The following is a 57271-nucleotide window of genomic DNA, read 5'->3' on the forward strand; positions in this document are numbered from 1 at the left end:
ATTCCATCGAGAATGCCGAGATGCCCGCGCGCGCCATCGCGCCAAGGGCCGCGTCATTGCCGTACGGATCCATCGTCGCAAGCACGATAGCGCCGGACTTGTAGGATTTGAGCTCGGCATCGATCGGGCGACGCACCTTCAAGACGATGTCCGCCTTGGAAGCATCGCCGGCCTTGCCGATCGTCGCGCCTGCCGCCTGATAGTCGGAATCGGGTATCCGCGAACTGTCGCCCGCCCCCGCTTCCACCACAACGGACAAACCGAAAGCAATCAGCCGCTTCACCGTATCCGGCGATGCGGCGACCCTCGTTTCCGTTGCGTCAACCTCCCTGGGTACGAAAACTGTCTGTCCCACCGGCAAATCCTTTCGGTTGGAACCCTACTCCCGACACGCACGCAGCCCGCATTGCGGGCCGCGTAGCATGCTGCCCGACGCAGCCCCTACTCTAACGGAGCAGGAAGACGCCGAGGCCACAAAGCAATATGAAAAGAATGGTCGCTGAAAAGAAGCCGGCGCTGGTGAAGAACCCGAATGCCATGGCGACGAGCAGTGCGACGCACATGAGCGTCACGTATTTCGCCAGGCCGAGGAACATCGAATATGTCTTCTCGTGCTCCTGGTAGTCCATGTCGGCACCCAGTTCCAGCGGGCCGTGCGGTGTCTTGTCTGCCATCGTCGGACTCCCCTCCGAATTTGCTCTCGTGCGCTGATACCGAAATCGACGCACGAGGGCAATGGCACGATTGTCGCGGCGTCACCCGAGTTTCGACGAGGCGCGGGGCCGGTCAACCAGAAGCCCGCGGAGTGCTGCAATGCCGGCAACGAGGATGAACGCATAGCCCGCCGCAATGAACGTCTGCTCGTATCCATATGCGTTTACCAGGGGTTGGCTGGCGAGCGGGGACAGGAATTGCCCCAGAAAGATGCTCGACACCAACCCGCCCGACAGACGGCCACGCATGGCCGGCGGCGCGGCTGCAAGCAGCGTCGTGCTGAGATTGGGCATCATCAACCCGAAACCAACGCCTGCGATCCCCATCGCTGCGACCAAGAGCGCAAGCGAGGGTGCGAGGCCCTGCAGCACGAAACCTGCGCCCATGACAGCGAAAGCCAGGCCGAAAAGCGCGAAGGGCGACATGGCCTTGCGCAACCTTGGAAACAGGAGCGATCCCGGCAAGACGCCCAAGGTCGATGCGCCCATCGCGATGGCGATGGTCAATGACGTCCCGCCATGGGTTTCCGCGATGAGAAACGGGGCCTGCGTGGGGATCAGAAGGAACAGCAGAGGCCCGGTGATTGCCAGTGCATAGACCGCGATCACCGTGCCGGAGAGACGCTGTCCGCCACCGTCAGGCGCGACGGACGTAGCGGCAAGCGCACGCGGCGGGTTTGGAACGTAGATCCAGAACGCCGCGACCAGAGGCGCCGCCACGAGGTAGATCAGAAACGCAGCGTGCCAGTCGATCTGCGTCAGCGCGCCCGCGGCAAAGATCATGCTCAGGCTGATGATGGAGTTCGCGCTGACCTGCCTCCCCATGATGGCTGCGCGCTGCTCGGGCTCGAAAAGGTCGCCGACGAGCGAAGTGAACCCGGCCATCAGGAACGCCACGGAGAGGCCAAGGCCGGCGCGCGTGGCGAGCAAGACCTCGAGACTGTCGACCGCAACGCCTGCCGTTCCGAAGATCACGAAGCCGATGAGCGCCCAGAAGACGATCGGCCGCCTCTCCGATCGGTCGAGAACATAGCCCGCGAACGGCGCCGCCACGGCAATGACGAGGGCCGGCAAGGTGATGATGAGGCGCACCAGAACGCTGGAACCGGGGTCGCCCGAAAAATGCGCCTCGATGGCAGGCAGCGCCGGCGCGATGACTGCCGTGGCGAGCACGACGAGCGAGCCGACGAGAACCAGCGTGGCCTGGGCCGCGCGACCCGGCGCATGGGCGGTCGATGAGGCTCCGCCGGACCCGATATCGGCGGCCTCGTGCAAAGGCGTTTCTCGCACATCGATCATGCGGCCACCTCGAATTCGCGATCGGCCCGCGCCGACCTGAGCGCGGATGCCCACCAGTGCAGTCGCGACAGAAGCGTCGCCATCGACCGCTCGGCCGCAACGGGATCCTTGAGCTCTCCATCCGCGCCGAAGCGGTTCCACACGCCGGCGAAGCTGACCGTATCGCGCAGACCAACCGCGTGGAGTTCGGCGAAGACCCCGCGCAGATGCTCGACCGCGCGCAATCCGCCCGAAAGGCCGCCATAAGAGACGAACGCGACAGGCTTGGCATGCCACTCTTCGCCGAACGTGTCGATGAACGACTTCAGCGCGCCGGTGAAGGAGTGATTGTATTCCGGCGTCACCACGATGAAGCCGTCCGCAGCCGCAAGCCGGTTGCCCGAAGTTCGCCCGCTTGCGCGCTCCGGCGTGTGATCGGCGGGGTCCACGAGATCGATCTCGAACCGGCTGTCCATGCCGATCTGCCCTGCCACCCAGGACACGATCGTGTCGCACAAGCGCCCGTCACGGACACTGCCATAGATGACTGCGATTCTGAGCGCCTTCTGCATCAATCAGGCTCCTTCCGGGCTGAGAACGAGCGTATTCTGGCCCGCCACGATCTTCCAGCCATCAACCTGCCGCGCGATCACATAGAGCGGCACCGCGCCGGGTTCCTGCCGCTCGCGTCCGTCCGCATCGGTCGGAACCTGCTTCAGGTTGACGATGCCGACATCCGGCCGGACGGAAATGATGTCGACGATGTCATAGCGTGCAAAATTGTTTCCGTTGCGCGCCATCATCGTCCGGGCCAGGCGCTCGATCTCGCCGCGCCCCCTGGCGCGCACCCCGATCGCATTCGTCCAGATGGCGTCTTCGCTGAGGTTCTTCGCAAGGGCCGCCGCATCCTTCGCGTTGAACGCATCCTGCATCGCGCCCACCAGAGCACACGCCGCCACACGCTGCTCGAATCCGGGCTCCTGCGTAAAAGTCTGCAATGCCGTCGCCATCATTCTCTCCTTGATTTGCAACGCAACGGCCGCATTGATACAACCTCAACAAATGTTGTGGTCAATGACGAAATGACAGAAAAAGCAGATGGCGCGAAACCACGCCCGTTTCCAAGGGAACTGAGTGTCGGCGAGGTTGCGGCACGGGCAGGCGTGGCGGTGTCGGCGCTCCACTTCTACGAGCGTGAAGGGCTGATCCAGAGCCGGCGCAGCCGGGGCAACCAGCGCCGCTATCCGCGCGAAATCCTGCGCCGTGTCGCGGTGATCAAGATCGCGCAACGAACCGGCATTCCGCTCGCATCGATCAAGCAGGCCCTGGCGACGCTGCCGGATGGCCGCACGCCGACCGCCGACGACTGGCGCAAGCTTTCCGAAGGTTGGCACGCGGAACTCGACGAGCGCATCCGCGCCCTGACGCAGCTTCGCGACAGCCTGACAGGCTGCATCGGTTGCGGATGTCTGTCCGTCCGGGATTGCCCCTTGCGCAATCCGCACGACGCGCTGGCAAGCGAGGGTCCCGGCGCCAGATTGCTTGAACGCTGAGCAATCCGGCGTGTGGTTTCGGCAACAGGAGAGCCTTCGATTGCCGGATCGGCCGATCCGCGGGTGGAAGCGACTCGAACATGATGATACGACACATTACATCTTGAAACATTAGGTGAGGACAGGCTGAACCTGTCCATGTTCGATGCATCCAAGACTGACGATTTCGATGGCCATGGCGTTCGTGGCGACCCTCTTCGCTGCCTCGCCGGCGCTCGGCGATGACCGGCCCCTGATCTGGGAGCCGACCATGCCGAACGAGAACGCGCTCGGCGCGCGCGTCGGCACCAGGCTCCCCACGCCCTGGCACTCGACCGCCGGGGTGACGCTCTCCGTCGAGGACAAGGGCGCAAAGCTCGGCTTCAAGCCGATGACGATGTGGGGAACGGTGGAAATGCCGTCACAATCGGGACGGGGCCGGGAGCGAAAGACGCGCCTCCAGTTGAGCGCGCGCGGCGTCGAAGGCACGCGCACGGCCATCGTCTCCCGTTCGGTGAAGGCAACGCTTCCCAGTCTCGACGCCGAGATCGACCAGTCGCTCGCCGTCGATCACGACCCGCGCGGACCCCACCAGTTGCGCCTGCGCGGCACGCAGTCGGTGCGCCTGACCTCGCCGAAGACGCGCACATCGGTCGTGGCAAGCACCTCGCGCAGCGACACGAGCCCGTGGAAGACGGCGATCACGGTGGAGCAGCCGGTGCGCAAGGCGCTCAAGTTTTCAGCGCGCGTGGACGGCGAGAACTGGTCGAGCAAGAAGACGCGCGTCGGCGCATCCTACAGCTTCAAGTGGTGACCTAAAGCGAGTCGCGATCTTTCAGATTCGCTTACCGCGCTTTAGGTCCTTGTTTTTATGCATGTCGTTGTCCCAAAACCGGTTCCCACTTTTGGGCGACAAGCATTAGCGACGGGTCACGCAAGCCAGCGCTTGCGCCGCTTGTAGTGCTTCACGTCCTTGAAGGAGCGACGCCCCTCGCCGCCCACGCCCAGATAGAATTCCTTGACGTCCTCGTTCTCGCGCAGCGATGTCGCGTCGCCGTCGAGCACGATGCGGCCCGATTCGAGGATGTAGCCATATTTGGCGTATCGCAGGGCGATGTTGGTGTTCTGCTCGGCGAGCAGGAAGGACACGCCCTGCTCCTCGTTGAGCTTCTTCACGATCTCGAAGATTTCCTCCACCAGTTGCGGCGCAAGCCCCATCGACGGCTCGTCGAGCAGGATCATCTTCGGCCTCGACATCAGGGCGCGGCCGATGGCGGTCATCTGCTGCTCGCCGCCTGACGTGTAGCCGGCAAGGCTCGTGCGCCGCACCTTGAGGCGCGGGAAATACTGGTAGACGAGGTCGAGGTCGTCGCGGATCGCGGCTGCCCCGTCACGCCGCGTGAAGGCGCCGGTCATCAGATTGTCCTCGACCGAGAGATGGCCGAAGCAGTGACGGCCTTCCATCACCTGGATGCAGCCGCGCCGCACCAGCGTGTTCGGCGACAGGTTCTGCACCTGCGCACCCTCGAAGAGGATGTTGCCCTTGGTGACCTCGCCGCGCTCGGCATGGAGCAGGTTCGAGATCGCCTTGAGCGTCGTCGTCTTGCCCGCCCCGTTCGCGCCCAGAAGCGCGGTGATGCCGCCGCGCGGGACCGAAAGCGACACGCCCTTCAGGACGAGAATCACATGGTCGTAGATCACCTCGATGTTGTTGACCGAGAGGATCTGTTCGGCGGGGTCAGGGGTTGGAGCGGTGCTTGTGGGCGTCATTGACCTTCCAATCAGGAAAGCCGGTCCGGCGTCGAAACGCCGGACCGGGATTTCAGTCTATTCGGTGCACTCGTCGTTCATGCCCCAGGGCTGATTGGCGGCCGCATATTCCGCCGAAGCCTTCTCGACCAGCGGATCGATGCTCGCGCGGTCGGCCGTCAGCAGGTCGGACGCCTTGACGAACTTCGCACCGTCCCACTCGACCATCCATGCACTGGCGTGGCCGGTGTGGTTGCTGCAGCTCGTCGAGAACGGAGCCATCATCTCCTCGGCTCCGATTTCGGCGAGCTTCGCCTCGTCGAGCTTGATGTTTTCCAGACCCCAGCGAAGCTGTTCGCGGTCGATGTTCGGCGTTCCGGCATGATCCTGCGCCGCCCTCACGGCGTCGGCCAGCATGACCGACATCAGGATGCCGCGCTGGTAGGCCGTGCTGTCGAACTCGCCGGCGGCCTGGTTGATCTGCGACTTGCCGGTATCGACGACGTACTTCTTGACGTCCTGCATCAGCTTGGAGTCGGAATCCACGAAGTTCCACGACAGTGCGCGATAGCCCTTGCCCTGATCGCCGACGAGCTTGAGGTCGGGCTCATGCGCGCCCCACCAGACGCTGACGAACTGGTTCATCGGATAGCGGGTCTTCACCGCCTCGGTGATCGCGCCGGCATTCATCGCGCCCCAGCCCCACATGAGCACGAAGTCAGGACGCTCGCGCCGGATCTGCAGCCACTGCGCCGACTGGTTCTGCATCTCGGTCAGGCCGACCGGGATCGGCAACAGGCTGAAGCCATGCTTGGCCGCAAGCGATTCCAGAAGCGGGATCGGCTCCTTTCCGTAGGGATGGTCGAGATGCAGCAGCGCGATCTTCTTGCCGTTGAGGTTGTCGAGATTGCCGTCGGATATCGCCTGCATGATCATCGACGCGCCATCCCAATAGGAGGTCGGCGGATTGAACGCCCATTTGAACGTCTTGCCGTCCTGCATGGCCGAGAAACCGTAGCTCGGGGCGAACATCGGGATCTGGTCGACGTTGGTGCGCGGCAGGACCTGAAGCGTGATACCGGTCGACCAGGGCTGCGTGATCAGCGTGCCGTCGGATTTGGTGCGCTCATAGCATTCGACGCCCTTTTCGGTGTTGTAGCCGGTCTCGCACTCGTCGAATGCGACGCGCACGCCGTTGATGCCGCCGTCGCGTTCGTTGAGCATTGTCATGTAGTCGAGCTGGCCGTTCATGTGCGGCGTGCCGGTCGCCGCGAACGGTCCGGTCCGGTACGACATGTTCGGAAGTTTCAGCGCGTCCTGCGCCGCTGCCGGCGCTGCGATCCCGATGGCGAAAGCGCTCGCAATCAGGGCTGCCTTGATCGTGTGTCTCATCAGTCGCTCCTCCGTGTGTGCCCGTTTTCCGGGCGTTTCCTCTACCCTTTTATGCCGCCGCGCCCGCCATCAGTGCGGGAACGGCCAAATGATCAGCTTCTCCCGGATCACGGCCCAGTAGCGCGCAAGGCCATGCGGTTCCAGAATCAGGAATGTGATGATCAGCGCGCCGATGATCATGATGTTGATGTGCTCGACGCTCGATGAACTGATCGGTATCCCGAAGAACCCCGGCACGTTTCCGATGATGACCGGCAGCGCCACGATCAGGATGGCGCCGAGATAGTTGCCGAGGATCGAGCCCAGCCCGCCGATGATGACGATGAACAGGACGCGAAACGACAGCGGGATGTCGAACAGATTGGCCTCCGCCGCGCCGCGCCACAGGAAAACGAACAGCGCGCCTGAGACACCGACGATGTAGGATGACACGAAGAAGGCCATCAGCTTGGCCTTCATCAGATTGATACCGACGAGCTCGGCGGCGATGTCCATGTCGCGCACCGCCTTCCAGATGCGCCCGATGCGGCCGCGCGTGATGTTGATCGCGAAGAGGGTGACCACTGTGACCACGCACAAGACGACGTAGTATTGCGTCAGCGCGGTGGCGTTCGGTCCGGCGATGGTGATGCCGAACATGCGCATGTTCGGGACCTGGATCGCGCCCGACGCGGAGTAATTGTAGAGCCACGCCCATTTCTGGAACAGCCACACCAGGAAGAACTGCGCGGCCAGCGTCGCGATCGCGAGATAAAAACCCTTGATGCGCAAGGAGGGCAGGCCGAACGCGACGCCGATCGAGGCCGAGAAGAACCCTGAGAGCGCGATCGCCACGATCAGGTTCATCTCGGGGAAGATCGTGATCAGCTTGTAGCAGGCATAAGCCCCCACACCCATGAACGCGCCGGTGCCGAGCGACAACTGCCCGGCATAGCCCGTCAGGATGTTGAGCCCGAGTGCCGCGAGCGAATAGATCAGCACGGGGGTAAGGAGCGCGCGGAAGACGAACTCGTTCGCCGTCAGGGGGAAGATCACGAAGGCGATGAGCAGGATGAAGCCGAGCAGCCACGCATCCTGCTTGACCGGAAACAGCGCGTAATCCGCCTCGTAGCTGGTCTTGTATTGTCCGGCGACGCGATAGAGCATGACCTACACCCGCTCGATGATCTTTTCGCCGAACAGGCCCTGCGGCCTGAACAGGAGCACGACGAGCGCCAGGACGTAGGCGAACCAGGCTTCGGTGTTTCCACCCAGCAGCGGCTGGCCCCAGTAGATCTCGAAGAGTTTTTCCAAAATGCCGATCATGAGGCCGCCGATGATCGCGCCGGAGACGGATTCCAGACCGCCCAGCATCAGGACCGGCAGCGCCTTGTAGGCGATCACCTCGAGCGCGAAGGACACGCCCGCGCGAGATCCCCACGCGATGCCGGTGACGAGCGCGATCACGCCGGCGATGAACCAGACGATGACCCAGATCGTCGACAGCGAGATGCCGACCGAGAGCGCTGCCTGATGGTCGTCGCCAAGCGCGCGGATCGCGCGGCCCATCTTGGATTTGTTGAGGAAGAGCAGCAGCCCCGCCACCAGCAGGATCGCACCGGCGACCACGGTCACGTCGCGCTGCTCGATCAGCACGAAACCGCCGAACGGCTCGAACTCGAAGCTCCCCGTCGGGATCATGAGTTCCTCGGTGATCATGCGTTTGTTTTCGCCGCCGAAGATGATTTCGCCGAAGCCGATCAGGAACAGCGTGATCCCGATCGTCGCCATGAAGAAGATGATGTCGGGCTGGTTGACCAGCGGCCGCAGCACGACGCGCTCGATGCACACCGTAAGGATGAACATCACGCCGAGCGTCATGGGAAGCGCGAGAAGGGCCGGCACCCCGCGTTCATGCAGTCCGACCAGCGTCAGCGCCGCGAAGACGACCATGATGCCTTGCGCGAAATTGAAGATGCGCGACGACTTGAAGATCAGGACGAAGCCGAGCGCGATGAGCGCGTAGAGCACGCCGGAAACCGCCCCTTCCCACAGAACCTGCACCAGGAAATCCGGCGCGCCGAACATGTCGGCGAAGGGCTGGATGAGGATCGAGTGTAGAAAGTCCATGTTTCCGGCGTCCCCCTACGCGTCGTCAATGGGTGCGATCACCCGGCCAACTGCGGAAACAGCCCGAGGAGACCGACGATGATGAGGTAGATCGCCACGATGTAGTTGAGCAGACGCGGCACGATCAGGATGATGACACCCGCGATCAGCGAGATCAGCGGGGTAAGAGGCAGGCCTTCCATATGTGTTCCTTTCCATCAGTGAGCCACGCCGAGATAGGCGTCGATGACGGCTTGCTCCGCCTTCACCGCATCCGGCGTACCATCGGCAATCTTCTTGCCGTAGTCGAGAACGACGACGCGGTCGGAAAGGTCCATGACGACGCCCATATCGTGCTCGATGAGCGCGATGGTCGTACCGCGCTGCTGGTTCACGTCGATGATGAAGCGGCTCATATCCTCTTTTTCCTCGAGGTTCATGCCGGCCATCGGCTCGTCGAGAAGCAGGAGCGACGGCTCCATGGCGAGCGCCCGCCCGAGTTCGACGCGCTTCTGCAAACCATAGGGCAGCTTGCCGACCGGGGTGCGCCGTATGTGCTCGATCTCGAGGAAATCGATGATCTCCTCGACCTTCTCGCGATGGGCGATCTCCTCGCGCAACGCCGGGCCGTGCCACAGCATCTGCCAGCCGATACCGCGCGACATGTGCACGGAGCGGCCGGCCATGATGTTTTCGAGCGTCGTCATGCCCTTGAAGAGCGCGACGTTCTGGAACGTGCGGGCGATGCCCTGGCGCACGGCATGGTGCGACTTCATCGCCCGGCGCTCGGTGCCGCGAAAGGTGATGGTGCCTTCCTGCGGCGTGTAGAAACCGTTGATGACGTTGAGCATCGACGTCTTGCCGGCGCCGTTCGGGCCGATGATGGCGCGGATTTCGCCCTTTCGGACATCGAGCGAGATGTTGGAGATCGCCTTCACGCCGCCGAATGCGAGCGAGACATTCTTCACGTCGAGCAGGACATCCCCTTTCGCGATGCCGTCGTCCTCGACGGCGAACTGGCTGGCCGGCGGCTTCAGGGTCATTCGGCAGCCTCCCTGTAGCCGCCCTGCGGCTGGCCGTGCGTCCGGGCGTCGACGATCCTCACGGTCGCGCTGATCTTGCCCTTGCGGCCGTCCTCGAAGGTGACTTCGGTGGAGACGAACTTTTCCGTCGAGCCGTCATAGAGCGCCTCGATCAGCTCGCCATAGCGCTCGGCGACGAAGGAGCGGCGCACCTTCTGCGTGCGGGTCAGCTCGCCGTCATCGGCGTCCAGTTCCTTGTGCAGGATCAGGAAACGCTTGATCTGCGCGCCGGCCATCATCGGCTCGCTCGCAAGCCTGCGGTTCGTCTCGTCGACATTCTGCGCCACCAGGTCGTAGACCAGCGGATGGCCCGCCAGTTCCTGATAGGACGCATAGGCGATGTTGTTGCGCTCGGCCCAGTTGCCGACGGCCTGGAGGTCGATGTTGAGGAACGCGGCGACGAAGTCCCGCCCGTCGCCGAACGCCACCGCTTCCTTGATGTTGGGGAAGAATTTCAGCGTGTTCTCGAGATATTTCGGCGCGTAGAGCGAGCCGTCGCGCAGCTTGCCGACATCCTTGGCGCGATCGATGATCTTGAGCTGGCCATCGGTGTCGAAGAAGCCGGCGTCGCCCGTCTTCACATAGCCGTCCGGCGTCATCGTCTCGACGGTCTTGTCGTCCTCCTTGTAGTAGCCCGAGAACATGCCGGGCGACTTGAAAAGGACTTCGCCATTGTCGGCGATCCGGATGTCGACATTGGGAGCCGCGGGGCCGACCGTATCGGAGCGCACCTGCCCGTCCTTCTGGACGGTCACGTAGAGAAACGCTTCGGTCTGGCCGTAAAGCTGCTTCAAATTGATGCCGAGCGAGCGGAAGAACGAGAACAAATCGCTGCCGATCGCCTCGCCGGCCGTATAGGCGACACGGATGTTCGACATGCCGAGCACGTTCTTGAGAGGGCCGTAGAGAAACAGTTCGCCAAGCGCATAGTGGAGCCGCCCCGCCAGCGAAACGGGCCGCTTTTCGAGGATCGCCTCGCCGTATTTCCTGGCCACTTCGGTGAAGTGGCGGAACACCCATTTCTTGAAGCGGCCCGCATCCTCCATGCGGATCGTGACGCTCGTCAGCAGACCTTCGAAGACGCGGGGCGGCGCGAAATAGTAGGTCGGGCCGATCTCGCGCAAATCCTGCGGAACGGTCTGCTGGCTCTCCGGGCAGTTCATGCAGAAACCGGCGATATAGCCTTGCGCGTAGTTGAGGTAGTGATCCCCCACCCAGGCCAGCGGCAGATAGGCGAGCACGCTGTCCGTCTCCGACAGATTGTCGAAGGCGGCCGTGTCTGCGGCCGCGTTGACGGCCGCGGCCGCCTTGATCATCACGCCCTTGGAGCGGCCGGTCGTGCCCGAGGTGTAGAGCATGATCGACGTGTCGTCGCCGCTGGCGGCCTGGATGTCCGCCGCCCAGCGCCCTGCGCGGTCGGGGTCAGCTTCCATCGCGGCTCGCCCGGCCGCCTGGACGGCGGTGAAATCGTGCAGACCGCCGGCCGGATAGTCCCTCAGGCCGCGCGGCTCGTCGTAGATGATTTCCTTCAGGGCCGGGATCGTCTCGCGGAAGGATTGCAGCTTGTCGACCTGCTCCTGGTCCTGCACGACGGCGAAGCGCACGGCTGCGTGATCGATGACATAGGCCATCTCCTCCGCCACCGCGTCGGCATAGACGGGAACCGGAACGCCGCCCAGCGACTGCACAGCGGCAAAGGTCCAATAGAGACGCGGCCTGTTCGCACCGACGACCGCGACCTTGTCGCCGCGCACGAAGCCGATCGTCTCCAGCCCTATGGCGAAGGCGCGGATTTCGTCGAGCTGCTGCGCCCAGCTCCAATTCTGCCATATGCCGCGATCCTTGTGGCGCATGGCCGGCCCATCGCGAAATCGCTCCGCGTTGAGCAGCAGATATTTCGGAAACGTGTCGAGCGAGGTCGCAGCTTGCGCCAAAACCCAAATCCTCCCGTCGGGCGTTGTCCGCCCTTTATCCTCCCGGAGGACTGCCGCATCGACGCGACCGCCCTCACCATGAACCGGAAGTTTTCACGAAATCGCCCTGCAAGCAACTGGCCGCTTGACAGACAGGACGCCAGATTGTCTCTTGAATGGGCGCCAGTGTATGCGCCCCTCCCAACCATCCGGATCGACATACGATGCCGCGTCTTCGCGGGCTGCCGTCAGGCGTCGTAGGCTGTGAGAGCCGGGATATCGAGCGGCCTGATCCGACCGTGCTCGACCGCGAGCAGGCCTTCGTCCTCGAGCTCCTGCAGGCTACGATTGACGACCTGGCGCGAGACGCCGGCAAGCAGACCGAGCTCTTCCTGGCTGATCTCGATCCACGCGCCGGTATTCGGGTAGAGAACGCGATTGAAGAACCAGGAGAGATTGCGCGCCACCCGCGCCTTGGGGCCGAGGATGCGGTCGTATTCGATCGTAGCGATGAACTGCCCCATCCGCTCGTTGAGCTGGCGCACGAGGAAACGATTGAAGCCGGTGCTGTTTTCGAAGAGCCACATGAACGTCGCGCGCGGCATCATGGCGAGACGCGTCTCGCGGATCGCAACGAGATCGTATTTGCGTGGTTCATCCTTCAGGACCGAGCCCTCGCCGAACCAGCCGCCATCGGTCGCCCCGGCAAATGTCATGGCCTTGCCGTCCCGCGAAATCGCGCTGATCTTGACGAGGCCGGTGACGACGCCGGTCCAGTGATCGAGCTTGTCGCCGCGATGGCAGATGTAGCCGCCCTTCGCGAAGACGCGCTCGACCACGCCGCGGCGCGCGCGGTCCAGTTCGTCGTCGGTCAGCTCAGATGCCCAGACGGCCGAGCGGACGATGTCGTCGCGTGTGGTCATCGGTCCTCGGTGCGGACGCGCTGCCATGGGCAGCCGCATTGCGACGGCTTATGAACGCCCTCTCCGCGAAAGACAAGCAGCCGGCAGGGCGGCCGCCGAGGCGGTTAGGCCGCGTGCTTGATGTATTTCGCGGTCGGCAGAATGGTCAGCGGTGCGAGTTCGCCCTTGGCAGGCTGGCCGAACATCATCCGCTGTTCCATGGCCGTCGACCGGAAGAACGGAAAGCGCACGAACGAGCGAAGACGGATCGCGTTCACGTTGGCCTGATACAGGATCACCTGATAGTTCAGCCCGGGATAGTCGCGCAGGTCGCCGATCTGCTCGGAGCAGTAGATGCGCTTGTAGAAGCCCGCATGGTCGGGGCGGATCGTCGACAGGCAGTACGGCGCTGCGAAGTGGAAGCACGCCATGCCGGCAAGCCGCAATGTGATGTACGGGATTTGCGGAAACGCCTTCGACCACTCCGGATCAGCCGCGAAACGGCTGGGATCGATGAAGGACTCGCCGGCGGATATCCGCGGCATCAGCACGTCGGGATAGACGATGGTCGAAGGTGATTGGGTGTGCTCCGCCGCCGCATGATGGATACGTAAGGTGCTGACGAGCTGGCCGTCGATATACACACCGAAGCGGTAGCAGTTCGGCAGGTCGTCCAGCGCGTCGTAGACCAGACGCTCCCGATTGGCCGGCACCATGTCGGTGGCGCGGTAGGATTTGTAACGAAGCTTGTAGATGGCTTCGAGATCATCCCCGCTCTCGCAACGGCGATACTCTACCCGTTCCAGAAGTGAATAGATGTTCTTGACGAAGGAAGAGACTTCGGCGCCCTCGTTACCGAGATCAGTTGCGCCACGAACGTCCCCCGATGCGCTCGCAAGCGCCGTAACATTGCCACCCATACTTGTCCCCGTACTCAACTCATCCGCCTACTACAGGGTATCGCACCGCCGAAAGGAGTAAAGTCGAAAAAGCGACAGGTGCTGTTAACGCCCGGTTAACCTTAATCAACCGTTAACGACAAAGTCATGGGGCAAGGGGTCTGCGGCCGTTGTCATGAGCTTTAGGAGCTGGATTTGCGAAGCGAGGCACTGATCTGGTTCGCGAAGGGCCACGTCGTGTTCGACATGGTATCGATCCCGGAAGCCGTCAGGGCGGATCCGAACAGGAAACCCTGGACGAGGTCCGGCTTGACTTCGAGCGACAGGATCTTGAGCTGCTCGAACGTCTCCACGCCTTCGATGGTGACGGAAAGGCCGAGCGGCCGCGACAGGTTCACGATGCCCTTCAGGAGTTCGAGCGAGCGGGCGTTCCGCGTCACGTCGATCAGGAAAGAACGATCGATCTTGACCTTGTCGAGCGGAAGCGTGTGCAGGTAGCTCAGGCTGGAATAGCCGGTGCCGAAATCGTCGAGCGCGATGCGCACGCCGATCGTCTTCATCTGCTCGATATACTCCCGCGTCTGCGAACGGTCGTCGAGAAGCGCGGTTTCCGTGACCTCGATCTCCAGGCGGTGCGGCGCAAGGCCGGACGCATCGAGGGCGTTGCGAACCTTCGCCAGAACGTCGTCGTTGCGGAAGTCCTTGGCCGAGAGGTTCACCGATACCGAAATAGGATTGGGCCAACGCGTGCACTCCAGCGTCGCCGCATTCAGCATGAAGGTGCTTATGTCCGAGATGATGCCCATCTCCTCGGCGAGCGGAATGAAGACCGCCGGTGAAATCGGGCCGAGTTCCGGATGATCCCAGCGGCACAGCGCCTCGCAGCTTGCGATGCGCATGGTCTCCATCGAGACGATCGGCTGATAGACTACGCGAAGACTGCGCGTCTCCACAGCATGGCGCAGATCGGCCTTCATCACCTGCCGGTTGCGGAAGGCCTGGTCCATCGTGGCCTCGAACAGGCGCCAGCCGTTCTTGCCGTTCTCCTTGGCCTTGTAGAGCGCGAGGTCGGCGCGCACGATCATCGCATCGACATCCGCCGTCTTCGCGGGGCTGATCACGGCTCCGGCGCTTGCCTGGATGCGCAGCGAGTGCCCGGCGACATCGACATCGCCGCAGAGGCTGCTGAAGATACCGTCGAGGATGGTGGAGAATGTATCCCCTTCGCTGACATCGTTGAAGAAGATCATGAACTCGTCGCCGCCGAAGCGGCTGACCTTCACGTCCTCGCTGGCATAGCGCCCGAGGCGCTCCGCCACGGCGAAAATCAGGCCGTCGCCGACCGGATGGCCGAGTGTGTCGTTGATGCTCTTGAAGTCGTCGAGATCGAAGACGACCAAGCCGACCGAGCGGTTCTGGTCGCCCGACGACACATGCTCCGTGATGAGCTCGTGGAAGAAGGCGCGGTTGGCCAGCCCCGTCAGGCTGTCGTAGCGCGCCATGAAACGAATGCGCTCTTCCGCCTCGATGCGCGCCGTCACCTCGTCGAAGGTGATCACGCCGAGCTCGTCATAGCCTTCACGGGCGGAGAACTCGAAATAGCGCCCGTTGGACAAGCGCAAAAGGACCTTGCGGTCCTTGCCTTCCCGCAGCGCGCGCGTGAGCTGCGTTTCCGCGTAGCGCGAATCCTTGTCGCTCAGCATGCCGCCGGCGACGCCGCGCATCAGAAGCCCGCGCAAGGTGCGCCCGAGAAGGCGATCCGGGTCCGAGACCCGCATCAGATCGGCCGCCTCTGCATTGGCCACCACGACACGTCCCGCGGGGCTGAGCATGATCAGGCCCGACGTCATCGTGTTGAGCGCCTTGTCGAAACGCTGGGCGAGGCGATTGGCCTTCTTCTGCTCGGACAAGGCGGCGAAGAGAACCTCGCGCACATTCTCGGCAAAGCGGCGAATGGCGAAGAAGAACGGGATCGACATGCAGCCGAGGATGACGTGGAACACGTCGCCGCGCAGAATGAACGCCAGCGATATCGGCCATGTCATGGTCATGATGAACAGCATCACCATCCGCGGCGAGCCGTAGTTCCGGCCGGCGATCGATGTCGCGGACGCAAGCGTCACGCAGACCGAAGCGATCTCGCCGAAGTAATCGTGCGACCAATAGATCGTGATGAAGCAGAAGAGGCCGAGCAGAAACCCGTGGAACGCCCCATAGAAAATGTAGAGGCGCTCGCGCTCCCGCGCCTCCGCGCGATCGGCCGGCGGCGGCGCATCACTGTAACGGCGAACACTCTGAAGACGAAAAAAAGCGAGCGTGCCGAGACTTAACGCCACTCCCAAATAAATCGGGTCGCCTGAACTGAGAAAAACGAGGATCGCGAGTAAAATCTGCGCAGCAAAACCCACCGCAAGAGTTACGCTGTCGCGGAACAAGGTCTGCACAAACGGTATGTATATGTCGAGCGGGAGCTCTTCGTTCTTTCGATTGGGCATGCCGGATTACCGTTTTGAACCCAAAGGCTGCCATAGTCACATTAAGAAAGGCTTATAAACCACAGTTGGGCCCCGCTCCGCCGCCGACGGAAATGCCCTATTCCGCCGCCTCCAGCGTGCGCTCGGGCGCGGTGTTCCTGAGCCGCTGGACCAGCCGCTCGCGCTCCGGAACGGCCTTCGCGACGCTCGCCTGCCGGACGTGGCCATAGCCCCGGATCATGGCCGGGACGGATGCCAGCGCCACGGCGGCCTCGATCCGGCCGGGTGACAGTTCGGCGAGGATCAGGTCGAGATCGCTCTCATAATCCGCCAGAACCCGCCGTTCCATGCGCCTCTCCTGCGTATAGCCGAAGACGTCGAGCGCCGTGCCGCGCAGGCCCCTGAAGCTCGCCAGCAGGCCGAACGCCTTCATCATCCACGGGCCGAAGCTCGATTTGGCCGGCTTGCCGTCGATGCCCTTGCGTCCGAGGATCGGCGGCGCGAGATGGAATTCCAGCCTGTCGAAATCCTGGAACTGCGCTTCAAGCTGCCGCTTGAACGAGCCGTCGGTGTAGAGGCGCGCCACCTCATACTCGTCCTTGATCGCCATCAGCTTGAAGAGGTTGCGGGCAACCGCCTCCGTCAGCATCGTGGAACCCGGAGCGGCACGCGCCTCAGTGGCGCGGATCGCATCGAGCTTCGTGCGGTAGCGCTTCGCATAGGCCGCGTTCTGATAGGCCGTGAGAAACACCTCGCGACGCGAGATGACGTCGTCCAGCGTATCCGACTGCTGCGGAGCCGCCTGGGTCGCCGGTCCATCGACAAGCCCCTTGACGAACTCGGGATCGTGCGCGGCGCGGCGGCCCCAGCGGAATGCATCGATGTTCATCTTGACCGCCTGGCCATTGAGGTCGATCGCCTTTTCGACCGCCTCCGCCGAGAGCGGCAAGCCGCCATGCTGATAGGCAAAGCCGAGCATGAACATGTTGGCGCCGAGCGAATTGCCGAACAGCGTGGCAGCCGTCTTGGTCGCGTCGAAGAAATGCGCCTTGTCTTCGCCGGCAGCCCCGCGGATCGCCTTCTTCAGGCGCTCCGTGGGAAGCGAGAAATCGGCCGAACGGGCGAAATCGCCCGGCATGACTTCGGCCGTGTTCGCGACGAAGATCGTCTCGCCCTCGCGCACCGCCGACAGGACCTTCTTGTTGCCTGACACGACGAGGTCGCAGCCGAGGATCAGGTCGGCCTTGCCGGCCGACACGCGGATGGCGTGGATGTCTTCGGGCATGCGTGCGATGCGGACATGGCTGAACACCGCACCACCCTTCTGGGCGAGGCCGGCCATGTCGATCATGCCGCAACCCCTGCCTTCGAGATGCGCCGCCATGCCGAGCACGGCGCCGATCGTCACCACGCCGGTACCGCCGATGCCGTCGATGATGGACGACCACCCTGCCCGGCCGAGCTCGAACAGCGCGGGTGTGGGCACGCCGTCGAGCGGATCGGCACTTCCCGCAACGCCTTGCGCCTTGCGCAGTTTCGCGCCGTGCACCGTGACGAAGGACGGGCAGAAGCCGTTGACGCAGGAAAAGTCCTTGTTGCAGCTCGACTGGTCGATGCGGCGCTTGCGGCCGAACTCGGTCTCGACCGGCTGCACGGAAACGCAGTTGGACTTCACGCCGCAATCGCCGCAGCCCTCGCAGACGAGTTCGTTGATGATCACCCTGCGATCGGGATCGGGGAACGTGCCGCGCTTGCGGCGGCGGCGCTTTTCCGCCGCGCAGGTCTGGTCGTAGAGCAGCACCGACACGCCCGGAACGTCGCGCAATTCGCGCTGGACCAGATCGAGTTCGTCGCGATGATGGATGGTCGCGCCTGACGGGAACGACACCTTGCCGGCATATTTGTCCGGTTCGTCCGTCACGACCGCGATGCGGTCGACGCCCTCGGCGCGAACCTGATTGGCGATCATGTCGACGGTCAACCCGCCCTCATGCGGCTGGCCGCCGGTCATCGCGACGGCGTCGTTGTAGAGGATCTTGTAGGTGATGTTGGCGTCGCTCGCGAGTGCGAAGCGGATCGCGAGAGAGCCGGAGTGGTTGTAGGTGCCGTCGCCGAGATTCTGGAACATGTGCCCGCGCTTGGAGAACGGCGCCTGGCCGATCCACTGCACGCCCTCGCCGCCCATGGCCGTGAAGCCGACCGTCGAGCGATCCATCCAGAGCGCCATGAAATGGCAGCCGATGCCGCCGCCGGCGATCGAGCCCTCGGGAACCTTGGTGGACGAATTGTGCGGGCAGCCGGAGCAGAAATACGGCGTGCGCGACGCGACGTCCTTGGTGTCGGCGAGCATCGCCTGAAACTGCCGCAACTGGCTGACGCGCCCCGCGACCTCGTCGGAATGGCCGATGACCTTCAGCACGCGCTGGCCGAGCGCGATCGCGATATCGTTGGGATCGAGCGCGCCGGCGGCTTCGAACAGCGCCGCGCCGCGCTCGTCCTTCTTGCCGATGATGACCGGTTGCGACGCAGCGCCGTAGAGCGCCTCGCGAAGCTGCGCCTCGATGAGCGATCGCTTTTCCTCGACCACGATGATCGTGTCGAGCCCACGCGCAAAGTCCTGGACATGCTCCAGATCGAGCGGCCACGGGCAGGCCACCTTGAACAGGCGCACGCCGATGCGGTTGGCGGTGGCTTCGTCGACGCCGATCTCGTCCAGCGCCTGGCGCACGTCGAGATAGCTCTTGCCGATGGTGATGATGCCGATCTTCGGCGCGCTTCCGCCCGAATAGATGATGCGGTTCAGGCCATTGGCACGGATGAACGCCGCGACCGCCGCGCGCTTGTAGTCGTGGAGGCGCTTTTCCTGGCCGAACTGGTCGATCTCGTGCCGGATGCCCAAGCCGCCGGGCGGCAGGTCGATCTCGGGATAGACGATGTTTAGACGGTCGAGCGACACATCGACGGACGCGGTCGATTCGATGTTGTCCTTGACGCATTTGATCGCCGACCACGTGCCGGCGTAGCGCGACAACGCGAAACCGTAGAGGCCGTAATCCACGAGTTCCTGCACGCCGGCGGGGTTGAAGATCGGGATCATCGCATCGACGAAGGCAAACTCGGTCGCATGCGCGTTGGTGGAGGATTCCGCCGTGTGGTCGTCGCCCATCAGAGCCAGCACGCCGCCATGCTTCGACGTGCCGGCAAGGTTGGCATGGCGGAACACGTCGCCGGAGCGATCGACGCCGGGGCCTTTGCCGTACCAGACGGAGAAGACGCCGTCATACTTGCCCTCGCCAAGCAATTCGGTCTGCTGGGTGCCCCAGCACGCGGTCGCGGCCAGTTCCTCGTTGATGCCCGGCTGGAACACGATATCGGCGGCCTCGAGCTGGCGCTTCGCCTTCCACAATTGCTGGTCGAGCCCACCGAGCGGCGAACCGCGGTAGCCCGAAATGAAGCCTGCCGTACGCAGACCGGCGCGCAAGTCACGCTCGCGTTGCATCATCAGCATGCGGATGACGGCCTGCGAGCCGGAGACGAAAATCCGCTCTTTGGACAGGTCGAATTTGTCGTCGAGAGCAACCTCGTGAAGTGTCATCCAAATCTCCTCCGCCGCTCCCCGAAGCGGTATGCCACGAGGCCGCAGTGTTTCCGCCCCATGCATCCACGTCAACGAATTTCGCTAGGATTGCGATTGTGTCGCCGGCCCAACCATCGACGAACGAATCTGTCGCAAGACCTTGCGGCAGGTGGAATTTGTGGACAAAAAACGGGCCAGCATTGCTTTCCAAGTCTGGTGCAAGCTGCTATCGGCGATCGCTCACCATGATCGAGCCAGCCGAAATTCAAGGGGCGGCGCCTCGATCATGTGCGGCGGAAGACGTGGGGGAGTGCGGCGCTGCCGCGAGGGAGGACAATTCATGCGATCGAGACTCGATGATCGCCTTCGGGCGCATCTTGACCGGAAACGACTGCCGGGATGGAACCTATGAACATACTCGTCTTCATCATCCGCGCCATCAGCGGACTTAACTCGATAATCGGCAAGACATTCTCATGGCTGTCCCTTGCCATCGTGCTCGTCTGCTTCACTGTCGTGGTTCAGCGCTACTTCTTCTCCACGACACAACTTTGGATGCAGGACCTTTACGTATGGCTGAACGGCGCGATGTTCACCGCAGTCGCAGGTTTCGCGCTTTTGAGAAATGACCACGTGCGCGTGGATATTTTCTATCGGCCGGCATCGATCGAGCGAAAGGCCTTGATCGATTTTATCGGCGTCGTTTTCTTCCTGCTGCCGTTTTGCTGGATCGTCTATGCGTATGGCTGGAATTACGTGGCCCGCTCGTGGCGGATCTACGAAGGCTCTCCCAACCCCGGGGGACTGAGGGGATACTTCATCCTCAAGTCGTTCATCATGGTCTTCACCGCTGTCGTGGCCTTGCAGGGCATCGCCATGGCGCTGCGCTCGATCCTGGTCCTCACACGCAGCGAGCATCTCTTGCCTGCGCATCTGCGCTACGAAAATGACGGGGGCTCCCACTAATGGATCCGGTACTTATCGGCGAGATTCTCGCCGGCCTGATGTTCTTCGGCATCATCGGCTTCCTTATGCTGGGTTTCCCGGTGGCCTTCTCGCTTGCCGGCGTTTCTTTGATGTTCGGTCTCGTCGGCATGTGGTTCGGCGTCTTCGACCCGTCCAATCTCGGCAGCCTTGCACCGCGCTATATCGGCTTCATGACAAACGAGGTTCTGGTCGCCGTTCCGCTTTTCATCTTCATGGGCGTGATGCTCGAACGGTCCACGATCGCAGAGCAACTACTCACGACGATGGGCAAGCTGTTCGGCAACATGCGTGGCGGCCTCGGCATCTCAGTCATCATCGTGGGAGCGCTGCTGGCGGCGTCGACCGGCGTGGTCGGCGCGACCGTCGTGACGATGGGTCTAATCTCGCTGCCGGCAATGCTGCGTGCGAACTACGATCCCAAGCTGGCCACCGGCGTCATCTGCGCGTCCGGAACGCTCGGCCAGATCATCCCCCCCTCGACGGTCCTGATTTTCATGGGAGACATCCTGGCCGGCATCAATGCGCAAGTGCAGATGGCGAAGGGCAATTTCGCGCCTGCGCCAGTCTCGGTCGGCGATCTCTTCGCCGGCGCGATTCTTCCCGGCCTCCTTCTTGTGGCGCTCTATTTGTCCTGGATGATCTTTAAGGCGATCACCGATCCGACGTCATGCCCGGCAACACCCGTTCCCGAGGCGGAAAAGAAGGATCTGTTCCGGGAAGTGATCGTTGCGCTGGTGCCACCGCTGCTTCTGATCATAGCGGTTCTGGGTTCGATTCTCGGCGGCATTGCTACAGCCACTGAGGCTGCATCGGTCGGCGCTGTCGGCGCGATGGTCCTGTCGGCGCTTCGCTGGAAACTGTCGTTCACCATCCTGCGTCAGGCGGTGATATCGACGGCCACGATCACGTCTATGGTGTTCGTCATTCTGCTGGGCGCCTCGGTGTTCTCGATCGTCTTCCGCCTGATGGGCGGCGAGAACCTCGTTCACGAGTTCCTCGAAGGCTTGCCGGGCGGAACATTGGCGGCGGTTGCCGTCGTGATGTTCATCATGTTCCTGCTCGGCTTCATCCTGGACACGTTCGAGATCATCTTCATCGTGATCCCGATCACCGCACCGATCCTTCTCACGCTGGGCGTAGACCCGGTCTGGCTTGGCGTTCTCGTCGGTGTGAACCTCCAGACGTCGTTCCTGACGCCGCCGTTCGGCTTCTCTCTGTTCTACCTGAGAGGTGTGGCGCCAGCGAGTGTGACCACGGGCATGATCTACAAGGGCATCATTCCCTTCGTATGTCTGCAACTCGTTGCCATGGCGCTGATGTTTGCTTTCCCGGGGCTTGCCACATGGCTGCCGCGTTGGATCTATAGCTGATCGGCGATTGACACCGAATGCAGGGCCGGTGGATGACCTCTACCGGCCCTTTTTTATGCGCTGAGGAATGCCGGATGAGTGTCGCCTACGACGATCGCGCCGAATCGATGAAGTCCGCACTTCAGCGGACCATCGACATGATCGACGACAAGGGCGTCACGCTAAGGCAGATGCTGGCGGAGATCGGCGACCACGGACCGCTCCTGCTGTGCGCGCTGTTGACCGTTCCTTTCCTCCTGCCGGTTTCGATCCCCGGCGTCAGCACGGTCTTCGGCCTCGCGATCATTCTGCTGGGGTTTGCAGTCGCGCTGAACCGTACCCCTTGGCTTCCGTCCAGGCTCATGGATCGCTCGATCGACGGTGGGAAGCTGCGATCGGTGCTCGAGCGCGGTGTTTCGCTGATCGACCGCATCGAGGGCGTGATCAGGCCGCGGGCCAAGGCGATCACCGGAAGCGGTTTTGCCGGCAGGGTAAACGGTCTTGCGATCGTCGCCGGCGGCGTCCTGCTGTTGTTTCCGCTCGGGCTGGTGCCCTTCTCGAACACCTTGCCCGCCTTCGCCATCCTGTTCCTCTGCATCGGCATGTCGCAGCGCGACGGGTACCTGGTGCTGGCGGGATACGGGATGCTCGCGGCGACGGTGGTCTATTTCTCGGTTCTCGGCTACGCCGCGATAACGGCGGGACGCGGGCTCGCCTCGATGTTCGGCGGCTAGGTCCGAATGGACAGCCTTCCGAAAGCTCACAGCTAGATCATGAAAAAAGCCCGGGATTTCGCTCCCGGGCTTCGTGTTTTCAGTCCGACCTCAACGATCAGATATGGAAGTACTTCTCGCGCGCCTGGATGAAGAGCGAGTCGGTGCCTTCGGTCTTCTGGCGAACGATGTTGAGCGCCGAAACGAAGCTCTCGGCGGTCTTCTTGGTCAGGGCGTCGCTGGAGTCCAGCAGGCCCGTCATGACCTCCTTGGCCGCAACCGCACCCGCCTCGAGGATCTCGTCGGGGAACGGCAGAACCTTCACGCCGTGATCGTTGACGAGCGTCTGGAGCGCGCGCGGATCGTTCGCGGCGAAGTCAGCAGCGACGTTGTCGTATTCAGCCGCACAGGCATCCTTGACGATCGCCTGAAGATCGGCCGGCAGTTCCTGGAATTTCGCCTTGTCGACGACCAGCTCGGTCGCCAGGCCCGGCTCGATGAAGCTCGGGAAGTAGTAGTTCTTGGCGATCTGGTAGAAACCGAGTGCCAGGTCGTTGTAGGGACCCACGAACTCGGCCGCGTCGAGCGTCCCGGACTGGAGAGCCTGGAAGATTTCGCCGGCCGCCATGTTGGTGACGGATGCGCCAAGCTTCTCCCACACCTGGCCGCCAAGGCCGGGCGTGCGGAAGCGAAGGCCTTGGATATCGGACACGCCGGTCAGTTCGTTGCGGAACCAGCCGCCGGCCTGCGTGCCGGTATCACCCGACAGAAATGCCTGAACCCCGAACTGGTCGTAGATTTCGTCCCAGATTTCCTGGCCGCCGAGGTGGCGAACCCACGCGGTTAACTCGCGCGAGGTCATGCCGTAGGGAACGCCGGTGAAGAAGGAGAGGCCGGCGCTTTTGTTCTGCCAGTAATAGGCAGCGCCGTGGCTCATCTCGGCCGAACCTTCGATGACTGCGTCGAGCGACTGAAGCGGCGGCACGAGTTCGCCTGCGGAATAGACCTGAATGGTCAGACGGCCGCCCGATGCTGCCGTGATGCGGTCACCAAGACGCTGCGCGCCGACACCGAGACCGGGAAAGTTCTTCGGCCATGTGGTGACCATGCGCCAGGTCTGGTTGCCCTGTGCGATTGCAGGCGCGGCGAGCGTGGACGCGGCGACAGCACCCGCACCGGCAAAGCCAGCCTTTGTGATAAACGAACGACGATCCATGGATGTACCTCCCAAAGTGGATTTTTTGATCCCAAGAAAAACGGAGATCGAGGCAAAACCGCGCAGCAAGCGCAGCCTCCCCCCGGTAGCCGGCGCGTATAAATACACGCTGAGTCACGCGAGTCCAGCCGAATGGACGCATGAGACGAAAGTGCTATCGCGTTGTGCAGCAAGGCGTTGTGCTCGATTATTGACGTCTTTCCGGGTGCTTCCTGGCACAAGGCCTCGCGCTTGGAAAATAGCCGCGATCAGGCTAGAGATTTGTAGAAATCTGTCAGGAAAGGCCGGGCCCGATCCGGTTCGGAAACGCCATGAACCAGCCTCTCGTCGCCGTGTCGACCGATGTCCGCCAGTTCGACAACTACACGTGGCATGCGGCCCCGCAGCAATATCTCGATGCTGCGATTTCCGTGGCAGACGTGTTTCCGCTGCTCGTGCCGTCCTTCGGCGAACGGCTCGATCTCGAATCGTTGCTGGCCCGGGTCGATGGCGTGATGGTCACCGGGTCGAAATCCAACGTCCACCCCTCTCTCTACGGTGCCGAAGCGACGGAGGCCGACGGCCCGTATGACGAAGCGCGCGATTCCACCACCCTGCCGCTGATCCGCATGGCGATCGAGCGTGGCGTGCCGCTGCTCGCGATCTGCCGCGGCATCCAGGAACTGAACGTGGCGCTGGGCGGCACGCTGGCCAGCGAGATCCAGGAGCAGGAGGGCAGGCTCGACCACCGCGCCCCGGTGAGCGACGATCAGAACGAGCGCTTCGCCATCCGCCAGCCGGTTTCGATCAAGCCGGGAAGCTGCCTCGCAGGCATCTTCGGGGCGGGCGAGGTGATGGTCAACTCGGTCCACCGGCAGGCCGTCGATCGGTTGGGCGACCGGTTGCAGGTCGAAGCCGTGGCGCAGGATGGCACCGTCGAGGCGGTGTCCGTGATCAACGCACGCGCCTTCGCGGTCGGCGTCCAGTGGCACCCGGAATACTGGGCGAAGTCCGACGATGCATCGGCGCGCGTGTTCAAGGCTTTCGGCGATGCAGCTAGAGACCATGCCGCCGCGCGCGGCGGCCGGCTGGCAGCGGCCGAGTAGCCGCTTCCACCCAGCGGAAGCGGAGCGGTGGGCTCAGGCCTTACCGTTCTTGACGTGCACCGTCTCCGGCACCGCCGTCAGCGGCTTGCCCTCGTCGAACCACGACACGAGATTGTCGACGACGAGATCGGCCATCGCCTGACGCGTATGGAGCGACGCGGAGCCGACATGCGGAAGCAGGCTCGCATTCGGCGCCTGCATGAGATCGTCCGGGACGTTCGGTTCCTTTTCGAAGACGTCGAGGCCGGCCGCCATGATCGTGCCGTCCGAAAGCGCCTTTGCCAGCGCCGCCTCATCGACCGTGGTGCCACGCCCGATATTGACGAACACGCCTGTCGGGCCGAGCGCCGCCAGCACTTCGGCGTTCACCGCCTTCTCAGTCGACGCGCCGCCGGGCGCGACCGAGATCAGCGTATCGACGCTTTTTGCAAGGCCGACCAGCGTGTCGTGATAGGCATAGCCGAGCCCGTCGACCTTGCGGCGGTTGTGATAACTGACCGGCAGACCGAATGCCTCGACACGGCGCGCGATCGCCAGGCCGATGCGCCCCATGCCGAAGATGCCCACCGAGCGCGCCCGCAACGTGCCGCGTGTCAGCGGGTAATTGCCCGCGCTGGCCCATTTTCCCGCGCGCAGCCACGCTTCCGCCTTCGGCAGTTCGCGAACGGCGTTGATGAGCAGGCCGATCGCCGTGTCGGCGACCTCCTCGGTGAGGACGTCGGGCGTATTCGTCACCATGACGCCCTTGGACCCTGCATGCTTCGCATCGACATGGTCGTAGCCGACACCGAAGCTCGCGATGATTTCGAGATTGGGCAGGGCATCGATGAAGGCAGCGTCGATCCGGGTCATCGAAGCGATGCCGCGCACGCTCCCACGCTCGTCCTCGGAAAGAAGGCTTGCATCGGCAGCCTTCACATTCAGTGTCGGGAACAAGGCATTGAGGCGTTCAACCGCATGCTTATGCATATGCGATGGTACGAGGATCGTGGCTTCTTGACGTTTCGACACTGCATGCTCTCCTGAATGCGACTATCGGCGCGCAGACTAGAGGAAGTCATCCCAAGTTTGAACCTTGGACGACCACCGGCGCCGCTATGTTGGTAGGCTTTTAGCGCTCGACCGGTTTTCCGGTCGATTGCCTGACATGGAGTTCGGGCCGGATCAGCTCTTGCCCGCCATGGATTTCGATGCCGTTCAGGCGATCGAGCAGCGCACGCGCCGCACGCCGCCCCACTTCGCGCTGGCCGTTCCATACGGTCGTCAGCGCCGGCGTGGCGATCGCGGCTTCCTCGAGATCGTCGTACCCGGTTACGGACACGTCGACGCCCGGTGTCAGGCCGGCCCGGTAGATACCGTTCATGAGACCGATCGCGACCAGGTCGTTCCAGCAAACCGCCGCGGTCGGCTTGTCCTTGTGCGCCAGGAATTGCTGGGAGGCCTCGAAGCCGCCCTGCTTCGTCCGGGGGCCGGGCATGCGCCAGTCGGTGCGGACCTCCAGCCCGGCATTCTCCATGGCGATGACGTAGCCGCGATAGCGATCTCGGCCGGTGGAGGTCTGGTCCGTGCCGCCGATCATCACGATGCGGCGGTGACCGAGCGAGATCAGATGGTTGGTGGCGATCCCGATGCCATAGGAATCGTCGCCGCGAAACACCGGCACATCGGCCCCCTCGACCGATCGCGCGATCAGTACCGCCGGCAGCCCATTATCCTCGGCAAGCTGGATATCCTGCGGCGGCGTTCCGATCGCCGGCGACATGATCACGCCGTCGGCGCCGAGTTGCAGCAGCGTGTCGATGAAGGTGCGCTGCTTTTCGAGCTGATCGTAGTGGTTGGACAGGAGGAAAGTCTGCCGGCTGCGGTCCAGCTCGCTCTCGATCGAGCGCAGGATTTCGGCGAAGAATGGGTTCATGATGTCGTGCACGACGACACCCACGATGCCCGAGCGCGAGGTGCGAAGGCTCGCCGCGCGCCGGTTGTAGATGTAGCCGATAGTGCGCGCGTGTTCCTTGATGCGCTCGCGCGTGCCGTCGGCGACCAACGGGCTGTCGCGCAGCGCCAGAGACACCGTGGCGGTCGAGACGCCGAGCGCTTCGGCGATCGTCGAGAGCTTGATCTTTTGTGCCAGGGAACCCCTCCTCCCGGAGCTGTGCAACGTCTTTAAACTGTTTAAAAGGACTTATGGCACCCGACTGTGACAATTCAAAGCTTTTTTGCCAATGACTGGTCTTCGCTGTTCGGAGCCGAGCGCTCCAGCAGCCTGAGCCGATGCTCGCGATGGATGATGTAAAGGCCGCTGGCGACGATGATGGCCGCTCCGCCCAGCGTCCACCAATCCGGGAAATCATCGAAGACGAGATAGCCGAAGCCGATCATCCAGATCATCTGCGAATAGGGATATGGCGCGAGCGCCGAGGCCGTCGCCTGCTTGTAGGCCTTGATCAGGAGCCAATGCCCGAACCCGCCAAGCAGGCCGAGCATCAGGAACAGGACCCACTGAAGGCCATCCTGCGGAAAGGACGCGACCGACGGTACGAACGGCAGCATCAGCAGCACGGGGGCCAGAGCCGAATAGAAGATCAGGCTTTCCGCCGTCTCGATCGCCCCCATCCGGCGCGTCATGATGACGTAGAAGCAATAGCTCGACATCGAGATCAGCGCGAAGACATGGCCGACGCCGAAATCGCCGAAACCCGGCCGCGTGATGACGAGCACGCCGACGAACCCGACCAGCACGGCCATCCAGCGCCGCCAGCCGGCCCATTCGCCAAGCAGCGGACCGGCAAGCGCCGTGATCACCATCGGTGCGAAGAAATAGATCGAAACCGTCTCGGCGAGTTGCAGCGTCTGCAGCGCAAGGAAATTGAAGACCGTGGAGCCGAACAGGAAGACGCCGCGCAGGATCTGCGCCGGCAGGCTCTTCACCTTGAACATCGACGGGTTCGACCATGCGCGGAACAGCACCAGCACGGCCACGACATGGATCGCAAAACGCGCCCAGGACACGAATTCCGGCCGCATGCCCTGCTGAACCAGATATTTCGCGGACGTATCGAGGCACGCGAAGAGAAAGCAAGCGCAGATCACGAGCACGATTGCCGGGGACGGCGTCGCCGTGTCGCTTCTGTTGGTCGTGGAGGTCAAATCAGAGGGCCTGATACTGGATGTACTCAGACTTCATCGATCAACAGGTTCGGTCGCGCAAGTCCAAAGTCCCACGCGCGCGCTATTCCTCGGTGTCGGGATCGTCTTCGTCATCGGGGACGACTGCCCCGTTGAGGTTGGATTCGACCCGCGCCAGGAGCTTGAGCAGCGCCTTCTGCTCTTTCTTGTCCAGGCCTTTCAGCGCCTGTTTCTCGGTCTTGCGCACGGCCTTCTCGATCGACTTGATCGCGTTGCGGCCCTCGTCGGTGAGAAACACGTTCGCCTGCCGCGCATCGGAATCCGAAGCGCGCTTGTCGAGATAACCCTGGCTTTGCAGGCGGTTGATCGTCTTGGTCACTGTGGGTGGCCGCACACCGAGCCGGGTGGCCAGTTGCCCGGGCGTCTGCCCGTCCTCGCGGTCGAGCGCGATCATGATCTGGTCCTGCCCGGCATAGAAGCCGTGCGTCAGAAGCCGCGCCGCGAGTGCGGTGCGCGAGAGGCGCGCCGCCGAATGAAGCCGGCTCATCGCTGCCGCCTTGTTCGCCTTTGCCATCAAGGCTTTCCCCCTGCTATGCACGTTGCTTGTCGGTCATGCGGCACGATAGGCTGACCGCTCCGATGCGATGCTATGCCAGAGCGACATATCAGAAACATGACAGCCAGCGAAACAAAACCGGATATGCGCAACACCATCGCCATCTTGCCCCTCGGCGCGACGGAGCAGCATGGCCCGCATCTGCCGTTCGAGACCGACAGCATCATCGCGCAGGGCGTGGTCGAGCGTGCAATAGGCCGCCTTCCGCAAGGCGCTGACGTGATCGTTCTGCCGGTCGAAACGATCGGCTATTCGATCGAGCACTTGGACGTGCCGGGCACGAAGTCGCTAGCCTTCGACGAGGCCGTGAACCGCTGGATCGGCATCGGTGAGGAGTGCCTCCGGCAAGGGATCAGTCGGTTCGTGATGCTGAACGCCCATGGCGGGAACTCGCCGCTGATGACGATCGTCGCGACCGAACTGCGTGTGCGACACGCCATGCTGGCGGTCGCGACGAGTTGGACGCGGTTCGGGTATCCGCTGCCGATCGTTTCGCCGGAAGAACGCGCGATCGGCATCCATGGCGGTTTCATCGAAACCTCCGTGATGCTCGCGCTGCGGCCGGAACTGGTCGACATGACAAAGGCGCGCGACTTCCCCTCCGCGCAAACGGAATTTGCACAGGAATTCACGCATCTCCGCGCCTATGGTCCGCATGCCTTCGGCTGGATGATGAGCGATCTCAACCCGGACGGCGTGGCGGGGAACGCAGCAGCCGCAACAGCGGAAGCGGGAGAAGCCATGCTGGACCACGCTGCGAGCGGGTTTGCGGAACTGCTGGGGGACGTGGCGCGGTTCGACATGGCGAGGCTGAAGTGAAGCCTCCAGTTTTTGACATCGCCGCAGTTCAGCCCGGCGAATGAACTGTTCGTAATTTTTGAACCGGGACCGTGCCGGAGCGACGTGCATTCGCTGCATCGAAGGCCTATATGACCTCTCGACATCCATTTTTCCCCAAAGAGGACATCATGCCCGAGGCACAGGCCCAAATCCCGGTGACGGTGCTCACCGGCTATCTCGGCTCCGGCAAGACCACGCTTTTGAACCGTATCCTCACCGAGGATCACGGCAAGCGCTACGCCGTCATCGTCAACGAGTTCGGCGAGATCGGCATCGACAATGATCTGATCGTGGAATCCGACGAGGAAATCTACGAGATGAACAATGGCTGCATCTGCTGCACGGTGCGCGGCGACCTGATCCGCACCGTCGAAGGCCTGATGCGACGTCCCGGCCGTTTCGACGCCATTCTGGTCGAGACGACCGGCCTCGCCGACCCCGCGCCGGTGGCGCAGACCTTCTTCATGGACGACGACGTGCGCGCCAAGACCAAGCTCGACGCCGTCGTCGCGCTGGTCGATGCCAAGCACCTGCCGCTGCGCCTGAAGGACTCCAAGGAAGCCGAAGACCAGATCGCATTTGCCGACGTCGTGGTCCTCAACAAGACCGATCTCGTGACGCCGGAAGAACTCCGCGCCGTCGAGGCAGCCGTGCGCGCGATCAACCCCGCGGCCAAGATCCACAAGACCGAGCGCTCCGGCGTGGCGCTGAGCGAGGTGCTGGATCGTGGCGCGTTCGACCTGAAGCGGGCGCTGGATAACGACCCGCATTTCCTCGACGCGCAGGATCACGATCACGACCACGAATGCGGCCCGGATTGCGATCACGACCATCACGACCATCACCACGGCGAGGCATCCGCGATCCACGACGTCTCGGTGAAATCGATCTCGCTGCGCAGCGGCGAGATGGACCCGAAGAAGTTCTTCCCATGGCTGGAAAAGACGACGCAGATGGACGGCCCCAACATCCTGCGCCTCAAGGGCATCATCGCGCTGAAGGACGATCCGGATCGTTACGTCGTGCAGGGCGTGCACATGCTGCTCGAAGGTGACCACCAGCGTCCCTGGAAGGATGCGGAGAAGCACGAGAGCCGGCTGGTGTTCATCGGCCGCGACCTCGACGTGGAGCGCCTGACGCGCACTTTTGAGGCCTGCCAGGCTTAGGGCTTGCAAGAGACTTTTGTCACGCTTCGCGCGGAAGGCTTGATGAGCACTCGCTCTTGCCGCCACGAGCCTGTATGAGGCTCGCGGCAGGAACAATCAGACACAGGTATCGATGCCCACCGTTGCTCCCCTCGATCTCGATGCGCACTGCGTCGCCGCAGTCTGGCTCGGAAACATCCCGCATTTCGCGCTCGCCGATGGCGTCGTGCATCGCCTCGACAACGGCCACAAGCACGAAGCCGTGCATGACGGCCTTCTGGCGGCCGTGCCCGGCGACGGAGGACAATCGCTGATCACCGGCGGCGAGGACGGCAAGGTCTTCGAGGTCAAGCCGGACGGATCGAAGACAGAGATCGCTTCGATCGGCCGCAAATGGGTGACGACCGTCGCTGCCGGTCCGCGCGGTGCGATCGCATACGCCACCGGCAGGACGGCCTATGTCCGTCTTCCCGACGGCAAGGTGAAGGAATTCCAGCATCCGCGCTCGGTGGAAGGCATCGCTTTCGCACCGAAGGGCATGCGGATCGCGGTCGCGCGCTACAACGGCGCGACGCTGCATTTCCCCGCCGCCGAGGGCAAGCCCGTCGAACTGGAATGGGCGGGCGCGCATACCGGCGTCACATTCTCGCCGGACGGCAATTTCCTCGTCACCACCATGCAGGAAAACGCGCTGCACGGCTGGAAGCTCGCAGATGGCAAGCACATGCGCATGGCCGGCTACCCGGTGAAGGTGAAGTCGCTGTCGTGGAGCGCGAAGGGCCGTTGGCTTGCCAGTTCAGGCGCTCCGGCTGCGATCGTCTGGCCCTTCCTGACCAAGGACGGCCCCATGGGCAAGGCGCCCGTCGAACTTGGCACGCGCGGCGATTCGATGGTCACGTCGGTCGCCTGCCACCCGACCGACGACGTCGTCGCGATCGGTTTTGCCGACGGGATGGTGCTCGCGGGCCGCATCGCCGACCAGAAGGAAGTGCTGCTGCGCCGCCCGGGCAAAGGCGCGATCACGGCGCTCGACTGGGACGCTGAAGGCCGCCGCATCGCCTTCGGGTCCGAAGCGGGCGACTGCGGCGTCATCGACGTGGCGGGCTGAGCCTCACTCGACGCTGCAGACGATCTCTCCGGCAGTCTCGGTCTTGCGCGCCTCGCCGCCGCTCGCACCCGTCATGTTGTATGTGCTGATCGCATAGGTCCCGGCGAACGTGCTCGTCGTCTCGTTGAGCGCGGTCTCGACGAGCATCTCGACATAACCGTGCGGCGCATCGCCCTCTCGCTCGCGATAGAGCCGCAGCTTCAGCGTTTCACCGTCGAACCAGTATTGCGGGAGGTGACCGCGTTCGAACTCCGTTCGGCGAAGATCGTCCTCGACGGTCGCATCCAGAATCGTCGTACTGGCGGAAAAGCTGAACAGCGCGCTGCCCATGCCCCGCGTCATGCCGCCACCGATCACGATCTCTGCCCCATCGTCCACGACCTCGCAGGAAATGCCGCCGGACGCCATCGCCCCCGATGGTCCGGCAACAAAAGCGAGAACCGCGAGAATTGAACGCATGGACAGGTTTCCTTTCAGCATGGTCGCGAATCCGTATCAGCACCATCAACCTTGTTGGTGTGACACAGTTGCGGCAAGCACGCCGCGACGATAGGAAACCGTCATCTGAGGGAGTTTTGAACCGTGGCAGGAGCACCGGAGCAAGCAGCCGGCGTCATCGGCGGCATCGCGCGCACCCGCATCGACGCGCTGCGGGCGCGTGAAGCGAAGATGTACGCGCATGCCCGTCCGCAGTCGCGCAAGGCGATGGCCGAGGGCGTGAGCGGCTATCTGGCGGGCGTTCCGATGCACTGGATGCGCGACTGGCCGATGCCTTTCGCCTTCGTGGTGGAGAAGGCGTCCGGCGCCACGATCACGGATATCGATGGACACCGCCTGGACGATTTCTGCCTTGGCGACACCGGCTCGATGTTCAGCCATTCGCCCGCACCGGTCGCGCGCGCGATCAGGCGGCAGGCCAGGCGCGGCCTGACATACATGCTGCCTTCGACCGACGCGCTCGTGCTCGGTGATCTCCTGGCACGACGCTTCGGCCTGCCCTCTTGGCAGATCGCGACGACGGCGACGGATGCCAACCGGTTCGCGCTGCGCGTCGCGCGCGCGGTCACGGGACGGCCGAAAATCCTCGTCTTCAACGGCTGCTACCATGGCTCGGTAGACGAGACGATGGTGAACCTCAGGCATGGCCGGCCAGTCAACCGGCCCGGGCTGGCCGGCGAGTTCCGCGATCTCACCGAGACGACCCGCATCGTGGAGTTCAACGATCTCGACGCGCTGGATGCGGCGCTTGGCGAGGGCGACGTCGCTTGCGTCATAACCGAGCCTGTCCTGACCAATTCGTGCATGGTCCTCCCACAGCCGGGCTTTCACGATGGCTTGCGCGATCTCACCCGCAAGCACGGCACGCTGCTTCTCATCGACGAGACGCATACGATCTCGACCGCCCCCGGCGGCTATACGCGCGCCTTTGGACTCGAGCCTGATCTCTTCGTTCTCGGGAAGCCGGTGGCCGGTGGCGTGCCGGCCAGCGTCTGGGGCATGAGCGCCGACGTCGCGGAGCGCTGGACGGCTTATGAGCAGACCAAGGAGCCCGGCTATTCCGGCATGGGCACGACGCTGTCGGCCAACCCGCTCCAGTTCGCCGCGATGCGCGCCACACTGGAAGAGGTGATGACCGAGAAGGCCTATGCGCATATGGACAAGCTCGCCGAACGGCTGGAGCTTGGCCTGCGCGCGGCGATCGAACGTCACGGCCTGCCGTGGCATGTCGCCCGCGTCGGCGCGCGCGTCGAGTTCATCTGCGCGCCGGGGCCGCTGCGCAACGGCGCGGAAGCCGAGCTTGCCCATGCGCCGGAACTGGAGGCCGCGATCCATGTCGGCCTCGTCAATCGCGGCTGCCTGATCGCGCCTTTCCACAACATGATGCTGATCTCGCCGGCAACGAAGAAGAAGCAGGTCGATCGGCTGGTGGAAGCGTTCGATGAGATTGTCCGGGAGTTGACCTCACATGTCTGAGTTCCTTCGCGCGCCCCTCTGCCCTGCCGGGCATCTCCCCCACGAGGGGGGAGATCAGTCTGCATCTGCGTTTTCGCCAACCTCCAGCCTTGCAGGACGAGCGGAGAGGGTGATGAAGGATAATCTCCCCCCTCGCGGGGGAGATGTCCGGCAGGACAGAGGGGGGCGCCACAGAACGCCAACCCTGCAATTTGGAGCCAGTTTCGCATGACCTCCCCCTCCGGCTCCTCCCCCGACGAGGCCCTCGCCTTCCTGGACGCGCATCTCGACATCGAGGCCTTCGACATCGTTTTGACCGATGCCAACGGCGTGGGACGCGGCAAGATCATCCGACGCCACGAACTTGAGGCGTTCTACAAAGGTGGCCGCCATCTGCCGATCTCGATCCTCGGCCTCGACATCACCGGTGAGGATGTCCACGAGACCGGCCTGATCTGGGATTCCGGCGACGGCGATTTGCGCGCATGGCCCATACCCGGCACGCTGAAGCCGCTTCACGGCACGACCCCGCCGCGCGGACAGGCGCTGATGTCGATGTATGGTCTCGACGGCACGCCGATGACCAGCGATCCGCGCCACGCGCTGCTTCGGCAAGTCGCGGCGATGAAGGCGCGCGGCCTGCATCCTGCCGGTGCCTTCGAACTCGAATTCTTCCTGCTGGCCAACGAACGCGACGCCGAAGGGCGCGTCCAACCGGCGCGCGCCGTCGTGGACGGGCGCGCCAGCGGCAAGACCGAAGTCTATTCCGTCGATCATTTGCACGGCATGGAGCCGCTGTTCTCCGACATCTACGCTGCGGCCAAAGCGCAGGGCATACCCGCCGAGACGGTGATTTCGGAATATGCGCCCGGCCAGTACGAGCTGACCCTGAACTACCGCAAAGACGTGATGCAGGCGGCCGACGATCTCGTCATGCTCAAGCGCATCGTACGCATGCAGGCGCGCCGCCACGGCGTCACCGCCTGCTTCATGGCAAAGCCGATCGAGCGCTATGCGGGATCCGGCATGCATTTCCACGTTTCGCTGCAGGACGATGCCGGCCGCAACGTCTTCGCGGAGGAGGCGGAGGGCACATGGAACCCCAAGCTGCTTCACGCGATCGGCGGGCTGTCGCACACGATGGCGGAATCCATGCTGGTCTTTGCCCCGCACGCCAATTCCTGGCGGCGTTTCGTCTCGCAATCCTACGCGCCCGTCGCGCCGACCTGGGGCGTCAACAACCGCTCGGTCGCCCTGCGTGTACCGGCCGGCGACGTGAAGGCGCGGCGCATCGAGCACCGCCCCTCCGGCGTCGACGCGAACCCCTATCTTGTGGCGGCGACGATACTCGCCGGCATTCTCAAGGGACTGGACGACAGCCTCGATCCGGGGCCTGAAACCACCGGCAATGGCTACGCGGCGGACGAAAACGACAAAGCCGTGATGCCGGCGGACTGGCTGACCGCGATCAAGGCGGCGGAGGGCTCGGCATTCCTGAAATCCGCTCTGGGCGAGGACATGCACCGCACGTTCACCGCGATCAAGCGGGCGGAATATCTGCGCGTGGCCAAGACCGTCAGCGAACTGGACTATCACCTCTACCTCCACGAGGTGTGATCGCATCGCGCGATGTGTCAAAAGTTATAGACGGCGAGGACGCCAGAACATATCATGAACGAATGTCAGCACCGTCACTCGCTCAAAAGCTTGCCATCCTCGCCGATGCCGCCAAATACGATGCGTCCTGCGCATCGTCGGGCGGTGCCGGTCGCAATTCGCTGAAATCCAAGGGCATCGGCTCGACCGAGGGGAGCGGCATCTGCCATTCCTACGCGCCGGATGGGCGCTGCATCTCGCTGCTCAAGATCCTGCTGACCAATTTCTGCATCTATGACTGCGTGTATTGCGTGAACCGGTCGTCCTCGAACGTGCGCCGCGCCCGTTTCACGATCGACGAAGTCGTCAATCTCACGCTCGATTTCTACAAGCGCAACTACATCGAGGGCCTGTTCCTTTCCTCGGGCGTGATCCGATCGCCGGACGAAACCATGGCCGAGATGGTGGAGATCGCGCGGCGGTTGCGGATCGATCACGCGTTTCATGGCTACATCCACCTCAAGATGATCCCCGAAGCGAGCCGCGACCTGATCGCGCAGGCGGGTCTTTACGCCGACCGGCTGTCGATCAATGTCGAACTGCCGACCGACGAGGGCGTGAAGCGGCTCGCACCGCAGAAGAAGCCCGAGACGATCCGCGTATCGATGGCTCGGCTGCGCGAAAAGATCGAGGAAAAGTCCGAGCCGACCATGCGGACCAAAAAGCGGCAGCGCTTCGCGCCGGCCGGACAATCGACGCAGATGATCGTCGGCGCGGACGCGGCCACGGATTCCGATATCCTTTCGACTTCCGCCCGGCTTTATTCGGGCTACCACCTCCGGCGCGTCTATTACTCGGCCTTCAGCCCAATCCCGGATTCATCGTCGGCCCTTCCGCTGGTGCGCCCGCCTCTGATGCGCGAGCACAGGCTTTATCAGGCGGATTGGCTGATGCGGTTCTACGGCTTCGAGCGCAACGAGATCGTCGCCGGCCGGCCGGATGGGATGCTCGATTTGGACATCGACCCCAAGCTTGCCTGGGCGCTCGTCAACCGCCACGCCTTCCCGCTCGACGTGAATCGCGCCCCGCGCGAGATGCTCTTACGCATTCCCGGCATCGGCACCAAGGTCGTCACGCGCATGCTGGACATCCGGCGATACAAGCGCCTCCGGATCGAGGATGTCGCCCGCCTCTGCCAGTCGATCGCGAAGGTGCGACCCTTCATCGTCGCCGATGGGTGGTCGCCGCGCGGCATGACGGACGAGGAGAATTTGCGCGGTCGGCTGGTGCCGGCACCGAAGCAGTTGAGTTTGTTCTAACGCGGCATTTGCGATGGTCACGCCCTACGTTGCCCCCCTCTGCCCTGCCGGGCATCTCCCCCCTCGTGGGGGAGATGCCCGGCAGGGCAGAGGGGGGCGCGACAGATCGCGGTGCCCCACGATGAGCCCAGTTTACCACACCGTCCGCCTCGCCTCCGAGACCGATTTCGACGGGTGGCGCGATGCGGCGCGCAGGCTTGCGCTAAACGAGATAGAGCCCGGCGCGATCACATGGCAGGTCGGCGACGGGGACGATCTGTTTTCCGATGCGACACCCCTGCCGGAAGCACCGCCTGGCGCGACGATGAACGTTCCGCGCGACTTCGTGGAAAAGGCGAAAGCCGTGATCTGCCATCGCGACCCGGCACGGTTCGGCCTTCTCTACCGTATCCTGTTCAGGCTGCGGAGCGAGCCGCATCTGATGAAAATCGCCTCCGACCCGGACATCATCGCGCTCCGCGAGCACGAGAAATCCGTGCGGCGCGACATCCACAAGATGCGCGCCTTCGTGCGTTTTGTGAAGGTCGGCCAGGGCGAGGACGAGCGGTTCGTCGCATGGTTCGAACCGGACCACTACATCGTAGAGCGCAACGCGGATTTCTTCGTTCGCCGGTTCGCCGGCATGCGCTGGACGATCCTGACGCCGCATGCCTCGGCCGACTGGGATGGCGACAGCCTCGTCATCGGGCCGGGCGCGACCAGGGCCGATGCGCCTCTGGAAGACGCCGCAAACGATCTATGGCGCACCTATTTCACCAACATCTTCAATCCGGCGCGCCTGAAGGTGAAGGCGATGCAGGCCGAGATGCCGAAGAAGTACTGGCGGAACCTGCCCGAGGCTTCGCTCATTCCTGATCTGATCAAGAATGCGGACCGATCTGCCCGGGAGATGCTGGAAAGGATGCCCACAATGCCCGCGCCGCACCACGCCAAGGTGCAGGAAAAGCACTGGAGCAAGCCTGAGGAACACGCGCCGGAGGACGCGACCTCCATTCCCGAGCTTCGCCGCCAGGCCGAGAGCTGCCGGCGCTGCCCGCTGTGGCAGGACGCGACGCAGACGGTGTTCGGCGAAGGACCGGAAACGGCGGAAATAATCTTCGTCGGCGAGCAGCCGGGCGACCAGGAGGACATTGCCGGCAAGCCGTTCGTCGGCCCGGCGGGGCGCGTGTTCGACGAGGTGATCGATGAGGCCGGCATCGCGCGTGAAAAACTCTACGTCACGAATGCGGTCAAGCACTTCAAGTTCGAGCCGCGCGGCAAGCGGCGCATCCACCAGAAGCCGAACGCCGGCGAGGTCAAGGCATGCCGCTGGTGGATCGACCACGAGATCGGCCTGATCAAGCCGGCCCTCGTCGTCGCGATGGGCGCGACCGCCGCCCAGTCGCTGCTCGGCAAGGCTATTCCCATCACGCGCATGCGCGGCGAGATCGTCACCCGCGACGATGGCGTGCAGGTCTTTTTGACGATCCACCCCTCGTTTATCCTGCGCATTCGAGAGCCTGACGAAGCGCAGGCCGAGCGCGCGCGGTTCGTGAAGGACATGCAGGCGGTCAAGGCGCTGATGGGGGTGTAAGGGAGCGAGACGGCGAGACGTAGACCCCCCACTCCGTCGCGCTGCGCGCGCCACCTCTCCCCCTCAAAAGGGGAGAGGAAACCAAGCTGAAGAAGCGATGCATTGCGGCAGTAATTCTTCTACCCCGGGCAGGGGGAGAGGTGGCGCGCGCAGCGCGACGGAGTGGGGGTGGTTCGTCCGCTACAAAACCAACACCGCCCGCAGATCGTTGACATTGGTGCCGGTCGGGCCGGGCGCGAAGAGACCGCCGACCGCATCGAACGCGGTCCATGCATCGTTTCGTGCAAGCGCGGCCTTGGGGTCTACCCCGGCAGCCCGCATGCGCTTGGGGGTCGTAAAATCGGCAAACGCGCCCGCATTCGCTTCCGATCCGTCGATCCCGTCGGTATCGGCTGCAAAGGCATGGATGCCCTCGACGCCGTCGATGGCGAGCGCGAAGGCGAGCAGGAACTCCGAGTTGCGCCCACCCTTGCCATCCTTTGCGCGGATCGTCACCGTCGTCTCTCCCCCCGACAGCAACAGGACCGGCTTTTCGAACGGCCGGTTCCTCATTGCGACCTCGCGGGCGATTGCCGCATGGACGCCCGCGACGTCACGCGCCTCGCCCTCGATCGAATCCGACAGGATGACCGCTTTGATGCCATGACGCGCGGCTTCCGAGGCGGCTGCCTCCAGCGATCGCGCGGCGGAGGCGATCAGGTGGACCTCGTTGCGCGCAAAACGTGGATCGTCGGGGGATGGCGCATCGGCCGCCGGCGTATCGAGATGCTTGAGTGCTGCTGCGGGCAGGTCCAGGCGGTAGGCATCGACGATCGCCAGTGCATCAGCGCGAGTGCCCGCGTCCGGCACGGTCGGCCCCGATGCCACATAGGCCGGATTGTCGCCCGGTATGTCGGAGACGATCAGCGACACCATTTTCGCCGGGTGCGCGGCAAGGGCGAGCCGCCCGCCCTTGATCGTGGAGAGGTGCTTGCGCACCGTGTTCATGGCGGCGATCGGCGCGCCGGACGCCAGCAGCGCGCGGTTGACCGCGATCTCGTCGGCCAGCGTCATGCCATCGGGCGGCGATGGCAATAGCGCCGAACCGCCGCCGGAAATCAGCGCGATGACGAGGTCGTTTTCGGTGAGGCCCGAAACCGCATCGAACAGCCGATGGGAGGCGGCTAGTCCGGCTTCGTCCGGCACCGGATGCGCCGCCTCGATGATCTCGATGCGTTCGCATGCGCAGCCATAGCCGTAGCGGGTGACGACGACGCCTTCGAGCGGTCCGTCCCACGCCTGCTCCAGCGCACGCGCCATCTGCGCCGAACCCTTGCCAGCGCCGACGACGACGGTACGCCCCTCAGGCTTCTGCGGCAGGACATCACGGATGGTGCGCTGTGGGTCGGCGGCATCGACGGCGGCGTCGAAGAGAGAGGTGAAGAGGGATTTGGGGTCGATGGTCATTCGCTGGTGTGACCCCGGTTGGTACGCACCCTACGTTGCCCCCCTCTGTCCTGCCGGACATCTCCCCCACGAGGGGGGAGATCGGCCGTCACGTCGGCTTCTGCCAATCTCAAGCGTTGCACAATGGGCGATGACAGAGATGAAGGCTGATCTCCCCCCGTGTGGGGGAGATGTCCGGCAGGACAGAGGGGGGCAACGTAGAGTGCGACCATAGCCGTCGAATTTCTCAACCGACCAACCCGCTTTTCGCAGGCCTGCCCGCGACATAGACTTCCCGCACAGCCCTGTCATCCCCCATGGTCTGGAGCAGGAAGAGTTCTTCAGCGAGCGTCTCCACGGTTTCCATGCGCAGCGCCATGCCAGGTGTCGAACGTGCATCGAGCACGACGATGTCCGCATCGGTCCCGGCATCGAGCGTGCCCACGCGCGCATCAATGGACAGCGCCTTGGCGTTGCCGAGCGTGATCTGCCAGAACGAGGCGAGCGGGTTGAGCTTCTCGCCCTGCAGCGCTATGACCTTGTAGCCCTCGTCCATGGTGCGCAGCATCGAATAGTTGGTGCCGCCGCCGACATCGGTCGCGGTGGCGATGCGCAGGGGCTTCGCGCGGCGGGAATAGCGCTGGTAGTCGAAAAGGCCTGAGCCGAGGAACAGGTTCGAGGTCGGGCAGAAGACCGCGATCGAGCCGGTATCCGACAGGGCATCCGCCTCGCGTTCCGAGAGATGGATGCAGTGACCGAACAGCGCCTTCGGCCCGAGTAGGCCATATTGCGCATAGATTTCGGTGTAGTCCCTGGCCTCTGGATAAAGCTCCATCGTATAGGCGATTTCGGCGTGGTTCTCCGACAGATGCGTCTGCATGTGCAGGTCGGGGTGCTCGCGCATCAGCGCGCCGGCCATATCCATCTGCTCTGGGCTCGACGTGATCGCAAAGCGCGGCGTGACGGCGTAATGCAGCCGCCCTTTGCCGTGCCAGTCGGCGATCAGCGCCTTCGTGTCGTCATAGCCGGATTGCGGGGTGTCGCAAACGCCGTCCGGCGCGTTGCGGTCCATCATCACCTTGCCGGCGATGACCAGCATGTCGCGCTCCAGCGCCTCGGCGAAGAAGGCGTCGGCGCTCTCCCGATGCACCGAACAATAGGCCGCGACGGTCGTCGTGCCCTGCCGGACCATCTCGTCCAGAAACAGCCGCGCGATGCGCCGCCCGTGCTGGGTGTCGCGGAACTTGCTCTCTTCGGGAAAGGTGTAGGTGTTGAGCCAGTCGAGCAGTTCGGCGCCATAGCTCGCGATCACCTGCATCTGCGGCACGTGAACATGCGCGTCGATGAAGCCCGGCAGGATGAGATGCGGGCGGTGATCGACGACGCGCACATCCCTGCCGGCTTCGGACGAGACGAGATGAAAATTGCCGACGGCTGCAATTTTGCCGTCGCGGATCAGGACCGCGCCATCCTCCTCGTAGCGATAGGAAGCGCGATCGTCGATGGCCTCAGGCCGGGTGAGGAAAGAGAGGACGCGCCCGCGCAGGAGGAGCGCGCTCACCGCTGCGCCTCCTCGAACCACGCCACCAGCAGCGCGCGTTCCCGGGCGGTCATGTCGGAAACGTTTCCGGGCGGCATGGCATGGCTGCGCCCTGCCTGAAGGTAGATCTCGCGGGCATGGTCGGCGATCTGCACGTCCGTTTCGAGCATCACGCCCTTTGGCGCGAAGGAAACGCCTTCCCAGCCGGGCTCGGCGGCATGGCACATCGCGCATCGGCCCATCACCGCGTCGCGCACGGCAGGGAAATGCTCCGACGCAACCAGCGTCTCGCCACGCGCCGAAAGCTGCGGCTCGCCGGTCAGCACACGGGGCACCGTCGAAAGCCACATCACGACGATGAAGACGATCAGGGCGGCGGCCCAGGTCCAGTGCGGATTGCCCTTCCGCGCATGCACCGTGTTGAAATAGTGCCGGATCAGCACGCCGATGATGAAGATCAGCGAGGCGATGATCCAGTTGAACTGCGTGCCGAAAGCCAGCGGGTAATGGTTCGACAGCATGAGGAAGATGACGGGCAGTGTCAGGTAGTTGTTGTGCAGCGAGCGCGTCTTGGCGATCTTGCCGTATTTTGGGTCGGGCTTGCGGCCGGCGATCAGGTCCGCGACGACGATTTTCTGGTTCGGGATGATGATCAGGAAGACGTTTGCCGACATGATCGTCGCGGTGAACGCGCCGAGATGCAGGAAGGCAGCGCGTCCGGTGAAAAGCTGCGTGTACCCCCACGCCATGAACACCAGCACCACATAGAGCACCAGCATCAGCGTCGTGTCGTTGTTGCCGAGCGGCGACTTGCAGAGCTGGTCGTAGACGATCCAGCCCACAGCCAGCGATGCGATCGAAATGCCGATCGCGACCGGCGCGGAGACGTCGAGGACGGAGCGGTCGATCAGGAAGAGTTCCGCCCCGGCGTAATAGACGATCGCCATCAGGAAGAAGCCCGACAGCCACGTGGCGTAGCTCTCCCATTTGAACCAGGTCAAATGTTCCGGCATGCGCGCGGGTGCCACGAGATATTTCTGGATATGGTAGAAGCCGCCGCCGTGAACCTGCCATTCCTCGCCATGCGCGCCTTCAGGCATGCCCTCACGCTTCACGAGGCCGAGATCGAGCGCGATGAAATAGAAGGACGAGCCGATCCAGGCGATCGCCGTGATGACGTGCAGCCAGCGGGCGGCAAAGCTCAGCCACTCCCAGAAGATCGCATATTCGTACATGTCCGGCCCCTCTTCGACGCGAGTCAAGTTTACGGTCTCCTTTTCGAAGAGAAAGGGGTGAGATGCACGATGACTTTCAAAAAAAATTGGAAAATAATGCCCGGCACCGCCAGCGAGTGAGCAAGCCATGGCCTATCTCGACACCATCGCCGTCTTCGTCCGGGTCGTGGAACTCGGCAATCTGTCGTCGGCCGGCCGCGACATGCGCATCTCGCCGGCGGTTGCGTCGAACCGCATCAAGGAACTCGAAAAACATCTGGGCGTGCGCCTGTTCAACCGAACGACCCGCCAGTTGATGCCGACCGAGCATGGCCGCGTCTTCTATGACGGGGCAAAGCGTATCCTGGAATCGGTGATAGAGGCCGAGGCGGCCGTCAGCGCATTGTCGGGCCAGCCGCGCGGCACGATCCGCGTCACCGCGCCTCTGGGTCTCGGGCGCAGGTTGATTGCGTCCGGCATTCCCGAGTTTCGCGACCGCTACACGGATATCGAGGTCAGGCTTCGCCTCTCCGACCACAATGTCGATATCATGAAGGAAGGCATCGATGTCGCCTTCCGGCTGGGAGTGCTGGAGGATTCAAGCCTGCGCATGCGCGGCATCATGGATTGCGAGCGCGTGATCGTGGCGTCCCCCAACTATCTGGCATCACGCGGCGAGCCGCAGCACCCGCAGGAGTTGATCTCGGATCGTCACGATTGCCTGCTGCTGCGGTTTCCGGGCTCCAAGGAGTATCACTGGACGTTGCAGATGCCGGATGGGCCGAAGAAGTTCGACGTGCACGGACCGTTCGATTCCGACGATGGCGACGTTCTGACCGGATGGGCGCTGGCGGGCCGCGGCATCATCAACAAGCCGCGTTTCGATGTCGAGCCGTTCATCCGTGACCAGCGGCTGAAGGTCATCCTGCCGGCCTTTCCGCCCCTGCCGGTGCAATTGGCCGCCGTCTATCCGCACAAGAATTTTCAGGACCCGAAGGTTCGCCTCCTGCTCGATTTCATGGCCGATCGCTGCCACCGGATGATCCGCGACATTCTTGCGGGCAAGTGACGGCAACCCGCTCGCCATCATAGGCGTTCTGGTCCCGTTATCCCCATCGAGACAAGGAGCCACATCATGGCGCTTCACAACACACGGATCGATCTCAAGTCCAACACCAAGAAGGTCGCCATCGAACTTCTCAACGCACGGCTGGCCGATGCCATCGACCTGTCGCTGATCACCAAACAGGCACACTGGAACCTCAAGGGTCCGCAGTTCATCGCGATCCACGAAATGCTCGACACATTCCGCGCCAGCCTGGACAACCATGTCGACACGATCGCGGAGCGCGCCGTCCAGCTCGGCGGCATGGCCCAAGGCACCGTGCAGACGGTGGCCGAGAAGTCGACGGTGAAGGCGTACCCGACCGACATTTCGAAGACCAAGGATCATCTCGCCGCGCTGATCGAAAGCTTTGCGACGGTGGCGAACGCCGTTCGCGCAGGCATCGACGAAGCGGACGAGGCAGGCGACGCCGACACCGCCGATATCTTCACCGCCTTCTCGCGCGAACTCGACAAGTCGCTCTGGTTCCTCGAGGCGCATGTGCAGGAAAAGGAATAGTTCCCGGCCGTTGCGGCGCTGCACGATCATTCGAACTTCCAAAGAAAAAGCCCCGCCTCTCATCGGAGGCGGGGCTTTTGTTTTCAGCCGAAAGCAGGCTGGCGCGGTTTACCAGGGACGGTTCCAGTCGGCGAATACCGTATGCTCGTCGCGGTGCTTGCCGCCGAGGGTCGCGCCGAAGTAGGCGGCCGCGCCGCTCACCAGAAGCGAGGCTGCCGCGAGGAAGGCGGCGATCAACGTTGTCTTGCGCGCTGTTTCAGCCGCGTCGCGCGCCTGCGCCTCAAGTGCACGGCCCTGCTCGACCACCTGGTCGATGCGTGCCTGCGCCTCTTCCGGCGGAATGCCGGCACGCTGCGAGACGACCGAAACGAGGTAGTCGCGGTCACCCTGGTCGAGTTCGCCATCCCCGAGCGTCGATGCGAGAATGCGGCCGATCTCCGAGCGTGTGCCCTCATCGACAGGCTGGTTTGCATTGGCACCGCCACGCAAGGCGCGATCGACCAGAAGGGAATCTGCCCCGAACTGGTCGGCAGCCTCGGTCGCGACATTGGCGACACCGGAGCCGACGGCACTTGCCGCGCTGCCCGCCGCACTGATCGTGCCGCTGATGCCCCAGAACGCGATGAACGCGCCCAGAAGAACCCCGAGGGCCCACATCACCAGACCATGCGACCCGTCACGGATGTCGGATTCGGATTCCGTCGAATCGCCATGGCGGCGGCGAAGTCGTCCGGTCAGATAGCCGCCTGCGGTAAAGCTGGAAATCTGCACCCACAACAGCCAGAGCGCACCGACGACCGCGACCCAGAACAGCGAGGTGCCCTCACCGGCGCGTGCCGACGACATCGACAGGCCGATGGCGGAGCCGAAGGTCAGGAGAACGAAGGAAATCGCGGTTGCGAGCACCGTGCCGGCGAAAATCGCGGGCCAATCGACATAGGAACGATCGTCGTCATTGATGACGACTGCGGGCTCGATGCCCGCGACAGTTTCGATATGGGCCATGGTGGCCTCCTTTGAATTGGAACTTTCATGCCAGCCCCTGGCTGGCTCAGCGGAGACCGAAGAACGACAGGATCGCCAGGATGATGACGACGAGACCGACGAGATAGATGATACCGTGCATGGGAGAGCTCCTTTGCTGCTCCCTATTAACCTACGGAAATTGCCAAGGTTCCGCCGCATTCCGAAAGTGGCGATATAGCGTGGGGGAGGCCTCAGGCCCGCGCGTCGGCAATTGCTCGGATGATCTCGGCTGCAGCCATCGCGGCGATGACGGCAGGACGCTTGTCCTTCGCATGCGCGCCGCCGATGGGGCACGCCACTCGGGCGAAATCCGCCTCCGACCCACCGGCCTCTTTAAGATACCAGCTACGGAACGTCGCCTTCTTCGTCTTCGAGCCGATCATGCCGACATAAGCGGCATCGGCGCGCCGCAACGCCTCGGCAACGATCAGAAAATCCAGCGCGTGGTCGTGCGTCAGGACGACATAGGCCGACCCGGACGGCGCATCGCGAACCACGTCCTCCGGCATGGCGGCGAGCTGGGTGGCGACGCCTTCCGGCATGCCGTCAAGCGCCTCGGCACGGGTTTCCACCACGGTCACCGTGAGGGGCAGCAAGGAGAGTGCGGCGGCCAGGGCGTGGCCGACATGCCCGCCACCGAACAGATAGACATGCGGCTGCATTGCCTGCTCGGACGCGATGCGTTTCGGTATCGCCTCGCGCAGTTCCTCATCGACCAGCGCGATGTCGATCAGCACGCGCCCCCCGCAGCACTGGCCGATTTCGGGACCGAGGGGCACGTCCATCAGATCGGTCGTTTTCTCTCCGCCAAACATCGCGCGTGCGCGGTCGATCGCCATGAATTCGAGTTGCCCGCCGCCGATCGTGCCGAAGATGCCGTCCGGCGAGACGAGCATCCACGCGCCGACATCGCGCGGGGTGGAGCCCTTCGCCTCGCGGACTTCGACGAGCGCCACGTCGGGGGAGGCAGCGAGGAAGGTGTTGAGGCGTGTGAGCGCGGAGGTCATCTGCGGATCCGCCCGCGCTCCTTCGCGCCCCCCTCTGTCCTGCCGGACATCTCCCCCACACGGGGGGAGATTACGCGGCGTCGGTCACGAGAATAATCTCCCCCCTTGTGGGGGAGATGTCCGGCAGGACAGAGGGGGGCGACGTAGAGAGCCAACATAGGAGAACTATAGCAGCTTCTTCCCGCCTGACCGCCCCGCCTCTCGCCTCATCCGCTCAACCGCCATCAACACCCGTTCCGGCGTGGCGGGCGCGTCGAGGCGCGGGCAGATACGATGGTCGGCGACGCTGGCGACGGCATCCGACAGCGCGTGCAGCACCGCCATGCCGAGCATGAAGGGCGGCTCTCCGACCGCCTTCGATTTGTGGATCGTCGGCTCGTGCGCTTCGGACCAGTCGGCCAGCGCGACGTTGAAAATCTTCGGCCGGTCCGACGCCAGCGGGATCTTGTAGGTCGACGGCGCATGGGTGCGCAGCCGGCCCTTGTCGTCCCAGACGAGTTCCTCCGTCGTCAGCCAGCCCATGCCCTGGATGAACGCGCCCTCGACCTGGCCGAGGTCGATCGCCTTGTTCAGCGAGCGGCCGGTTTCGTGCAGGATGTCGGTGCGCTCGATCATGTATTCGCCAGTCAGCGTGTCGATCGAGACCTCCGAGCACGCCGCGCCATAGGCGAAGTAGTAGAACGGGTGCCCCTGCCCCTTGTCGCGGTCCCAGTGGATTTTAGGCGTCTTGTAGAAGCCGGCTGCCGAGAGTTGGATGCGGGCCATGTAGGCCTGCTTGACGAGATCGGCGAAGGGGATTTCCTGATTGCCGACGCGCACCCGGTTCGGCAGGTAGACGATCTGCTCGACCGGCACCTCGTAGCGCTCCGCCGCAAAGGCCGTCAGCCTGTCCTTGATCTGGCGCGCCGCGTTCTGTGCCGCCATGCCGTTGAGGTCCGAGCCCGACGAGGCGGCAGTGGCCGAGGTGTTGGGCACCTTGGCCGTCGTCGTCGCTGTAATCTTCACCTGCTCGATGTCGATCTGGAACTCTTCGGCGACCACCTGCGCGACCTTGACGTAGAGCCCCTGCCCCATCTCCGTGCCACCATGGTTCAGGTGAACCGACCCGTCAGTATAGACGTGGACCAGCGCGCCGGCCTGATTGTAGTGCGTTGCCGTGAACGAGATGCCGAACTTGACCGGCGTCAGCGCGATGCCGCGCTTGACGATGTCGCTGTTGGCGTTAAACGCCGCGATCTCGCGACGCCGGCGTTGATAGTCGCTGGACGCCTCGAGTTCATCGACGATGCGATGGACGATATTGTCCTCAACCGTCTGGTGATAAGGCGTCAGATTGCGATCATCGGTGCCGTAGAAATTGAGCCTGCGGATTTCGAGCGGGTCTTTCCCGACCGCGAACGCCACCTCGTCGATGACACGCTCCGCGCCAACCATCCCCTGCGGACCGCCGAACCCGCGAAAAGCGGTGTTCGACACCGTGTTGGTATAGAGCGGCGCGGAAACGGCCTTCACTGAAGGCCAGAAATAGGCGTTGTCGCAGTGGAACAGCGCCCGATCCGTCACCGGTCCCGACAGATCCGACGAGAACCCGCAGCGCGCCGCATAGACGAAGTCGACGCCATGGATGTTGCCCGCGTCATCGAAGCCGACCTCGTAATCGATCAGGAAGTCGTGGCGTTTGCCGGTCGCCATCATGTCGTCGTCGCGGTCGGGCCGGATCTTGACCGCACGTTTCAGGCGCTTGGCGGCAATCGCGGCCACTGCGGCGAACTGGTTTGACTGCGTTTCCTTGCCGCCGAAACCGCCGCCCATGCGCCGGATCTCGACGGTGACCGCGTGGCTCGACACGCCGAGCGCATGCGCCACCATGTGCTGCACCTCGGACGGATGCTGCGTCGACGAATAGACCGTCACGTCATCGTCCTCGCCGGGGATGGCGAAGGCGATATGCCCCTCGAGATAGAAATGATCCTGTCCGCCGACGCGCATCTGGCCCTTGATGCGGCGCGGAGCGTTCGCGATCGCCTCGGACGCATCGCCGCGCTTGAGCGTCAGCGGCGGTGTGACGAGCTTGTCGCTGAGGGGATCGAGATCGCCGATGTCGAAAACGGCGGGCAGCTCGTCATAGGTCACCTTGGCGAAACGGCAGGCGCGCCGCGCGTCCTCGCGCGTTGCCGCGATCACCGCGAAGATCGGCTGGCCGTGGAACTGCACGACGTCGGTGGCGAGGATCGGCTCGTCATGCTTGCCAGTGGGCGAGATGTCGTTCTCGCCCGGAACGTCGTTGCCGGTCAGCACGTCGACAACGCCCGGCGCTGCGCGCACGGCCGACAGATCGATGCCGACGATCCTGCCATGCGCGACGCTCGACAGCCCAAGGCAGGCATGCAGCGTGCCCGCCGGTTCCGGCATGTCGTCGATATAGACCGCCGTCCCGGTGACGTGCTTGTGCGCGCTGTCGTGGCGGCGGTCGGTCGCGACGCCGCCGGAGATGGATGGTGCGGCGAGGTTGGGAGTGGTGTGGCGGTTCATCAAGCCACCTCATACCGCTTGATCGTGAACGGCTTGCCGGTCCCCGTCGTCTCGATGAAGAACCGCTTGAGCAGGTTGCGGCCCGCGAGCATGCGATATTCCGCCGAAGCGCGCATGTCCGAGATCGGCGCATAGTCCTCGCCGAAACGCGCCATCGCTGCCTCGACGGTGTCCATCGTCCATGGCTTGCCGGTCAGCGCGGCCTCGACCGCCCGCGCGCGCTTGGGCGTTGCAGCCATACCGCCATAGGCGATGCGGATGCTGGCGACGACGCCATCCCGAACGACCAGATTGAACGCGCCGAGGGCTGCCGTGATGTCCTCGTCGCGGCGCTTGGTGATCTTGTAGGCGGCGAAGTGGGCGCCAGGTTGCGGCAAAGGCACATGAACCGCCTCGACGAATTCGCCCGGCGCGCGGTCCTGCTTGCCGTAGTCGACGAAGAAATCCTCCAGCGCGATCGTCCGGCGGGCATCCCCCTTGCGCAGGGTCAATGTCGCGCCAAGCGCGATCAGTGGCGGTGGCGTGTCGCCGATCGGCGAGCCGTTGGCGATGTTGCCACCGATCGTGCCCATGTTGCGCACCTGATCGCCGCCGATCCGGTCGATCAGTTCGCCAAGAGCCGGAATGTCGCTGGCGAGCGCGCGACGAGCGTCGGTGTAGCTGACACCTGCGCCGATCGTGACCACGCGATCGTTTTCGGAAATCGAGCGCAGCGCCTCAAGACCGCCAATGAAGACGGCGGGCGTGATCTCGCGCATGAACTTCGTCACCCACAGGCCGACATCGGTGGAACCAGCGACGATGCGCGCATGGGGTTCCGCTTCGAGCACAGCGGCGAGGTCATCGACCGACGCAGGAACGATCAGCCGGTCCTTGCCCTGCCCGATCTCGACGCGGCTACCGTCGCGAAGGGTGCGCAGCGTGGCGATCACGTCGGCACGCTCGGCGGCCAGAACATCGTTGCCCGCGTCGGCATAGGACGAGATCGTACGCGCGGCGCGCATGATCGCCTCATAGCCCGTGCAACGGCAGAGGTTACCCTGCAACGCCGTCTCGATCTCGCGGTCGCTCGGGCTCGGCGAGCGCATCCACAGCGCGTAAAGCGACATCACGAAGCCGGGCGTGCAGAAGCCGCATTGCGAGCCGTGGCAATCCACCATCGCCTGCTGGACGGGATGCAGACCGCCTGCCTCGCCTTTGAGATGCTCGACCGTGACGACATGGCAGCCGTCGAGCGAGCCCATGAAGCGGATGCAGGCGTTGACGCCTTCATAGACCAGACCGTCGCCTGCGAGACGTCCGACCAGCACCGTGCATGCGCCGCAATCGCCCTCCGCACAGCCTTCCTTGGTACCGCGCAACGAGCGCCGAAGCCGCAAAAAATCCAGCAGCGTCTCATCGGGCCGTACGTCGCCAAGCGCGACGGCCTCGCTATTCAGCAGGAAGCGGAGTTCGTGGCGAACAGCCATTCCTCAACTCCCCCGATAGGTCGAATAGCCGTAGGGCGAGAGGAGCAGCGGCACGTGGTAGTGCCTATGTTCCGATATGCCGAAGCGGATGGGGATCTGATCGAGGAAAAGCGGCTCCGGCAGCGCCGCACCGCCCGCACGCAGATAATCGCCGGCGAAGAAGATCAGTTCGTACTGGCCGGGCTTGAAATCCTTGCCTTCGAGCAGCGGCGCATCGCAGCGCCCGTCGGCATTGGTGACGGCCTCTTTGATTTTGCGATGCGAATTGCCACTGACGCGGTAGAGCGCGATCGAGAGGCCCGCGGCTGGTCGGCCGGATGCGGTGTCGAGGACGTGTGTCGTCAGTCTCCCGCCCGATGCGTCGGCCATATGCCCTCCTGCGTGCCGTGAACCGGCATTGTCGTTCAAATTCTATCCAGCCTATTGCATCGCATGGAAGAGGCCGAGCCGGAACCAACAAAAAGACTTTCAAACTTTCCGAGGGGAATGTCGGCCGATCACTTCCTCTATCCTGACTATCGAGGATAGAACGCGCCTGCGGAACTTGCAGTGCTCGAGGGACGGAAACACATGCGGTATCCACGCGACATGCGCGGCTATGGGGCGAACCCGCCGAAGGCAAGCTGGCCCGGCGACGCCCATGTCGCCGTCCAGTTCGTGGTCAACTACGAGGAAGGCGGCGAAAACAACATCCTCCATGGCGATGCCGCATCGGAGGCGTTCCTGTCGGAAGTGGTGGGCGCCGCGCCGTGGCCCGGCAAGCGCCACTGGAACATGGAATCGATTTACGAATACGGTGCGCGCGCCGGGTTCTGGCGGCTGCACCGCATGTTCACGCGCGCCGCAATTCCCGTCACCGTCTATGGCGTCGCCTCCGCGCTCGCGCGATCGCCCGATCAGGTGGCGGCCATGCAGGATGCAGGCTGGGAGATCGCCAGCCACGGCCTGCGCTGGATCGACTATCGCGACCACGACGAAGAGGACGAGCGCGCCGACCTCATCGAGGCGATCCGGTTGCACACGGAAGTCACCGGCGAACGCCCGAAGGGACTATATCTCGGCCGGACCTCGGTCTGGTCGGTACGGCTGGCGGCGCAGGAGGGCGGGTTCGATTGGATCTCGGATACCTATGACGACGACCTGCCCTACTGGCTCGACCATGACGGCCATGGCAACCCGATCCCGCCGCAACTCGTGATCCCCTATACGCTCGACGCCAACGACATGCGGTTTGCGACGCCGCAGGGCTTCAATTCCGGCGACCAGTTCTTCGCCTATCTGAAGGACAGTTTCGACACGCTCTACGCCGAGGGGAAGGCCGGGCGACCGGCGATGATGAGCATCGGGCTGCATTGCCGCCTGATCGGCAGGCCGGGTCGTGCGGCAGCACTCCAGCGCTTCATCGACTATGTGAAAAGCCACGAGGCCGTCTGGCTGCCGACACGCGGAGACATCACCGCGCACTGGCGCGCGCATCACCCGTATCAGCCGCCGACACTTCGCCCGAGCCGGATGGCGAAGGCGGATTTCGTGGCGCGCTTCGGCTCGATCTTCGAGCATTCGCCGTTCATCGCCGAACGTGCCTTCGATCTGGAACTCGGTCCCGCCCACGACAGCGCGGGCGGCCTGCACAACGCGCTTGCACGCATGTTCCGCTCGGCCACGCACGACGAGCGGTTGGGCGTGCTTCGCGCGCATCCCGATCTCGCCGGCAAGCTGGCTCAAGCCAAACGGCTGACGCCGGAATCGAGCGCCGAACAGGCGTCTGCCGGTCTCGACGCCCTGACGGATGAGGAACGTGAAACGTTTACCCGGCTCAACACCGCCTATGTCGATAAATTCGGCTTCCCGTTCATCATCGCGGTGAAGGGGCGGACCAAGGCCGCGATTCTCGACGCCTTCGAAGCGCGCATCGGCAACGACCGCGACACCGAATTCGACACCGCCTGCCGCCAGGTCGAGCGCATCGCGCGCCTGCGGCTGAACGACATCCTGCCTGCCTGAGGGACATGACCATGCAAGGCCGCTCCTACTACGCGCCGCACGGCGGCTTGCCGCCGCAGACCCAGCTTCTCACCGATCGCGCGGTCTTCACGGAAGCCTATGCGGTCATCCCCAAGGGCGTGATGGGCGATATCGTCACGAGCTTCCTGCCTTTCTGGGACCGGACACGCGCGTGGATCCTGTCGCGGCCCCTGTCGGGCTTTGCGGAGACGTTCTCGCAATACATCATGGAAGTCGCGCCCGGCGGCGGCAGCGAAAGGCCGGAGCCGGATGCGGATGCGCAGGGCGTGCTTTTCGTGGTCGAGGGCGAGCTGACGGTCACCATCGACGGTGCATCGCATGTCATGGCCCCCGGAGGCTTCGCCTATCTGCCGCCCGCGAGCGGCTGGACCGCGACGAATGCGGGCGCTGCACCGGTGCGCTTTCACTGGATCCGCAAGGCCTACGAGTTCGTCGAGGGCATCGACGTGCCGGACGCGTTCTTCTCGCGCGATCAGGACGTCGCGCCGACGCCGATGCCGGACACGGAGGGGCGCTGGGCGACGACGCGCTTCGTCGATCCGGACGATATGCGTCACGATATGCATGTGACCATCGTCACCTTCGAGCCGGGCGGCGTGATCCCCTTCGCCGAGACGCATGTGATGGAACACGGGCTCTATGTGCTGGAAGGCAAGGCGGTCTATCGGCTCAATCAGGATTGGGTGGAGGTCGAGGCGGGCGACTATATGTGGCTGCGCGCATTCTGCCCGCAGGCCTGCTATGCTGGCGGCCCGGGCCGGTTCCGATACCTGCTCTACAAGGACGTCAACCGCCACGCGAAGCTGACCTACCGATGACACGCACGATCACCGCACGGCCCCTCACCCGCGAAGCCTTCGCCGAATTCGGCGACGTGCTGGATACCGACTGGGACAATCACTTCCCCATCAACGGGGGGCGCTGCGAACGCTATCACGATCTGGCGAAAGTGGAGGCGGAAGGTCCGAACGCGCATGTGGTGATCTCGCTCTTCAAGGGCACGCCCTATGATTTCCCGCTGACGCTCGGCATGGTCGAGCGCCACCCGTTCGGCAGCCAGGCCTTCATGCCGCTGTCGCCAGCGCCGTTCCTCGTCGTCGTCTGTCATGACGGGCCGGACGGCCCCGGAGAGCCGCACGCCTTCGTGACGAAGCCCGGCCAGGGCGTGAGCTACCCGCGCAATTGCTGGCATGCCGTGCTGACGCCGATCGGCGCACCGCAGGATTTTCTGGTGGTCGATCGCGCAGGCGACGGCACGAATGTCGAGGAACATCACTTCGACGAAGCCTATGAAATCCATCTGCCGGAGTGACGATGCCCGACGCGTCCTTTCTCGACCGCCTGTTCGACGTCGTCGAGCACGACATCGTACCCAGGACCGAAGCCGGCGTGGCCAGGGGCAACAAGCTGTTCGGCGCGGCGATCCTGCGCAAATCCGACCTGTCCGTGGTGATCGCCGAAACCAACAACGAGATGGAAAACCCGCTCTGGCACGGCGAGGTCCATGCCTTGAAGCGGTTCTACGAACTGCCCAAGGCCGATCGCCCCGAAACCAAAGATTGCATCTTCGTCGCGACCCACGAGCCCTGCTCGCTCTGCCTTTCGGCGATCACATGGAGCGGTTTCGACAATTTCTACTATCTGTTCAGCCATGAGGATTCGCGCGACGCCTTCGCGATTCCGCACGATCTGAAAATCCTGAAAGAGGTCTTCACGCTGGAACCAGGCGGCTACAATGCCGAAAACGCGTTCTGGAAAAGCTATGGCCTGCGCGCGATGGTACGGGATCTTCCGGTAGCCGATCGACAGCGTCTCGAAGAGCGCATTGCCGTCATCGCCAGGCGCTATGACGGCTTGTCAGAGACGTATCAGGCATCGAAGGCGGACAACGATATTCCGTTGAATTGAACGGGCGTGCCCTTGTGAGGGAGACCATGACAAGGTCCGCACACGAGAAAGGCCAAACCTCGATCTTCCGAAGAAATCTCTCCTCAAGGGTTGCGCGCAACGGCGTATAGCGGTTACCCCATTGGACCAGTGGGGCAATACCAATTACGCCATGCGATGTCGCAGACGGCCTTGCCGGATGTCGCGCTTTGTCGTCAATATGGCGATAACGAGGCACGCCCAACGTTGCCCGAAGTCAATGGGTCCGAAAGAATCAAACGGAGTGAGGAACGAAATGTCTAACGAACTCGATTATTTGAGCCGTCGCGTCGCTGCGGGCAGACTGAGCCGCCGCGATTTCCTCGGACGCGCCGCAGCCCTCGGCGTGACGGCGACGATGGCCAACTCGTTCCTTTCATCCGCCGCGCGGGCGCAAGGCGCCGTCAAGGGCGGCATCCTGAGGGCCGGCATGCTCGGCGGCGAAGCCACCAACAGCCTCGATCCGGCAAGCTTCCTCAGCCAGGTTCCCGGCCTCTTCGGCAAGGCATGGGGTGAATATCTCGTCCGCCAAAACCGCGACGGCTCGCTCGAAAACCGCCTCGCCGAAGAGATCGGCGCATCCGACGACGCCAAGACCTGGACGATGAAGGCGAGGCAGGGTGTCGAGTTCCACAACGGCAAGACGGTGAGCGCGGAAGACATCGCAGCCACGATCGAGCGTCACGCCGATGCCAACTCGAAGTCCGGCGCGCTGGGCATTCTGGGCAATATCGGCACCATCAAGGCGAGCGGCAACGAGGTTATCGTCGAACTGAAGGAGCCCGACGCCGACTTCCCGTATCTGATGGCCGACTACCATTTGATCATCCAGCCGAATGGCGGCAAGGACAATCCGACGGAAGGCATCAGCGCCGGCCCTTACAAAGTCGCCGTGAACGAGCCCGGTGTGCGCCACGGGGGCGAGCGCTTCGCCAATTTCTGGGGCGGCGACACGTTGGGGCATGCCGATCAGGTCGAGATCATCGTCATCAACGACGCCACTGCCCGCACCTCGGCCCTCCAGGGCGGCCAGGTCCATATGATCAACCGCGTCGAGCCCAAGATCGTCGATCTGGTCAAGCGCGTTCCCGGCGTCACGATCCAGAACGTCGCGGGCCGCGCCTACTACCCGTTCAACATGTTCTGCGACACCGCGCCCTTCGACAACAACGATCTGCGCATGGCGTTGAAGCTTGCCATGAACCGCGAGGAACTTCTGGAGAAGATCCTGTTCGGCTATGGTTCGGTCGGCAACGACTTCCCGATCAACGCGGCCTATCCGCTGTTTCCAGAAGGCATCGAGCAGCGCGTATTCGACCCGGAGGCGGCCGCCGCCGCCTACAAGAAGTCCGGCCACAGCGGCTCGATCCTGTTGCGCACCTCGGACGTCGCATTCCCCGGCGCGGTCGACGCGGCCCAGCTTTACCAGCAGTCCTGCGCACAGGCCGGCATCACCATCGAGATCAAGCGTGAGCCCGGCGACGGCTACTGGTCGGAAGTCTGGAACAAGCAGCCCTTCTCGCTCTCCTACTGGAGCGGACGCTCGACCCAAGACCAGCAGTACTCGACCGGCTACGTCTCGACGGCGGACTGGAACGACACACGCTGGAAGCGCGACGATTTCGACAAGATGCTGTTCAGCGCCCGTGGCGAATTGGACCAGGAAAAGCGCAAGGCCACCTATCGCGACATGGCGATCATGATGCGCGATGAAGGCGGCGTGATCGTGCCCTTCTTCAACGAATGGATCGATGCCTCGAGCGACAAGATCGGCGGTTTCGTCCCACATCCGGCCATGGACATGATGGATGGCTATGCGCTGGGAGAATGCTGGGTGATTGCATAGACGGACCCGGCCCGTGGGGACCACCCATCCAATCCTGAAGCTAGTCGCCCAGCGTATCGCGCTGGGCGTGCTTCTCCTCTTCGCTGTGTCGGCATTGATCTTTGCCGGCACACAAATCCTGCCCGGCGATGTCGCCTCGTCCATTCTGGGCCAATCGGCGACACCGCAAGCGCTGGCCAATCTGCGTGAAGAACTCGGCCTGAACGACCCTGCCATCGTGCGCTATTTCGCATGGCTCGGCGGCGTGTTGACGGGCGATCTCGGCACGGCGCTGACGACGCGCCAGGACATCGCGACCACACTGATGCCGCGCCTGTGGAACACCCTGTTCCTCGCCTTCTGGACGGCGATCGTGGCGGTGCCCCTCGCGGTTCTGCTCGGCCTGCTCGCCGTGCGCTACCGCAACGGCCCGGTCGACAAGGCGATCTCCGGTTTCGCGCTGGCGTCGACCTCGCTGCCAGAATTCTTCATCGGCTACCTCTTGATCTTCTTCTTCGCCGTGAAGATGCAGTGGTTCCCGTCGATCTCCACCGTCTATGACGGCATGCCGCTTCTCGAAAAGCTGAGGGCGATCGTCCTGCCGGGCACCGCGCTACTGCTGGTCGTGCTCGCCCACATGATGCGCATGACGCGCGCAGCGATCCTGAACGTGATGCAGTCCGCCTATATCGAGACGGCCGAACTCAAGGGCCTGTCGCAGTTCGACATCATTCGCAGGCATGCGTTTCCGAACGCGATCGCGCCGATCGTGAATGTGGTGATGCTGAACCTCGCCTTCCTCGTCGTGGGCGTCGTCGTGGTCGAGGTGATCTTCGTCTATCCGGGCCTGGGCCAGTACCTCGTCGACCACGTGGCAAAGCGCGACGTCCCGGTCGTCCAGGCAGTCGGCCTCATATTCGCAGCGGTTTACATCAGCCTGAACATCTTCGCAGACATCGCCGCAATCCTCGCGAATCCGCGACTGAGACATCCGAGGTAGACGCCCGGCATGCTTGATTTCAAACGCATAACCCCCGGTGCTGCGATCGGGCTCACGCTGACGGCCCTGTTCCTGATCACCGCGATCTTCGCGCCCTGGATCGCGCCGTTCGGCAAGGGCCAGATCGTGGGTGGCGTCTGGGAACCGATGTCGGGCCAGTATTGGCTCGGCACCGACAATCTCGGACGCGACCTGCTGTCGCGCATGATCTACGGCGCCCGCACGACGATCTTCATCGCCGCCATGGCGACCGCACTGTCCTTCACGCTCGGCGCGATACTCGGCCTGACGGCCGCCGTGCTGGGCGGATGGTTCGACACGCTCATGTCGCGCTTCGTCGATCTCCTGATGGCGATCCCGACGCTGATCTTCGGCCTCGTCGTCCTCTCGGTGCTGCCCACAACGATCCTCACGCTGATCCTCGTGATGGGCA

The 57271-nt window shown here is 63.5% G+C and carries 51 protein-coding genes and 1 pseudogene (1 of these 52 cut by a window edge); 22 read left to right on the forward strand and 30 right to left on the reverse strand.

Features of this window, described 5'->3' with window-relative positions:
* The 5 genes and pseudogenes from AAFN55_RS17695 to AAFN55_RS17715 all read right to left on the reverse strand — a co-directional run.
* A pseudogene (locus tag AAFN55_RS17695) lies at positions 1–355 on the reverse strand (NAD(P)(+) transhydrogenase (Re/Si-specific) subunit alpha); the annotation flags it as partial.
* Between the two features lie 91 nt (positions 356–446).
* Entirely contained in the window at positions 447–674 is a 228-nt protein-coding gene (locus AAFN55_RS17700) for an aa3-type cytochrome c oxidase subunit IV (RefSeq protein WP_347800301.1), read from the reverse strand.
* Between the two features lie 81 nt (positions 675–755).
* Positions 756–2012, reverse strand: a complete 1257-nt coding sequence (locus tag AAFN55_RS17705; protein WP_347800302.1) for an MFS transporter — start codon at positions 2010–2012, stop codon at positions 756–758.
* Positions 2009–2563, reverse strand: a complete 555-nt coding sequence (locus tag AAFN55_RS17710) for an NAD(P)H-dependent oxidoreductase (RefSeq protein ID WP_347800303.1) — start codon at positions 2561–2563, stop codon at positions 2009–2011. Before AAFN55_RS17710 ends, AAFN55_RS17705 begins: the two co-directional genes overlap by 4 nt.
* 3 nt (positions 2564–2566) lie before the next feature.
* Complete coding sequence (locus AAFN55_RS17715; RefSeq protein ID WP_347800304.1) at positions 2567–3001, reverse strand: SgcJ/EcaC family oxidoreductase; 435 nt, start codon at positions 2999–3001, stop codon at positions 2567–2569.
* Positions 3002–3073: 72 nt separating this feature from the next.
* Here AAFN55_RS17715 and soxR point away from each other — a divergent pair, with 72 nt between their 5' ends.
* Both soxR and AAFN55_RS17725 read left to right on the forward strand, forming a co-directional pair.
* On the forward strand, positions 3074–3544 hold the full coding sequence (soxR, locus tag AAFN55_RS17720; RefSeq protein WP_347800305.1) for a redox-sensitive transcriptional activator SoxR: 471 nt from the start codon (positions 3074–3076) through the stop codon (positions 3542–3544).
* 169 nt (positions 3545–3713) lie between these two features.
* Complete coding sequence (locus tag AAFN55_RS17725; protein WP_347800306.1) at positions 3714–4337, forward strand: hypothetical protein; 624 nt, start codon at positions 3714–3716, stop codon at positions 4335–4337.
* 116 nt (positions 4338–4453) lie between these two features.
* Here AAFN55_RS17725 and AAFN55_RS17730 read toward each other — a convergent pair whose 3' ends face one another.
* From AAFN55_RS17730 to AAFN55_RS17780, 11 genes are all read right to left on the reverse strand, one after another.
* The gene (locus AAFN55_RS17730) at positions 4454–5293 is read right to left on the reverse strand and encodes an ABC transporter ATP-binding protein (RefSeq protein ID WP_347800307.1); all 840 of its coding nucleotides are present in this window, start codon (positions 5291–5293) and stop codon (positions 4454–4456) included.
* 57 nt (positions 5294–5350) lie between these two features.
* Entirely contained in the window at positions 5351–6664 is a 1314-nt protein-coding gene (locus tag AAFN55_RS17735) for an ABC transporter substrate-binding protein (protein ID WP_347800308.1), read from the reverse strand.
* A gap of 69 nt (positions 6665–6733) precedes the next feature.
* Positions 6734–7810, reverse strand: coding sequence for a branched-chain amino acid ABC transporter permease (locus AAFN55_RS17740; protein WP_347800309.1), 1077 nt, complete (start codon positions 7808–7810; stop codon positions 6734–6736).
* A 3-nt stretch (positions 7811–7813) separates the two neighbouring features.
* The gene (locus tag AAFN55_RS17745; RefSeq protein ID WP_347800310.1) at positions 7814–8773 is read right to left on the reverse strand and encodes a branched-chain amino acid ABC transporter permease; all 960 of its coding nucleotides are present in this window, start codon (positions 8771–8773) and stop codon (positions 7814–7816) included.
* Positions 8774–8811: 38 nt separating this feature from the next.
* Positions 8812–8955: a DUF3096 domain-containing protein gene (locus tag AAFN55_RS17750; protein ID WP_347800311.1), complete on the reverse strand. Its 144-nt coding sequence runs from the start codon at positions 8953–8955 to the stop codon at positions 8812–8814.
* 15 nt (positions 8956–8970) lie between these two features.
* On the reverse strand, positions 8971–9795 hold the full coding sequence (locus AAFN55_RS17755; RefSeq protein WP_347800312.1) for an ABC transporter ATP-binding protein: 825 nt from the start codon (positions 9793–9795) through the stop codon (positions 8971–8973).
* Positions 9792–11768: an AMP-binding protein gene (locus AAFN55_RS17760; protein ID WP_347800313.1), complete on the reverse strand. Its 1977-nt coding sequence runs from the start codon at positions 11766–11768 to the stop codon at positions 9792–9794. Before AAFN55_RS17760 ends, AAFN55_RS17755 begins: the two co-directional genes overlap by 4 nt.
* Positions 11769–11995: 227 nt before the next feature.
* On the reverse strand, positions 11996–12670 hold the full coding sequence (locus AAFN55_RS17765) for a Crp/Fnr family transcriptional regulator (RefSeq protein WP_347800314.1): 675 nt from the start codon (positions 12668–12670) through the stop codon (positions 11996–11998).
* Positions 12671–12774: 104 nt separating this feature from the next.
* Positions 12775–13569: a hypothetical protein gene (locus AAFN55_RS17770; protein WP_347800315.1), complete on the reverse strand. Its 795-nt coding sequence runs from the start codon at positions 13567–13569 to the stop codon at positions 12775–12777.
* Positions 13570–13730: 161 nt separating this feature from the next.
* Entirely contained in the window at positions 13731–16043 is a 2313-nt protein-coding gene (locus AAFN55_RS17775; RefSeq protein ID WP_347800316.1) for an EAL domain-containing protein, read from the reverse strand.
* A 97-nt stretch (positions 16044–16140) separates the two neighbouring features.
* Positions 16141–19617 carry an indolepyruvate ferredoxin oxidoreductase family protein gene (locus tag AAFN55_RS17780; RefSeq protein ID WP_347800317.1) on the reverse strand — a complete coding sequence of 1159 codons (3477 nt, stop codon included), beginning with the start codon at positions 19615–19617 and terminating at the stop codon, positions 16141–16143.
* A gap of 390 nt (positions 19618–20007) precedes the next feature.
* On the opposite strand from AAFN55_RS17780, the gene AAFN55_RS17785 reads away from it, so the two are divergent.
* The 3 genes from AAFN55_RS17785 to AAFN55_RS17795 all read left to right on the forward strand — a co-directional run bounded on the left by AAFN55_RS17785 (position 20008) and on the right by AAFN55_RS17795 (position 22669).
* On the forward strand, positions 20008–20565 hold the full coding sequence (locus tag AAFN55_RS17785; RefSeq protein WP_347800318.1) for a TRAP transporter small permease subunit: 558 nt from the start codon (positions 20008–20010) through the stop codon (positions 20563–20565).
* Complete coding sequence (locus AAFN55_RS17790; protein WP_347800319.1) at positions 20565–21956, forward strand: TRAP transporter large permease subunit; 1392 nt, start codon at positions 20565–20567, stop codon at positions 21954–21956. Before AAFN55_RS17785 ends, AAFN55_RS17790 begins: the two co-directional genes overlap by 1 nt.
* A 74-nt stretch (positions 21957–22030) precedes the next feature.
* Positions 22031–22669, forward strand: a complete 639-nt coding sequence (locus AAFN55_RS17795; RefSeq protein WP_347800320.1) for an exopolysaccharide biosynthesis protein — start codon at positions 22031–22033, stop codon at positions 22667–22669.
* Between the two features lie 97 nt (positions 22670–22766).
* Here the strand turns inward: AAFN55_RS17795 and AAFN55_RS17800 are convergent, their stop codons facing one another.
* Positions 22767–23864 (reverse strand): TRAP transporter substrate-binding protein, encoded by a 1098-nt coding sequence (locus tag AAFN55_RS17800; RefSeq protein WP_347800321.1) that lies wholly within the window; start codon positions 23862–23864, stop codon positions 22767–22769.
* A gap of 311 nt (positions 23865–24175) precedes the next feature.
* Here AAFN55_RS17800 and AAFN55_RS17805 point away from each other — a divergent pair, with 311 nt between their 5' ends.
* Positions 24176–24949, forward strand: a complete 774-nt coding sequence (locus AAFN55_RS17805) for a gamma-glutamyl-gamma-aminobutyrate hydrolase family protein (RefSeq protein ID WP_347800322.1) — start codon at positions 24176–24178, stop codon at positions 24947–24949.
* Positions 24950–24982: 33 nt separating this feature from the next.
* On the opposite strand, the gene AAFN55_RS17810 is transcribed toward AAFN55_RS17805, so the two are convergent.
* The 4 genes from AAFN55_RS17810 to AAFN55_RS17825 all read right to left on the reverse strand — a co-directional run bounded on the left by AAFN55_RS17810 (position 24983) and on the right by AAFN55_RS17825 (position 28649).
* Entirely contained in the window at positions 24983–25918 is a 936-nt protein-coding gene (locus AAFN55_RS17810) for a 2-hydroxyacid dehydrogenase (RefSeq protein WP_347801035.1), read from the reverse strand.
* Between the two features lie 142 nt (positions 25919–26060).
* Positions 26061–27080: a LacI family DNA-binding transcriptional regulator gene (locus AAFN55_RS17815; RefSeq protein WP_347801036.1), complete on the reverse strand. Its 1020-nt coding sequence runs from the start codon at positions 27078–27080 to the stop codon at positions 26061–26063.
* Positions 27081–27154: 74 nt separating this feature from the next.
* On the reverse strand, positions 27155–28096 hold the full coding sequence (locus AAFN55_RS17820; RefSeq protein ID WP_347800323.1) for a DMT family transporter: 942 nt from the start codon (positions 28094–28096) through the stop codon (positions 27155–27157).
* An 82-nt stretch (positions 28097–28178) separates the two neighbouring features.
* On the reverse strand, positions 28179–28649 hold the full coding sequence (locus AAFN55_RS17825) for a MarR family transcriptional regulator (protein WP_347800324.1): 471 nt from the start codon (positions 28647–28649) through the stop codon (positions 28179–28181).
* A gap of 99 nt (positions 28650–28748) precedes the next feature.
* Between AAFN55_RS17825 and AAFN55_RS17830 the strand changes: the two genes are divergently transcribed.
* The 3 genes from AAFN55_RS17830 to AAFN55_RS17840 all read left to right on the forward strand — a co-directional run bounded on the left by AAFN55_RS17830 (position 28749) and on the right by AAFN55_RS17840 (position 31784).
* Complete coding sequence (locus AAFN55_RS17830) at positions 28749–29510, forward strand: creatininase family protein (protein WP_347800325.1); 762 nt, start codon at positions 28749–28751, stop codon at positions 29508–29510.
* 149 nt (positions 29511–29659) lie between these two features.
* Positions 29660–30697: a GTP-binding protein gene (locus AAFN55_RS17835; RefSeq protein ID WP_347800326.1), complete on the forward strand. Its 1038-nt coding sequence runs from the start codon at positions 29660–29662 to the stop codon at positions 30695–30697.
* A 112-nt stretch (positions 30698–30809) separates the two neighbouring features.
* Positions 30810–31784: a WD40 repeat domain-containing protein gene (locus AAFN55_RS17840; RefSeq protein ID WP_347800327.1), complete on the forward strand. Its 975-nt coding sequence runs from the start codon at positions 30810–30812 to the stop codon at positions 31782–31784.
* A 3-nt stretch (positions 31785–31787) separates the two neighbouring features.
* Here the strand turns inward: AAFN55_RS17840 and AAFN55_RS17845 are convergent, their stop codons facing one another.
* On the reverse strand, positions 31788–32243 hold the full coding sequence (locus AAFN55_RS17845) for a hypothetical protein (protein ID WP_347800328.1): 456 nt from the start codon (positions 32241–32243) through the stop codon (positions 31788–31790).
* A gap of 123 nt (positions 32244–32366) precedes the next feature.
* Here AAFN55_RS17845 and AAFN55_RS17850 point away from each other — a divergent pair, with 123 nt between their 5' ends.
* From AAFN55_RS17850 to AAFN55_RS17865, 4 genes are all read left to right on the forward strand, one after another.
* Positions 32367–33758: an aspartate aminotransferase family protein gene (locus AAFN55_RS17850; RefSeq protein WP_347800329.1), complete on the forward strand. Its 1392-nt coding sequence runs from the start codon at positions 32367–32369 to the stop codon at positions 33756–33758.
* Positions 33759–33965: 207 nt separating this feature from the next.
* Positions 33966–35354, forward strand: coding sequence for a glutamine synthetase family protein (locus tag AAFN55_RS17855; RefSeq protein ID WP_347800330.1), 1389 nt, complete (start codon positions 33966–33968; stop codon positions 35352–35354).
* A gap of 62 nt (positions 35355–35416) precedes the next feature.
* A complete protein-coding gene (locus AAFN55_RS17860) occupies positions 35417–36652 on the forward strand; it encodes a putative DNA modification/repair radical SAM protein (protein WP_347800331.1) in 1236 nt (411 codons plus the stop codon).
* Positions 36653–36773: 121 nt separating this feature from the next.
* The gene (locus AAFN55_RS17865) at positions 36774–38225 is read left to right on the forward strand and encodes a UdgX family uracil-DNA binding protein (RefSeq protein ID WP_347800332.1); all 1452 of its coding nucleotides are present in this window, start codon (positions 36774–36776) and stop codon (positions 38223–38225) included.
* A 180-nt stretch (positions 38226–38405) separates the two neighbouring features.
* Here AAFN55_RS17865 and AAFN55_RS17870 read toward each other — a convergent pair whose 3' ends face one another.
* The 3 genes from AAFN55_RS17870 to AAFN55_RS17880 form a co-directional block, all read right to left on the reverse strand.
* The gene (locus AAFN55_RS17870) at positions 38406–39671 is read right to left on the reverse strand and encodes a glycerate kinase (RefSeq protein WP_347800333.1); all 1266 of its coding nucleotides are present in this window, start codon (positions 39669–39671) and stop codon (positions 38406–38408) included.
* A 226-nt stretch (positions 39672–39897) separates the two neighbouring features.
* Complete coding sequence (gene guaD / locus AAFN55_RS17875; RefSeq protein ID WP_347800334.1) at positions 39898–41211, reverse strand: guanine deaminase; 1314 nt, start codon at positions 41209–41211, stop codon at positions 39898–39900.
* Entirely contained in the window at positions 41208–42425 is a 1218-nt protein-coding gene (locus tag AAFN55_RS17880; protein ID WP_347801037.1) for a urate hydroxylase PuuD, read from the reverse strand. Before AAFN55_RS17880 ends, guaD begins: the two co-directional genes overlap by 4 nt.
* Before the next feature lie 127 nt (positions 42426–42552).
* Between AAFN55_RS17880 and AAFN55_RS17885 the strand changes: the two genes are divergently transcribed.
* A complete protein-coding gene (locus AAFN55_RS17885; RefSeq protein ID WP_347800335.1) occupies positions 42553–43473 on the forward strand; it encodes a LysR family transcriptional regulator in 921 nt (306 codons plus the stop codon).
* Positions 43474–43539: 66 nt separating this feature from the next.
* Positions 43540–44028 carry a DNA starvation/stationary phase protection protein Dps gene (gene dps, locus AAFN55_RS17890; protein WP_347800336.1) on the forward strand — a complete coding sequence of 163 codons (489 nt, stop codon included), beginning with the start codon at positions 43540–43542 and terminating at the stop codon, positions 44026–44028.
* A gap of 108 nt (positions 44029–44136) precedes the next feature.
* Here dps and AAFN55_RS17895 read toward each other — a convergent pair whose 3' ends face one another.
* The 5 genes from AAFN55_RS17895 to uraH form a co-directional block, all read right to left on the reverse strand.
* Entirely contained in the window at positions 44137–45033 is an 897-nt protein-coding gene (locus AAFN55_RS17895) for a hypothetical protein (RefSeq protein WP_347800337.1), read from the reverse strand.
* 212 nt (positions 45034–45245) lie between these two features.
* Positions 45246–46061, reverse strand: coding sequence for a xanthine dehydrogenase accessory protein XdhC (gene xdhC / locus AAFN55_RS17900; RefSeq protein WP_347800338.1), 816 nt, complete (start codon positions 46059–46061; stop codon positions 45246–45248).
* Positions 46062–46226: 165 nt separating this feature from the next.
* On the reverse strand, positions 46227–48593 hold the full coding sequence (xdhB, locus tag AAFN55_RS17905) for a xanthine dehydrogenase molybdopterin binding subunit (RefSeq protein WP_347800339.1): 2367 nt from the start codon (positions 48591–48593) through the stop codon (positions 46227–46229).
* Positions 48593–50062, reverse strand: a complete 1470-nt coding sequence (xdhA, locus tag AAFN55_RS17910) for a xanthine dehydrogenase small subunit (protein WP_347800340.1) — start codon at positions 50060–50062, stop codon at positions 48593–48595. The genes xdhB and xdhA overlap by 1 nt, the downstream gene beginning before the upstream one ends.
* A gap of 3 nt (positions 50063–50065) precedes the next feature.
* Positions 50066–50431: a hydroxyisourate hydrolase gene (uraH, locus tag AAFN55_RS17915; RefSeq protein WP_347800341.1), complete on the reverse strand. Its 366-nt coding sequence runs from the start codon at positions 50429–50431 to the stop codon at positions 50066–50068.
* A gap of 201 nt (positions 50432–50632) precedes the next feature.
* Between uraH and puuE the strand changes: the two genes are divergently transcribed.
* The 7 genes from puuE to AAFN55_RS17950 all read left to right on the forward strand — a co-directional run.
* Positions 50633–52066 (forward strand): allantoinase PuuE, encoded by a 1434-nt coding sequence (gene puuE, locus AAFN55_RS17920; protein ID WP_347800342.1) that lies wholly within the window; start codon positions 50633–50635, stop codon positions 52064–52066.
* 11 nt (positions 52067–52077) lie between these two features.
* Entirely contained in the window at positions 52078–52905 is an 828-nt protein-coding gene (locus AAFN55_RS17925) for a bifunctional allantoicase/(S)-ureidoglycine aminohydrolase (RefSeq protein WP_347800343.1), read from the forward strand.
* Complete coding sequence (locus AAFN55_RS17930) at positions 52902–53399, forward strand: ureidoglycolate lyase (protein ID WP_347800344.1); 498 nt, start codon at positions 52902–52904, stop codon at positions 53397–53399. The genes AAFN55_RS17925 and AAFN55_RS17930 overlap by 4 nt, the downstream gene beginning before the upstream one ends.
* A 2-nt stretch (positions 53400–53401) precedes the next feature.
* Entirely contained in the window at positions 53402–53995 is a 594-nt protein-coding gene (locus tag AAFN55_RS17935; protein ID WP_347800345.1) for a nucleoside deaminase, read from the forward strand.
* A gap of 274 nt (positions 53996–54269) precedes the next feature.
* Entirely contained in the window at positions 54270–55859 is a 1590-nt protein-coding gene (locus tag AAFN55_RS17940) for an ABC transporter substrate-binding protein (RefSeq protein ID WP_347800346.1), read from the forward strand.
* Positions 55860–55872: 13 nt separating this feature from the next.
* Positions 55873–56838 (forward strand): ABC transporter permease, encoded by a 966-nt coding sequence (locus tag AAFN55_RS17945; RefSeq protein ID WP_347800347.1) that lies wholly within the window; start codon positions 55873–55875, stop codon positions 56836–56838.
* Positions 56839–56847: 9 nt separating this feature from the next.
* On the forward strand, positions 56848–57271 hold the 5' portion of the coding sequence (locus AAFN55_RS17950) for an ABC transporter permease (protein WP_347800348.1). It continues 407 nt past the right edge of the window; the window shows 424 of its 831 coding nt (coding positions 1–424); it begins with the start codon at positions 56848–56850; its stop codon lies off the right edge, out of view.

It is taken from the genome of Mesorhizobium sp. CAU 1732 (assembly GCF_039888675.1).
GTDB lineage: Bacteria > Pseudomonadota > Alphaproteobacteria > Rhizobiales > Rhizobiaceae > Aerobium.

What these genes read in the sequence shown, in the direction of transcription:
- AAFN55_RS17825 (WP_347800324.1), bottom strand. Translation starts at nt 28,649, where the DNA reads ATGGCAAAGGCGAACAAGGCGGCAGCGATGAGCCGGCTTCATTCGGCG.
- xdhC (WP_347800338.1), bottom strand. Translation starts at nt 46,061, where the DNA reads ATGACCTCCGCGCTCACACGCCTCAACACCTTCCTCGCTGCCTCCCCC.
- soxR (WP_347800305.1), top strand. Translation starts at nt 3,074, where the DNA reads ATGACAGAAAAAGCAGATGGCGCGAAACCACGCCCGTTTCCAAGGGAA.
- dps (WP_347800336.1), top strand. Translation starts at nt 43,540, where the DNA reads ATGGCGCTTCACAACACACGGATCGATCTCAAGTCCAACACCAAGAAG.
- AAFN55_RS17795 (WP_347800320.1), top strand. Translation starts at nt 22,031, where the DNA reads ATGAGTGTCGCCTACGACGATCGCGCCGAATCGATGAAGTCCGCACTT.
- AAFN55_RS17865 (WP_347800332.1), top strand. Translation starts at nt 36,774, where the DNA reads ATGAGCCCAGTTTACCACACCGTCCGCCTCGCCTCCGAGACCGATTTC.
- AAFN55_RS17800 (WP_347800321.1), bottom strand. Translation starts at nt 23,864, where the DNA reads ATGGATCGTCGTTCGTTTATCACAAAGGCTGGCTTTGCCGGTGCGGGT.
- AAFN55_RS17775 (WP_347800316.1), bottom strand. Translation starts at nt 16,043, where the DNA reads ATGCCCAATCGAAAGAACGAAGAGCTCCCGCTCGACATATACATACCG.
- AAFN55_RS17895 (WP_347800337.1), bottom strand. Translation starts at nt 45,033, where the DNA reads ATGGCCCATATCGAAACTGTCGCGGGCATCGAGCCCGCAGTCGTCATC.
- AAFN55_RS17770 (WP_347800315.1), bottom strand. Translation starts at nt 13,569, where the DNA reads ATGGGTGGCAATGTTACGGCGCTTGCGAGCGCATCGGGGGACGTTCGT.
- AAFN55_RS17710 (WP_347800303.1), bottom strand. Translation starts at nt 2,563, where the DNA reads ATGCAGAAGGCGCTCAGAATCGCAGTCATCTATGGCAGTGTCCGTGAC.
- AAFN55_RS17785 (WP_347800318.1), top strand. Translation starts at nt 20,008, where the DNA reads ATGAACATACTCGTCTTCATCATCCGCGCCATCAGCGGACTTAACTCG.
- AAFN55_RS17700 (WP_347800301.1), bottom strand. Translation starts at nt 674, where the DNA reads ATGGCAGACAAGACACCGCACGGCCCGCTGGAACTGGGTGCCGACATG.
- AAFN55_RS17935 (WP_347800345.1), top strand. Translation starts at nt 53,402, where the DNA reads ATGCCCGACGCGTCCTTTCTCGACCGCCTGTTCGACGTCGTCGAGCAC.
- AAFN55_RS17740 (WP_347800309.1), bottom strand. Translation starts at nt 7,810, where the DNA reads ATGCTCTATCGCGTCGCCGGACAATACAAGACCAGCTACGAGGCGGAT.
- AAFN55_RS17780 (WP_347800317.1), bottom strand. Translation starts at nt 19,617, where the DNA reads ATGACACTTCACGAGGTTGCTCTCGACGACAAATTCGACCTGTCCAAA.
- xdhB (WP_347800339.1), bottom strand. Translation starts at nt 48,593, where the DNA reads ATGAACCGCCACACCACTCCCAACCTCGCCGCACCATCCATCTCCGGC.
- AAFN55_RS17840 (WP_347800327.1), top strand. Translation starts at nt 30,810, where the DNA reads ATGCCCACCGTTGCTCCCCTCGATCTCGATGCGCACTGCGTCGCCGCA.
- AAFN55_RS17870 (WP_347800333.1), bottom strand. Translation starts at nt 39,671, where the DNA reads ATGACCATCGACCCCAAATCCCTCTTCACCTCTCTCTTCGACGCCGCC.
- AAFN55_RS17880 (WP_347801037.1), bottom strand. Translation starts at nt 42,425, where the DNA reads ATGTACGAATATGCGATCTTCTGGGAGTGGCTGAGCTTTGCCGCCCGC.
- uraH (WP_347800341.1), bottom strand. Translation starts at nt 50,431, where the DNA reads ATGGCCGACGCATCGGGCGGGAGACTGACGACACACGTCCTCGACACC.
- AAFN55_RS17725 (WP_347800306.1), top strand. Translation starts at nt 3,714, where the DNA reads ATGGCCATGGCGTTCGTGGCGACCCTCTTCGCTGCCTCGCCGGCGCTC.
- AAFN55_RS17835 (WP_347800326.1), top strand. Translation starts at nt 29,660, where the DNA reads ATGCCCGAGGCACAGGCCCAAATCCCGGTGACGGTGCTCACCGGCTAT.
- AAFN55_RS17805 (WP_347800322.1), top strand. Translation starts at nt 24,176, where the DNA reads ATGAACCAGCCTCTCGTCGCCGTGTCGACCGATGTCCGCCAGTTCGAC.
- AAFN55_RS17765 (WP_347800314.1), bottom strand. Translation starts at nt 12,670, where the DNA reads ATGACCACACGCGACGACATCGTCCGCTCGGCCGTCTGGGCATCTGAG.
- AAFN55_RS17930 (WP_347800344.1), top strand. Translation starts at nt 52,902, where the DNA reads ATGACACGCACGATCACCGCACGGCCCCTCACCCGCGAAGCCTTCGCC.
- xdhA (WP_347800340.1), bottom strand. Translation starts at nt 50,062, where the DNA reads ATGGCTGTTCGCCACGAACTCCGCTTCCTGCTGAATAGCGAGGCCGTC.
- AAFN55_RS17830 (WP_347800325.1), top strand. Translation starts at nt 28,749, where the DNA reads ATGACAGCCAGCGAAACAAAACCGGATATGCGCAACACCATCGCCATC.
- AAFN55_RS17715 (WP_347800304.1), bottom strand. Translation starts at nt 3,001, where the DNA reads ATGGCGACGGCATTGCAGACTTTTACGCAGGAGCCCGGATTCGAGCAG.
- AAFN55_RS17705 (WP_347800302.1), bottom strand. Translation starts at nt 2,012, where the DNA reads ATGATCGATGTGCGAGAAACGCCTTTGCACGAGGCCGCCGATATCGGG.
- AAFN55_RS17925 (WP_347800343.1), top strand. Translation starts at nt 52,078, where the DNA reads ATGCAAGGCCGCTCCTACTACGCGCCGCACGGCGGCTTGCCGCCGCAG.
- AAFN55_RS17940 (WP_347800346.1), top strand. Translation starts at nt 54,270, where the DNA reads ATGTCTAACGAACTCGATTATTTGAGCCGTCGCGTCGCTGCGGGCAGA.
- AAFN55_RS17745 (WP_347800310.1), bottom strand. Translation starts at nt 8,773, where the DNA reads ATGGACTTTCTACACTCGATCCTCATCCAGCCCTTCGCCGACATGTTC.
- AAFN55_RS17860 (WP_347800331.1), top strand. Translation starts at nt 35,417, where the DNA reads ATGTCAGCACCGTCACTCGCTCAAAAGCTTGCCATCCTCGCCGATGCC.
- puuE (WP_347800342.1), top strand. Translation starts at nt 50,633, where the DNA reads ATGCGGTATCCACGCGACATGCGCGGCTATGGGGCGAACCCGCCGAAG.
- AAFN55_RS17845 (WP_347800328.1), bottom strand. Translation starts at nt 32,243, where the DNA reads ATGCGTTCAATTCTCGCGGTTCTCGCTTTTGTTGCCGGACCATCGGGG.
- AAFN55_RS17855 (WP_347800330.1), top strand. Translation starts at nt 33,966, where the DNA reads ATGACCTCCCCCTCCGGCTCCTCCCCCGACGAGGCCCTCGCCTTCCTG.
- AAFN55_RS17730 (WP_347800307.1), bottom strand. Translation starts at nt 5,293, where the DNA reads ATGACGCCCACAAGCACCGCTCCAACCCCTGACCCCGCCGAACAGATC.
- AAFN55_RS17750 (WP_347800311.1), bottom strand. Translation starts at nt 8,955, where the DNA reads ATGGAAGGCCTGCCTCTTACCCCGCTGATCTCGCTGATCGCGGGTGTC.
- AAFN55_RS17885 (WP_347800335.1), top strand. Translation starts at nt 42,553, where the DNA reads ATGGCCTATCTCGACACCATCGCCGTCTTCGTCCGGGTCGTGGAACTC.
- AAFN55_RS17810 (WP_347801035.1), bottom strand. Translation starts at nt 25,918, where the DNA reads ATGCATAAGCATGCGGTTGAACGCCTCAATGCCTTGTTCCCGACACTG.
- AAFN55_RS17790 (WP_347800319.1), top strand. Translation starts at nt 20,565, where the DNA reads ATGGATCCGGTACTTATCGGCGAGATTCTCGCCGGCCTGATGTTCTTC.
- AAFN55_RS17755 (WP_347800312.1), bottom strand. Translation starts at nt 9,795, where the DNA reads ATGACCCTGAAGCCGCCGGCCAGCCAGTTCGCCGTCGAGGACGACGGC.
- AAFN55_RS17735 (WP_347800308.1), bottom strand. Translation starts at nt 6,664, where the DNA reads ATGAGACACACGATCAAGGCAGCCCTGATTGCGAGCGCTTTCGCCATC.